Genomic DNA, 56,203 nt, shown 5'->3' with positions numbered 1-56,203 from the left:
CGAGCTGGCGCGGCTCGCCCGCGAGGGCCAGCGCCCCAGCCAGCTCTTCCTGACCTGCGCCGACTCCCGGCTGGTGACCAGCATGATCACCTCCAGCGGCCCCGGAGATCTCTTCACCGTGCGCAACGTCGGCAATCTGATGCCTCCGCCCGGCAGCGACGCCAGCTGCGACTCGGTGGCGGCGGCCGTGGAGTACGCGGTCGAGGTGCTGAAGGTGGGCAGCATCACCGTGTGCGGCCACTCCGGATGCGGGGCGATGCAGGCACTGCTGGACCTCGCCGCCTCCCCCGCCGGGCACGGACTTCCGGTCGGCGGCCAGACCCCGCTCACCCGCTGGCTGCGGCACGGCCGCCCGAGCCTGGCCCGTATGCAGCGGATCGGGCGGCTGGGGCGCGGGGAGGTGGCGCTGGCCGAGCGGCTCGTGACGGATGACGTGGAGCGGCTGGCGCTCGTCAACGTGATGCAGCAGCTCGACCACCTGATGGCCCATGCCTGTGTCGCCCGACGGGTGGCGGAAGGATCGCTTCAGCTGCACGGGATGTACTTCCACGTGGGCGAGGCTCAGGCCTACGTCCTCGACCGCCGCTCCCGCACCTTCACCGCTGTCCGGCCCGGGGTCCTGGATGCGGCGTGAGCTCTCCCTGACCGTGCCCGCCCGTCCCGGCGCGCGCCCGCGGCGGGCCGCACCACGCCCTCTGACCTCGGGCAACGATCGAGCAAAGGTCTAAACCAGTTTTTGTCCACACCCCTTGTCAGGGTGTGCCCCGGGCTGATGAGCTATGGCCGGGAGCAACGAGCCCCCTGGGAAAGGGAGATGTCGTGAGCAACGAAAGCCTGGCCAACCTCCTGAAGGAGGAGCGCCGCTTCGCGCCGCCTGCCGGCCTGGCCGCCCAGGCCAACGTCACCGCGGAGGCGTACGAGCAGGCGAAGGCGGATCGGCTGGGCTTCTGGGCCGCGCAGGCCCGGCGCCTGAGCTGGGAGACCGAGCCCACCGAGACCCTCGACTGGTCGAACCCGCCCTTCGCGAAGTGGTTCGCCGACGGCAGGCTGAACGTGGCCTACAACTGCGTCGACCGCCATGTGGAGAACGGCCTGGGCGACCGCGTGGCCCTGCACTTCGAGGGCGAGCCGGGCGACACCCGCTCGGTCACGTACGCCGAGCTCCAGCGCGAGGTCTCCAAGGCTGCAAATGCCCTGATCGAGCTGGGCGTGCGAGCCGGCGACCGGGTCGCCATCTACCTGCCGATGATCCCCGAGGCGGTCATCTCGATGCTGGCCTGCGCCCGCATCGGCGCTCCCCACTCGCTCGTCTTCGGCGGCTTCTCCGCGGACGCCCTGGCGACCCGCGTCAACGACGCCGACGCCCGCGTCGTCATCACCGCCGACGGGGGCTACCGCCGCGGCAAGCCCTCCGCGCTCAAGCCCGCCGTCGACGAGGCCCTCACCCGCCCCGGCACCGAGAACGTCCGCAGCGTGCTCGTCGTCCGCCGCACGGGCCAGGAGGACATCGCCTGGACCGAGGGCCGCGACGTGTGGTGGCACGACCTCGTCGAGCGCCAGTCCGACCAGCACACCCCCGAGGCGTTCGACGCCGAGCACCCGCTGTTCATCCTCTACACCTCGGGCACCACGGGTAAGCCGAAGGGCATCCTGCACACCACCGGCGGCTACCTCACCCAGGCCTCGTACACCCACCACGCGGTCTTCGACCTCAAGCCGGAGACCGATGTCTACTGGTGCACCGCCGACGTCGGCTGGGTGACCGGCCACTCGTACATCGTCTACGGACCGCTGAGCAACGGCGCCACGCAGGTGCTCTACGAGGGCACTCCCGACAGCCCGCACCAGGGACGCTGGTGGGAGATCGTGCAGAAGTACGGCGTCACGATCCTCTACACCGCCCCCACCGCGATCCGCGCCGCCATGAAGTGGGGCGACGACATCCCGGCCAAGTTCGACCTGTCCAGCCTGCGGGTCCTCGGCTCGGTCGGCGAGCCCATCAACCCCGAGGCCTGGATCTGGTACCGCAAGCACATCGGCGCCGACGCCACCCCCGTCGTCGACACCTGGTGGCAGACCGAGACCGGCGCGATGATGATCAGCCCCCTGCCTGGGGTGACCGAGGCCAAGCCCGGCTCTGCGCAGGTGCCGCTGCCCGGCATCGCCGCCACCGTCGTGGACGACCACGGCCACGAGGTGCCCAACGGCGCCGGCGGCTACCTCGTCCTGACCGAGCCCTGGCCGTCCATGCTCCGCACGATCTGGGGCGACGACCAGCGCTACATCGACACCTACTGGTCCCGCTTCGAGAACACCTACTTCGCCGGCGACGGCGCAAAGAAGGACGAGGACGGCGACATCTGGCTGCTCGGCCGCGTGGACGACGTCATGCTCGTCTCCGGCCACAACATCTCCACCACCGAGGTCGAGTCCGCCCTCGTCTCCCACCCCAAGGTGGCCGAAGCGGCGGTCGTCGGCGCCACGGACCCGCAGACCACCCAGGCGATCTGCGCGTTCGTCATCCTGCGCAGCGGCGTGGACGCCGACGCCGAAGGCCTCACGGAAGAGCTGCGGGCCCATGTGGCCAAGCAGCTCGGCCCGATCGCCAAGCCCAAGCGGATCCTGGTGGTCGCCGAGCTGCCCAAGACCCGCTCCGGCAAGATCATGCGCCGCCTGCTGCGCGACGTGGCCGAACACCGTGCCCTCGGTGACGTGACCACGCTGACCGATTCCTCGGTCATGGACCTGATCCAGGCGAAGCTCCCCGCCGCGCCCACCGAGGACTGACCTCCACGGCCTCCCCGGCCTCCACGGTCTCCGCGACCCGCGCGAACGAAGGGCACCCGGCAGCTCGCCGGGTGCCCTTCACCCGTTCCGGCTAAGGTAAGTACTTGTCGCGTCAATATCGCGACAAGAATCAAAGGCGCGCCGGGAAGTCTGGTCGGCACACAACACACGTGTACCCACGTGTTTTCAGTCGACGCCGACCCGCAGGAGGTCCACCGCCGTGGCCGCGCCCAAGAACCGTCGCTCCGTCTTCCTCGGCAGGCTTCCGCTGCCCGAACGGAACTACCTCGCGGACGCGCTGCGCACCGAGACCGTCGGCGGCGTGCTGCTGCTCGTCGCCGCCGTTGCCGCGCTGATCTGGGCGAACACCCCCGTGCGCGCCAGCTACGAGGCCGTGCGCTCCTTCCACTTCGGACCGGCCGCCCTCGGCCTGGACCTCTCCGTGCAGCACTGGGCCGCCGACGGCATGCTCGCCGTCTTCTTCTTCGTCGCGGGCATCGAGCTCAAGCGCGAGCTGGTAGCCGGCGAGCTGCGCGACCCCAAGGCCGCGATCCTCCCGGTCGTCGCCGCGCTCTGCGGCATGGCCGCACCGGCCCTCGTCTACTTCACCGTCGCCTCGAGCGGCGGCGGCTCACTCGCCGGCTGGGCCGTGCCCACCGCCACCGACATCGCCTTCGCGCTCGCCGTGCTCGCCGTCATCGGCACCGCCCTGCCCTCGGCACTGCGCGCGTTCCTGCTGACCCTGGCGGTCGTCGACGACCTCTTCGCGATCCTGATCATCGCGGTGTTCTTCACCTCGACGCTGAACTTCGCCGCCCTCGGCTTCGCCGTGCTGGGCCTGGTCGTCTTCTGGCTGCTGCTGCGCAAGGGGGTGCGCGGCTGGTACGTCTACGTGCCGCTGGCGGTCGTCAACTGGGCGCTGATGTACAACAGCGGCGTCCACGCGACGATCGCGGGCGTCGCCATGGGGCTCATGCTGCGCTGCACCCGGCGCGACGCCGAGGAGCGCTCCCCCGGCGAGCACATCGAGCACCTCGTGCGCCCCCTGTCGGCGGGCCTGGCAGTGCCGCTGTTCGCGCTGTTCTCGGCGGGCGTGGCCGTCACCGGCGGTGCGCTGTCGGACGTCTTCACCCGGCCGGAGACGCTCGGCGTCGTCCTGGGACTGGTCGTGGGCAAGGCGGTGGGGGTGTTCGGCGGCACCTGGGCGGCGGCCCGCTTCACCAGGGCGGAGCTGAACCCGGACCTGAAGTGGCCGGACGTCCTGGCCGTGGCCTCGCTGGCCGGCATCGGCTTCACGGTGTCCCTGCTGATCGGTGAGCTCGCGTTCGGCGACGACCCGCTCCTGGTCGAAGAGATCAAGGCCGCCGTGCTCGTGGGCTCCCTGATCGCCGCCATTCTCGCGTCCACACTCCTCAAACTGCGCGACAACAAGTACAAGAAGCTGTGCGCGGAAGAGGACCGCGACGACGACGAGGACGGCATCCCGGACATCTACGAGCAGGACAACCCCGAGTTCCACCTGCGCATGGCCGCCATCTACGAGGCGAAGGCGGCCACGCACCGCAAACTGGCACAAGTCGCCTCGGAGCGCACCACCCTGGGCGACGGTCCGGCATGATCTGAGAGTCTTTACGCCCGAGCTGATGACGATGAGGGAGCAGCCGATGAGCGCAGCCGACGACGGCGCGAACCGCAGCCTCGGCCAGCTGGTGGCGGCGGCCACCACCGAGCTGTCCGCGCTGGTGCACGACGAGATCGCGCTGGCCAAGGCCGAGCTGCGACAGGACGCCCGACGGCTGGGCATCGGCGGTGGCGCCATCGCCGCCGCGGGTGTCCTGGCGCTCTTCTCCCTGCCGGTGCTGAGCTTCGCGGCGGCGTACGGGATCCACAACCTCGGCCTCGGGCTCGCCTGGTCGTTCCTGATCACCGGTGGCGCCTACCTGCTGCTCGCGGCGCTGCTCGGGCTGATGGCCGTGGCCAAGTTCAAGAAGATCAAGAAGCCCGAGAAGAGCATCGCCTCGGCCAAGGAGACGGCGGCGGTGCTCGGCACCGTCAAGCCGCACCCGCGTCCCGTGGCCGACACGAGCCCGGCGGACGCATCTGTGACACGCTCGTCCGTATGACGGTGCCCGATACCTCCGCAGCGCCCGCGTCCCCCGACCCCGACCGGCCAGCGGCCCCCTCGGCGCCCACCGCGCCGGGCGGGCCGGGGGCCTCGCCCACCGCGGTCGTACGACCGGACGGCCCCTGGACGCACCGGGAGGTCGCGGCGAACGGGGCACGGTTCCACATCGCCGAGATGGGCGAGGGGCCGCTGGTGCTGCTGTTGCACGGCTTCCCGCAGTTCTGGTGGACGTGGCGGCATCAGATGCCGGCGCTCGCGGAGGCCGGGTTCCGGGCGGTGGCGATGGACCTGCGGGGGGTGGGCGGCAGCGACCGTACGCCCCGGGGCTACGACCCCGCGAACCTCGCCCTCGACATCACGGGCGTGATCCGTTCCCTCGGCGAGCCGGACGCCGCGCTGGTCGGGCACGACCTGGGCGGCTACCTCGCCTGGACCGCCGCCGTGATGCGGCCCAAGCTGGTGCGCCGGCTCGCGGTGTCCTCGATGCCGCACCCGCGCCGCTGGCGCTCCGCGATGCTCGCCGACGTCAAGCAGAGCGCCGCGGGCTCCCACATCTGGGGCTTCCAGCGGCCGTGGCTGCCGGAACGCCGGCTGGTCGCGGACGACGCGGCGCTGGTGGGGCGGCTGATCCGGGACTGGTCCGGCCCGCGGCTGCCCGACGACGAGTCCGTCGACGTCTACCGGCGGGCGATGACGATCCCCTCCACGGCGCACTGCTCCATCGAGCCGTACCGCTGGATGGTGCGGTCCATGGCCCGCCCGGACGGCATGCAGTTCAACCGCCGCATGAAGCGGCCGGTGCGGGTGCCGACGCTCCACCTGCACGGATCCCTCGATCCGGTGATGCGCACGCGCAGCGCCGCGGGATCCGGCGAATACGTCGAGGCGCCCTACCGCTGGCGGCTCTTCGACGGCCTCGGGCACTTCCCGCACGAGGAGGATCCCGTGGCCTTCTCGGCGGAGCTGATCAGCTGGCTGAAGGACCCGGAACCCGATCGGTAGGCGTTTCCGGGCGCCCGGTTCGAACGGTACGACGGGTGACGCACCACCACGGAGCGGTGATGCACCGGTGAACGGACGGGAACGTCCGTTCACCGAACAGCCAATTGCCTCGCGCATAGGCCAATTGCCGGACCCATGGGCGATTACCGACCATTGGGCCCGGGCAGAGCTTCTGGTATGGGCTGGACGCACGACTACCGTGACGTGACTGACGTGACTCAGGAGCGCGGCGATGCCGACGCCGCCGTGGCTGTGACGGATGCGCCGGGGCGCGGCGATCACCGGCCGGGGGCCGGACCCGACCCCCGGATCGGCATCCCGCGGATCATCCGCCGTCGCGCCCGATGGGTGTCGGCGCGACTGAGGCATCCCCGCAGCCGCTGACGCCGGGGCCGCAGCCGCCGGTGCCGGGGCCCCCGCGGGTGGCGCGAGGCCGCTGACCGGTCCGGGACGGGCTCAGAGAGCGCACCCCTGGGTGTCGGCCCGGCCCGTGGCCGTACGGCCGTACAGGGCATCCTCACGCACTTCGTCGGCGGTCAGGGCGTACCCCGTGTCGGGGTCGTCCAGGGACTTGGCGAAGACCACGCCGTAGACCTCGCCGTCCGGCGTGAGCAGCGGGCCGCCGGAGTTGCCCTGCCGCACGGTGGCGTAGAGGGAGTACACATCGCGGCGGACGTTGCCGCGGTGGTAGATGTCCGGGCCCTTGGCCTGCACCCGGCTGCGGACCCGGGCGGCCCGCACGTCGTACGAACCGTTCTCGGGGAAGCCGGCGACGATCGCGCTCTTGCCGCTGTTCGCGTCGGACCCGGCGAACGGCAGGGCGGGCGCGTCCAGGGCGGGCACGTCGAGCACGGCGATGTCGCGCCTCCAGTCGTAGAGGACGACCCTGGCGTCGTACAGCCTGCCCTGGCCGCCGATCTGCACGGTGGGCTCGTCCACCCCGCCGACGACGTGCGCGTTGGTCATCACCCGGTTGGGCGCGAAGACGAAGCCGGTGCCCTCCAGGACCTTGCCGCAGCCGGGGGCGCTGCCGACGACCTTGACGATGCTGCGCTGGGCGGCCACGGCGACGGGGCTGTTCGCGAGCTCGGGGTCGGGCGCGGGCACCGACGTGATGGGCTCGGTGGAGAACGGCGCGAAGACCTGGGGGAAGCCGTTCTGCGCGAGGACGGTGCTGAAGTCGGCGAACCAGGTGTTGGCCTGCGACGGAATCACCCGGGCGACGCCGAGCAGCACCTTGGAGCTGCGCACCTCCCGGCCCAGCGTCGGCAGGGTCGTACCGGCGAGCGCCGAGCCGATCAGCCAGGCCACCAGCAGCATGGCGACGACGTTGACGAGCGCGCCGCCCGTGGCGTCGAGGGCGCGCGCCGGGGACCAGGTGATGTGGCGACGGAGCTTGTTGCCGAGGTGGGTGGTGGCGGCCTGGCCCACGGAGGCGCAGACGATGACGATGGCGACGGCGAGGACGGCCGCGACCGTGCCGGGCTCGGCGTCGCCGGTGGCGGCGGCCCAGATCACGGGCAGCGCGTAGACGGCGGCGAGGCCGCCGCCCAGAAAACCGATGACCGAGAGCACGCCGACGACGAAGCCCTGGCGGTAGCCGATGATCGCGAACCACACGGCGGCGATCAGCAGCACGATGTCCAGCACGTTCACCGAAAGATGCCTCGCATTGCAGTCGTCGTGGCCTCGCGGGGCCACCGTCTCATGCCGGTCGGGGGCGCCAGTCCAGCGGGACCTCCCGCTCGCGGTCCCACGGCCGCTCCCATCCGGCGTAGTGCAGGATGCGGTCGATCACCCCGGCGGTGAAACCCCACACCAGCGCGGGACCCACCTGGAAGGCGGCGCCCCGCTGGCCGCTGGGGTGCACGGTCGTCGCCCGCTTCGCCGGGTCGGTGAGCTCGGCGACCGGGACGGTGAACACCCGGGCCGTCTCCTGCGCGGAGACGGCCGCGACCGGGCTGGGCTTGCGCCACCAGCCGAGCACGGGGGTCACCACGAAGCCGCTCACGGGGATGTAGAGGCGGGGCAGCACGCCGAAGACCTGGACGCCGGACGGGTCGAGCCCGGTCTCCTCCTCGGCCTCGCGCAGCGCCGCCCGGACCGGCCCGTCACCCTCCGGATCGCCGTCCTCCGGGTCGAGGGCACCGCCGGGGAAGGAGGGCTGCCCGGCGTGCGAGCGCAGCGTGCCGGCCCGCTCGAGGAGCAGCAGCTCGGGGCCGAGGGCGCCCTCGCCGAAGAGGATGAGCACGGCGGACTGCCTGCCGCCCGATTCCGGCGGCAGGAAGCGGCTGAGCTGCTGCGGCTCGATGGTCCGCGCGGCCCGCGCGACCGGCTCGAGCCACCCGGGCAGCCCGTCCGAGGAGATCACGACCTCCCCGGCCCGCTCGTCCCTCTCGGCCTCCCCGCCGTACGTTCTCGTCATCCGTGTCCCCTGGCCTTTCCCGGCGCCGTCCTCGGCTGTCGTGCGGTCCTGCAGCGTGCGGTGTTCCGACGCGCGGTCTACCGACGCGCGGTCCTGCGGCATGCGGTCCTGCGGGGTGCGCTCGCTCACTCGGCTCCCAGGGGACGAGCGGGCAGGCCCGGGTAGTCCGGCGGGGGCTTGAGCCGCTGTCCCCGCTGACCGCCCATCTCGTACTTGAGGAGCTTCTTCGCCTTCTCCGGGTCGGTCTCGCCCTCGCCGTAGGACGGGCAGAGCGGGGCGATCGGGCAGGCACCGCAGGCGGGCCGGCGGGAGTGGCAGACGCGCCGGCCGTGGAAGATCACGCGGTGCGAGAGCATCGTCCACTCGCTCTTCGGGAAGAGCGCGCAGATCTCCGCCTCGACCTTCTCCGCGTCCTGCGCCTCGGTCCACTTCCAGCGCCGGACCAGCCGGCCGAAGTGCGTGTCGACCGTTATGCCCGGCACGCCGAACGCGTTGCCCAGCACGACGTTGGCGGTCTTGCGGCCGACTCCGGGGAGGGTGACCAGGTCCGCCAGGCGGCCGGGCACCTCACCGCCGAAACGGTCCCGGAGGGCGGCGGAGAGGCCGATCAGGGACTTCGCCTTGGCGCGGAAGAAGCCGGTCGGCCGGATCAGCTGCTCCAGCTTCTCCGGGTCGGCGGCCGCCATGTCCTCGGGGGTGGGGTAGGCGGCGAAGAGGGCGGGGGTGGTCTGGTTGACCCTCAGGTCGGTGGTCTGGGCGGAGAGGACCGTGGCGACGAGGAGCTGGAACGGACTGTCGAAGTCCAGCTCGGGATGTGCGTACGGATAGACCTCGGCGAGCTCGCGGTTGATCCGGCGGGCGCGACGGACGAGCGCCGTCCGCGACTCGGGCTTCGCTGGAGATTTTTTCCTATTTGCCGCTTTTACGCTCTTCATCTCAGCGCGTTCGCCCACAGCGGAATTACCGGTCGACGTCACCCTCCCGGCCCCCTTGCCCTCTGCTCTCACCGGCGTATTGGACACCCGGCCAGACTAAAGCCCAGCACTGACATCCGCCCCGACCGCAGGAAAACCACAGCCCAATCGGACCCCTGCCGTAGGGCTCCGGGCGACGATGCGCCACACTTGTGTTTGATCACACAGTTTTACCGACGGGCATCATGGGGACCACGGTCCTCTGTGCATGTCGACAAGGAGAGAACTCGTGGACGACGTTCTGCGGCGCGCCCCGCTTTTCGCGGCGCTCGATGACGAGCAGGCCGCTGAGCTGCGCGCCTCCATGGGCGAGGTCACCCTCGCGAGGGGCGACGCCCTGTTCCACGAAGGCGACCCGGGCGACCGCCTCTACGTGGTGACCGAGGGCAAGGTGAAGCTTCACCGCACCTCCCCCGACGGCCGCGAGAACATGCTGGCGGTCCTCGGCCCCGGCGAGCTCATCGGCGAGCTGTCCCTGTTCGACCCGGGGCCGCGCACCGCCACCGCCACCGCGCTCACCGAGGTCAAGCTGCTCGGCCTGGGCCACGGCGACCTCCAGCCCTGGCTCAACGCCCGCCCCGAGGTGGCCACCGCCCTGCTGCGCGCCGTCGCCCGCCGGCTGCGCCGCACCAACGACTCGATGTCGGACCTCGTCTTCTCCGACGTGCCCGGCCGTGTCGCCAAGGCCCTGCTGGACCTGTCGCGCCGCTTCGGCGTCCAGTCCGAAGAGGGCATCCACGTGGTGCACGACCTCACCCAGGAGGAGCTCGCCCAGCTCGTCGGCGCCTCCCGGGAGACGGTCAACAAGGCGCTCGCCGACTTCGCCGGCCGCGGCTGGCTGCGTCTGGAGGCCCGCGCCGTGATCCTCCTCGACGTGGAGCGCCTCGCGAAGCGCTCCCGCTGACGCCACGCGAAGGGCCCCGCCACGCGCCACAGCGCGCGGCGGGGCCCTTCGCCGTTCCCGCTCGGGGCCGGAAACCGGACAACGTGACCCGGCACCGGCCCCGGCCCGGACCGCTCAGATCAGGCCGTGCTCGTCCAGGTAGTCCAGCTGGGCCCGCACCGACAGCTCCGCGGCCGGCCACAGCGACCGGTCGACGTCCGCGTAGACGGCCGCCACGACGTCCTCCGCCGTGCGGTGGCCGTTCTCGACGGCCGTCTCGACCTGGGCCAGCCGCTTGGCGCGGTGGGCGAGGTAGTACTCGATGACGCCCTTGGCGTCGTCCAGCACCGGACCGTGGCCCGGCAGCAGCACCTCCACGCCCTCGTCGACCGCGAGCGCGCGCAGCCGGCGCAGCGAGTCGAGGTAGTCGCCGAGCCGGCCGTCGGGGTGGGCGACGACCGTCGTGCCGCGCCCGAGCACCGTGTCCCCGGTGAGGACCGCGCCGTCGGCCGGAAGGTGGAAGCACAGGGAGTCGGCGGTGTGGCCGGGCGTGGAGATGACGTGCAGCTCCAGGCCGCCGGTGGTCACCACGTCGCCGACGCCGAGCCCCTCGCCGCCCAGCCGCAGCGCGGGGTCCAGCGCGCGCACGCGCGTACCCGTCAGCTCGGCGAAGCGGGCGGCGCCGTCGGAGTGGTCGGGGTGGCCGTGGGTGAGGAGCGTCAGGGCGACGCGCTTGCCCGCCGCCTCGGCCGTGGCGACGACGTTGGCCAGGTGGGCCTCGTCCAGCGGTCCGGGGTCGACGACGACCGCGAGGTCCGAGCCGGGTTCGGCGAGGATCCAGGTGTTGGTGCCGTCGAGCGACATGGCGGACGGGTTGGGGGCGAGCACGCAGGTGGCGCGGGCGGTCGCCGGTCCGCCGGGGGCGCCCGGGCGCGGCTGTCCGGGCAGGTCGGTGGTGTTCGTCATGCGTCGGCTCCCGCGGGTCCTGAGGAGTTTGCTTCTCCTGCTGCTTCTGCGTCGTCCACTGCCGCTTCCGGCGCCCGCGAGGCGATGTGCTTGGTGAACTCCTCGTGCCCCGGCCAGCTCAGCACGATCTCTTCCCCGTCGAGCCGGGCCTGTGCGAGGACGGGCGTGAGATCCCGCTCACCCGAAGCGGCCAGGACCTCGCCGACGGCGGCGTACGGGACGAGGGAGCGCAGCGTGGAGATGGTCGGCGGCATCATCAGCAGCTCGCCGCGGTCGTACCCCGCGGCCGCCTCGGCGGGTGCGGTCCACACCGTGCGGTCGGCCTCCGTGGAGGCGTTGCGGGTGCGCTGGCCCTCGGGGAGGGCGGCCACGAAGAACCAGGTGTCGTAGCGGCGCGGCTCGAACTCGGGCGTGATCCAGCGGGCCCAGGCGCCCAGCAGGTCGCTGCGCAGCAGCAGTCCGCGGCGGTCGAGGAAGTCGGCGAACGAGAGCTCGCGGCTGACCAGCGCGGCCCGGTCGGCCTCCCACTCCTCGCCCGTGGTGTCGGCGACGACCGTGTCCGGGGCCGGCCCGGCCAGCAGGACGCCCGCCTCCTCGAAGGTCTCGCGGACGGCCGCGCAGACGATGGCCTGGGCGGTCGCGGCGTCGGTGCCCAGCCGCCCGGCCCACTCCGTACGCGGTGGGCCCGCCCAGGGAACGTCGCGTTCGTCGCGCGGGTCCACCGAACCGCCCGGATACGCGTACGCGCCCCCACCGAAAGCCATGGAGGCGCGCCTGCGCAGCATGTGGACGGCGAGGCCGTCGCGGGCGGTGCGCAGCAGAAGGACGGTGGCGGCGCGGCGGGGCGCCACGGGCCGGAGCTCGCCGCGGGCGAGCGCTCTGATCCGGTCCGGCCACTCCGGCGGGTACCACTGGCCGTTCGCAGTCGACATGGCCGGATGCTATGCGCTCACGCGCGGATGTTCGAGGGGACCAGGCCGGGCCGCCGCGGCCGTGGCCGCCCCGGGCCGCCTCCGGACGACGTCCGGGCGGCCCGGGGGCGCGGGACGGTCAGTCCCGTACTTCCACCACGATCTCGACCTCGACCGGCGCGTCCAGCGGCAGCACCGTCACGCCCACGGCCGAGCGGGCGTGCACGCCCTTCTCGCCCAGCACCTCGCCGAGCAGCTCGCTGGCGCCGTTGAGGACGCCCGGCTGGCCGGTGAAGTCGGGGGCGGAGGCCACGAAGCCCACGACCTTGACGACCCGCACGATCCGGTCCAGGTCACCGATGACGGACTTCACGGCGGCCAGGGCGTTGAGCGCGCAGATCCCGGCCAGCTCCTTGGCCGTCTCCGGGCTGACCTCGGCGCCGACCTTGCCGGTCTCCGAGATGGAACCCTGCACCATCGGGAGCTGGCCCGCGGTGTAGACGTACGCGCCGGTCCGCACGGCCGGCTGGTACGCGGCCAGCGGCGGCACGACGTCCGGCAGGCTCAGACCGAGCTCGGCGAGCTTGTCCTCGACGGCACTCACGGCTTTTCCCGCTTGAGGTAGGCCACCAGCTGCTCGGGGTTGTTCGGCCCCGGGACGACCTGGACGAGCTCCCAGCCGTCCTCGCCCCAGGTGTCCAGAATCTGCTTGGTCGCGTGCACCAGAAGCGGCACGGTCGCGTATTCCCACTTGGTCATGGCCTGACTGTAATGCCTCCCACCGACAGCCTCGTGCGTAGCCCGCACGGCGACTGGTTAGGCTCCAAATCATGAGCAGGCTCCATGTCGTCAGCGGCAAGGGCGGTACCGGCAAGACCACGGTCGCCGCGGCCCTCGCGCTTGCCCTCGCCGCCGAGGGCAAGCGCGCCCTGCTGGTCGAGGTCGAAGGCCGGCAGGGCATCGCGCAGCTCTTCGAGACCGAGGCGCTGCCCTACGAGGAACGGAAGATCGCCGTCGCTCCGGGAGGCGGCGAGGTGTACGCGCTCGCCATCGACGCCGAACGGGCGCTCCTGGACTACCTCCACATGTTCTACAAGCTCGGCAGCGCCGGGCGGGCGCTGAAGAAGCTGGGCGCCATCGACTTCGCGACCACCATCGCGCCCGGTCTGCGGGACGTCCTGCTGACCGGCAAGGCGTGCGAGGCGGTGCGCAGGAAGGACCGCACGGGACGCTTCACCTACGACTACGTCGTCATGGACGCACCCCCCACCGGACGCCTCACCCGCTTCCTCAACGTCAACGACGAGGTCGCCGGGCTGGCCCGGATCGGGCCGATCCACAATCAGGCGCAGGCGGTCATGCGGGTGCTCAAGTCGCCGGAGACGGCCGTGCACTTCGTGACGCTGCTGGAGGAGATGCCGGTCCAGGAGACGGCGGACGGCATCGCCGAGCTGCGTGCCGCCGGGCTTCCCGTCGGCGGGGTCGTCATCAACATGGTGCGGCCCGAGATACTCGACGAGGCGGCCGTCGAAGCCGCCGCGAACGGCCGGCGCACGGACGTCGTGCACGCCCTGGCACACGCCCTGGAGCGCACCACCCCGGGCGGCGCACGGCGCACAGGTCTCGCGGAGCAGCTCGTCGACCCCCTGCTGGAGCAGGCCCGCGAGCACACCGAGCGGCTCGCGCTCGAGCACCAGGAGCGCGCCGAGGTGGCCCGCTTCGGCCTGCCCACCTACGAACTGCGGCTGCTCGGCGACGGCGTGGACCTCGCGGGGCTCTACCGCATGGCCCGCGAACTGCGGAAGCAGTTCTCCGAGCGATCAGAGCAAGGAGTGTCCGCGTGACCCTCGATCCGGCTGTGGAACCGCTCGACATGGACCCGATCCTCGACAACCCCCGGACCCGCATCGTGGTGTGCTGCGGCTCCGGCGGCGTCGGCAAGACCACGACCGCGGCGGCCCTGGGCGTACGGGCGGCGGAGCGCGGCCGGAAGGTCGTCGTCCTGACCATCGACCCGGCGCGCCGCCTCGCGCAGTCCATGGGCATCGACGAGCTCGACAACGTCCCGCGCCGGGTGCCCGGCATCGACGGCTCCGCCGGTGGCGAGCTGCACGCCATGATGCTCGACATGAAGCGGACGTTCGACGAGATCGTCGAGGCGCACGCCGACAAGGAGCGCGCCCGGGCGATCCTGGAGAACCCCTTCTACCAGTCCCTGTCGGCCGGCTTCGCCGGCACGCAGGAGTACATGGCCATGGAGAAGCTCGGCCAGCTCCGCGCCCGCGACGAGTGGGACCTGATCGTCGTGGACACCCCGCCGAGCCGCTCCGCGCTGGACTTCCTGGACGCCCCCAATCGCCTGGGCTCCTTCCTGGACGGAAAGTTCATCAAGGTGCTGATGGCACCGGCGAAGATCGGCGGACGGGCCGGGATGAAGTTCCTGGGCGTCGGCATGTCCGTGATGAGCGGGCCGCTCAACAAACTGATGGGGGCCCAGCTGCTGCGCGACGTACAGACCTTCGTCGCCGCGATGGACACCATGTTCGGCGGCTTCCGTACCCGCGCCGACGCCACCTACCGCCTGCTGCAGGCGCCGGGTACGGCCTTCCTGGTCGTCGCCGCGCCCGAGCGGGACGCCCTGCGGGAGGCCGCCTACTTCGTGGAGCGGCTGGCCGCGGAGCGGATGCCCCTGGCCGGGCTGGTGCTGAACCGGGTGCACGGCAGCGGGGCGGACCGGCTCACGGCGGAGCGGGCGCTGGCCGCCGCCGAGGCACTGACCAGCGGAACCTCCGAATACACAGAAAATCTTGACGGCTCCGGCATTGTGGATCGTGGCAGCGGGCAGGCTGGCTCACGTACCGCTGACGACCCTGGCATCGTCACTCCCACGGACACGTCCTCTCCCGAGAGCGGCTTCCCCCAGCCCGCGTCCTCAGGAGCGACGACCTCGGACGTCACAGCGGAATCAGTGGAAACCTCCGCACGGCTCGCCGCCGGGCTGCTGCGGCTGCACGCCGAGCGCATGCGTGTGCTCGCGCGCGAGCAGCGCACGCGTGACCGCTTCACCGCCCTGCACCCCGAGGTTCCGGTGGCGGAAGTGGCCGCACTGCCCAGCGATGTGCACGACCTGGCCGGGCTGCGGGCGATCGGTGACCGTCTCGCCGTACGGACGGGCGGCCGCGCCGAAGAAACGGACGGCCGCGAGGAAGAGGTCGGCGCGACGACACCGGAGCCGAGGATGTCTCCGTCGGCATGACCCACGACGGAGGCCCCGACAACGGCCGAGGACCCGACGACGCCGGGGCACGGCAGGGGAACTGACGACGCGCCGGTCACCGGCCGGTGCGTCCACGACGAGCGGCATCCACGGCGTAGCGGCGTCCATGGCGAGCAGCATCTACGGCGAGCGGCGTCCGCACGCCGCGCCGACGGCCTTCAGCGGGCCCGAGGGCCCGCGGCTAGCCCACCGCCGCGTACTCGTCGTACTCCGGCTCGCCGAGCGGCAGGATGCCCGCACCGCGCTCGTACTCCGTCCGCGCGGTCTCCAGGAGCCTGCGCCAGGACGTGACCGTCGGCCTGCGCCGCAGGAGCGCCCTGCGCTCGCGCTCGGTCATGCCGCCCCACACTCCGAACTCGACGCGGTTGTCGAGCGCGTCCGCGAGGCACTCGGTGCGCACCGGGCAGCCGGTGCAGACCGCTTTGGCCCTGTTCTGTGCTGCGCCCTGAACGAAAAGTTCGTCCGGATCGGTCGTGCGGCAGGCGGCCTGCGCACTCCAGTCGGTTACCCAGCCCATGCTGGCGCCGTCCTCTCCCGAATCGAGGCTCCCCCACGGCGGCAGCGGCATATTCACCGTTGCCAGTTGAGGACGTTACGGAAGGCGGACAGGGGGCAACACCCCCTTCGGGCCCAATCTTGAATGGCCCGAACGGACTATGCGTACGCGGCAGATCACCCAACGGAGTGAGCGGGCGACATCACGGACCAACCCCACCGAAGGGGGGCGTTTCACCCGCACCGCGAGGGGCAGGCAATGACACAGACGGCAATACGGACACACCTCATCACCCACAAGAGTGAGGTCAGAGGTGATGCGGGAGAGCATCGCAGTGACTGGCGTGAAACAGCGTAGGCGAACACACCTGCGTCTGTCCGCCGAATGAGAACGTAGGCTTCGCTCCATGGCTACGAAGCGCTCCGGCAGGGGTCCCACGGCGACCCAGCAGGCCGCGAAATTCCTTGGCGTCAGCGTGCTCTCGGGAGTAGTGCTGGCGGGTCTCGCCCTGCCGGGCATCGGTGCGTTCGGCCTGGTGGCCAAGGGGACGGTGGAGGGATTCGACGAGATCCCCGCCAACCTCAAGACGCCGCCGCTCAGCCAGCGCACCACCATCCTCGACTCGGAGGGCGGCGAGATAGCCAAGGTCTACTCCCGCGACCGCACCGTGGTGCCGCTGAACGAGATCTCGCCGTACATGCGGAAGGCGATCGTCGCGATCGAGGACTCCCGCTTCTACGAGCACGGCGCCGTCGACCTCAAGGGCGTGCTCCGCGCGGTCAACAAGAACGCCCAGTCGGGCGGCGTCTCCGAAGGCGCCTCCACCCTCACCCAGCAGTACGTCAAGAACGTCTTCGTCGAGGAGGCCGGCGACGACCCCGACAAGGTCGCCGTGGCCACGCAGCAGACCATCGGCCGCAAGGTCAAGGAGCTGAAGTACGCGATCCAGGTCGAGAAGGAACTCGGCAAGGAGCGCATCCTCAACAACTATCTGAACATCACCTTCTTCGGGCAGCAGGCCTACGGCGTCGAGGCCGCCGCCCAGCGCTACTTCACCAAGCACGCCAAGGACCTCACCCTCGGTGAGTCCGCACTGCTGGCCGGCATCGTCCAGTCGCCCAGCCGCTACAACCCCGTGCTGGCCCCCAAGGAGGCCACCAAGCGGCGCAACACCGTGCTGGCGCGCATGGCGGAGCTGAAGAACATCACGCCCGACGAGGCCGCCGCCGAGCAGGCCAAGCCGATCAAGCTGAACGTGAGCCGGCCCAAGAGCGGCTGCATCACCGCCGTCGACGGCGCGGGCTTCTTCTGCGACTACGTGCGCGAGACCTTCCTCAACGACCCGGTCTTCGGCAAGACGAAGGAGGCCCGCGCCAAGCGCTGGAACGAGGGCGGCATGACCATCCGCACCACCCTCGACCCGCAGACGCAGAAGTCCGTCCAGAAGTCGATCACCGATCACGTCAACCAGGACGACAAGGTGGCCACCGCCATCTCGATCGTCCAGCCCGGCAGCGGCAAGGTGCTCGGCATGGGCCAGTCGCGCCCGTACGGCTTCGGCCAGTACCAGACGCAGATCAACCTCTCCGCCGACAAGGCGATGGGCGGCTCCACCTACGGCTTCCAGGTCGGCTCGACGTTCAAGCCGATCGTCGCCGCGGCCGCCCTCGAGGAGGGCGTGTCGCCGTACAAGACGTACTCCTCCCCCTTCCAGATGCCCTATCCGGAGGAGGTCGAGACGTGCGGCAAGCCGTGGAAGAACAGCATCGGCGAGACGGTCAACAACGAGAACCGCAGCGAGATCGGCCCCTACGGGATGAAGGAGGCGATCGCGAAGTCGGTCAACACCTACTTCGTCCAGATGGTCGGTGACATCGGCCTCTGCCCGGTGGTCAAGATGGCCGAGAAGATGGGCGTGAAGCCCGCCGCCGGCGGCAAGCTCGACCAGCTGCCCGCCCTGACCCTCGGCGGTTCGGACGGCATGTCCCCGCTCACCATGGCCGCCGCCTACGCGACGTTCGCCAACCGCGGCACCTACTGCACCCCCGTCCTCATCGAGACGGCCACGGGCCCCGACGGCAAGAAGCTGCGCGTCCCCAAGACCAAGTGCTCGCGGGCGATGTCCGAGCAGACCGCCGACACCGTCAACACCCTGCTGCAGGGCGTCGTCGAGGACGGCACGGGCAAGGAGGCCGGCCTCAGCGGCCGCGACAGCGCGGGCAAGACCGGTACGACCGACGAGCGACGGGCCGCCTGGTTCGTCGGCTACACCCCGAACCTGGCCGGCGCGGTCTGGGTCGGCGGCCCCGGCGACAAGGTCGAGATGGAGGGCATCACCATCGGCGGCGTCTACCACGACAAGGTCTACGGTGCCGACACTCCCGGCCCCATCTGGCGCGACGCCATGAACGGCGCCCTGGCGGGCCGGGACGCGCCGTCCTTCGACACCATCCCGATCGCGGGCGCCGACAAGGGCTCCGACAAGGGCAACAACAAGCCCGGCAACGGCCGCGGCCAGCGCAAGCCCGGCAACGGCACCGCCAAGCCCGGCGGTGGCAAGCCGGGTACGAACAAGCCGGGCAACGCCAAGCCCGGCAACAAGCCGGACGACGCGCAGTAACCGACAGCAGGGCCTCGGCGAGCAGCCGCGACAACGAAGGGGCGCCCGGACCATGACGGTCCGGGCGCCCCTTTCGCGTACGCGCGCGTGCGCGTCGTTTTCCGTGCGTACGGTGCCTGCGGTCAGCCCGCGATCAGGCGCTTCACCGCGGCGGCCACGCGGCCGCCCTCGGCGCGGTTCGCGACCTTCGGCTTCACGATCTTCATGACCGCTCCCATGGCCTTCGGCCCCTCCGCGCCGCCGGCCCTGGCCTCGGCCACCGCGTCGGCGACGATGGCGTTGAGCTCCTCGTCCGACAGCTGCTGCGGCAGGTACTCGGCGAGCACCTCGCCCTCGGCCCGCTCGCGCTCCGCGGACTCGGCGCGGCCGCCCTTGTCGAACGCCTCCGCGGCCTCGCGGCGCTTCTTGGCCTCGCGGGTGATGACCTCCTGCACCTCGTCGTCCGACAGCTCACGAGCGGCCTTGCCGGCGGTCTCCTCGTAGCCGATGGCGGAGAGGGTGAGGCGCAGGGTGGAGGAGCGCAGTTCGTCGCGCGCCTTGATGGCGGTCGTGAGGTCGTCCTGGAGCTTGGACTTCAGCGTGGTCATGCCGCAATCTTCGCATCCCGACCCGGCGCGCGCCCCGTATTAACCGCCGGGCGCCCGCCGCGGGCGCCGGTGCGGCCGTAACTCCCGTACCCGCCCCGGCCCGTGACGGCGCACCCCGGCCGGTCTGCGACGATGGGCAGCATGCGTGCGCGATACGGAGTACCCCTGGGAATCACGGCCGTCGGTGCGGCGGGCCTCGCCTATGCCGCCGGCTTCGAAGTCCGTTCCTTCCGGCTGCGGCGGGTCACCGTGCCCGTGCTGCCGCCCGGCATGCGGCCGCTGCGGGTGCTCCAGGTCTCCGACATCCACATGGTCGGCGGGCAGCGCAAGAAGCAGCGCTGGCTGCAGTCGCTGGCCGGGCTCCGCCCCGACTTCGTCATCAACACCGGCGACAACCTCTCCGACCCCGAGGGCGTGCCCGTGACGCTGGACGCGCTCGGCCCCCTGATGCGCTTCCCCGGCGCGTACGTCTTCGGCTCCAACGACTACTACGGGCCCAAGCTGCGCAACCCCGCCCGCTACCTGATCGAGAAGGCCACCGGGCGGCACGGCCTCAACGGCAACACCCCCGTCGTCGGCGCGATCCACAACCCGTGGGAGGAGCTGCGCGACGGCTTCGACGCCGCGGGCTGGGTCAACCTCACCAACGCGCGCGGCTCGCTCAAGATCGACGGGATCGAGATCGCCCTCACCGGCCTCGACGACCCGCACATCAAGCGCGACCGCTACGCCCACGTGGCCGGCGGCCCCCGCCCGGACGCCGACTTCTCGCTCGCCGTCGTGCACGCGCCTTACCTGCGGGTCCTCGACGCCTTCACCGCCGACCGCTACCCGCTGATCCTCGCCGGGCACACCCACGGCGGCCAGCTGTGCATCCCCTTCTACGGGGCGCTGGTCACCAACTGCGACATCGACACCGACCGGGTGAAGGGCCTGTCCACCCACCGCGCGGGCGGCAACCGCTCCTACCTCCACGTCTCCGCCGGCTGCGGCACCAACCGCTACACCCCGGTCCGCTTCGCCTGCCCCCCGGAGGCCACCCTCCTCACCCTCGTCGCCCGCGACTGACCCTCGGGGCCACCGCGGCCCGCACGTACGGTGGGGGGATGACCGCCCCGACTTCCCCCACCACCACCCCGCAGCCCGGCCTGCCGGAGGCACCGGACACCCCGGCACCAGCGGCGACCCCGACGCCCACGGCGGCCCCTGCGGGCCGCCGCCCCTTCGCCGCGGCGTGGCGCGCGCTCGTGGCCCTGGCGGCGCTCACCGGCGTCGCCCTGGACACGATCGAGTCCGACGACCTGGGCCGGCTCTTCGGCTACTTCACGGTCCAGTCCAACCTCCTGCTCGCGATCGCCTGCGTCTGGTCCGCCCACCGCGCCTGGACCGGGCGTCCGCCCCTCTCCCCGCGGATCACGGGCGGCGCGCTGCTCTACATCTCGATCACGGGCCTCGTGTTCCACTTCGTCCTGTCGAACGATTCCAGCGGCTTCGCCATGACCAGCGAGCGCACTCCCCTCGAGTCGGTCGCCAACCACCTCCTCCACACCGTGACCCCGCTCGCGGCCGCCTTCGACTGGCTCGTTCTCACCGCCCCGGGCGGCTTCCTCCTGCGCCACGCCGGGCAGTGGCTGGCCTATCCCTTCCTCTACCTCCCCTTCGCCCTGATCCGCGGCGCCCTCCTCGACCCGGGCACCGAGGGCCGCTACCCGTACCCCTTCCTGGACGTCGATCTCCACGGTTACGCCGGCATCCTCGGCAACGCCGTCGTCTTCGGCCTGGCCTTCTACACACTGGCCCTCGTGCTCGTCCTCCTCGACCGCGCACGCCCCCATCCGCACGGCTCCCGGAATCGGATTTCGCCTCCTGGCTCCGGTCCGCTAAAGTAGACCTCGTTGCGCCGGGAACCTGCGAAAAACAGGGAACGACGCACATCGGGGTGTAGCGCAGCTTGGCAGCGCGCTTCGTTCGGGACGAAGAGGTCGTGGGTTCAAATCCCGCCACCCCGACAGCTGAAACACCAGATCAGGCCTGGTCTTCTCTGAGAGAAGACCAGGCCTGATCTGTTTCCCGGACTGTTCCGGATCCCCGCTTGGAGTGGGATTGGAGTGGATCTTGGGAAGCGGAATCTCAGAAGCCCCGCTATCGGCCCCCTCTCAGCAGCACGCCGAGCGCACGAACAGGTGACGTGGGCCACATCATCCGTCGGGCCTCCAGCGCCGTCTCCCACACTGCGGTGAGCCCCTCCATCAGGGTCTGACGCATGTCGGGGCTGATGTGGTCGTACCGGGCCTGCACCGAGCCGTCCAGGTGGCCGAGCCGCTCGTCCATCAGCTTGGGCGGCGTCCGAAGATCCCTCATGATCTTCTTGTGGGTGTGCCGCAGCCCATGCGGGGTCAGCCCCCGCACAATCGGCGCCCAGCACGCCTCGGCACGGTCGGAGGCATTCCTCCCCCGCGCCGGCACCCCAGGCCACGGTTCGGTCAGCAGCGGCACCGGATGCGCCTCCTGGGGGGCTTTCTTCGGGTACCACCCGGTGGCAGCCGGCTGGAACAGCCAGGTGGCAAACCCCGACCGGCGCCAGTGAGCCGCATGCTCCGCGGGCACACCACCCCGCACGTACCCGAGCTCCGCCATGGCCGCCTCAACCCTGAGCCGCGATTCCTCCTTCACGGCTCCGGGGCGATTCAGCACGTTCGATACCGTGCCGGTCGAGACCTCAGCGCGACGGGCGACGTCGGCCAGCTTCACAGCGCATCTGCGGGAGGTGCCGTTGGGGGCGCCGTAGCCACGGAAGATGTACGTGCGCCCGTGGCACTCACACGGCTTCGGATCCATGCGAGCGATGTGGTCACGCACTAAGGACGACAGGAACTGCGGATTATCGACGGTTCGATACGAGTCGTCCTTGGGCGGGCAACGGTTCAGCTCGCCCGTGTCCAGCTCGTACAGCTGCCATTCGACTCGCACGCTGTCCTGCCGCCAGTACTTCTCCTCCAGGCCGACGAGCTCACCCCACCGCAGGCCTGTGTACCCCTTGGTGACCACGGCCACGAACTCGTCGTCCCGCCCGGACAGCAGCGACGCCCGTTCGGCGATGAGGAGAATGCCGAGAGCATCGGTCGTCACCTTCTCAGGCGTACGGTCCCGCGACCGACCTGCGCGTTTGCCACGCCCGCGGCGCCTCGCGGCCGGGTTGCTACCGATGAGCCCTTCGTCAGTAGCGTCGGCAAGGATGAGGTGCAGCGTCCCGCGCCAGGTCTTCACGCTGCTGGCCTCGTACGGCGCCGCCCGTTCCTTCTTCGCCCAGGCCTCGATGCCCGAGCGGCTGATCTCATCGAGCGCCTTGTCCCCGAACTCAGGGAGAAGGTGTTCCTCGATATGCCGCTTGTAGTTCTGCATCGTCGACGCGGCGAGGTCCTGCTCGCTGTACCACTGACTCGCGTACTCGCCGAAGGTCAGCTTGGATGCTTCGGTAGTGGCCTGCCGCGGCTCCTCGGCCGTCGTCTGCCCCTGCGGCAGAACAAGCATGGTGGCTCCCCTCTGCCTGAGCAGAGCCTCCATGTCGTTGGCAGCCTTGGCAGCCTCACGCTTGCTCTTGAAGCGAATCACCCGACCGCTCTCGTCCTTGACCGTGCCAAGGACGCCGGGGCTGACCCAGTAGCGGCCGCGGTAATGACCGCTTCTCTGCTTCTCTCCGTAGCCCACTGCGGTTGGCCTCCCTTCTTAAGCAGCGGCCGCAGCTGAGCCCGAGCGCTTGGCCCTGCGCGGCGGCTTGGGCCGGAGTTGGATTGCGGGAACCTTCGCGTCCCGGCGAGCGGGGGGTATGGCCGGCTCCCGCGGCACCGACTCCAGCCGCCAGACCGGGCGCTCCTCGAAGACAGTGACGATCTCGGCGTAGTGCTCCGCCGTGAACCGGTACGCCCCGCCCACTCGCGTGAACGGGATACGACGCTGCCTCGCCTGTTCCTTGACCCACCACTCCGAGCAGCCGAGGGCCTTGGCAACGTCGGCCGGCCGGAAGAGGTGCGGCAGGGTGACGTCTGTGACGCTGTGACTGCTGTGACCGCTCATGCCTGTCCCCCGTTGTCACCGGGGACGACGTAGCCCCCGTCCTTCCTGATGAGCTGGACGTCGTTGGCCATGCGCGAGCAGGTCTGCCGCACGAGGACCGGATCGAGTCCGGTCTCCTCGGCGATCTCCTTCGGCTTGGCTCCGGGGTGCTCGCGGACGTAGCGCAGGACCCTCACCCGGGTGTCCCCGATGGTGTGGTCAGCGGCAGGGCCTTCGAGGAGTTGCCAGGCGCCGGCCTCCGCGTAGAAGCGGAGGGCGTACTCGGCCTCGTCGACATCGCGGCCCGTAACGTGCAGGACACCGTCGGCCTGGCCGCGGGAGCGCTTGAGGACGAGAGTGGCGTCCGCGGCTCCCGCCAGACCGTTCGTGCCAGATACCTCGGCAAGGAAGTCGTCCGAGGCGGCCTTACGAACGTGGTGGACCAGGACCATGGCGATGCCGTAGTGATCCGCGATGCGCTTGGCGTGGCCGACCGCGGTGTAGTCCGCGTCGTAGGCCGAAGCGCCCGGAGCAGATGATCCGCGCATCTTGGCGAACACATCGATCACGACCATCCGGGCATCCGGATTGCGGTCGATCCACTGCGCGATCGCCTCGTTCCCACCCTGCGGCAGCGGCGGACACGAGGTCGCCAGCGTCAGCGTGGACGGCGCCCGATCCTTGCCGAGGATCTTGCGCATCCGGGTCTGCAATCGCCGCGGGGTGTCCTCCAGCGCGAGATAGAGAACCGGCCCGCCGTCCACCGGAACACTGTCCATGGCCCGGCCGCCGGCCGCGACCGACAGGGCCAGGCCGAGGGAGAGCCAGGATTTGCCCACCTTCGGCGGGCCGGCCAGCAGGTTCACGCCCTCCGAGATAATCCCGGGTACGGCCCAGCGCGGGTCGGGGAACTCCGTCGCCATGAGCTCGTCCGCCGTCCACGCCGTACGGATGCGCTGCTGTGCAGGCTGCAAGGGACGCGGCTCAGCGTCGGCAGCTGAGTACAGGTGTGGCGGCAGGGAGTACGAGGTCTCGCTCACGCCGCCCTCCAACCACGAACCGTCCGGGGCCGCTTCGCCCCGGCACGCAGGCCAGAGGCGACGGTCCGCCGGGCATCGAGCTCGGCGAGGCCGACGCCTACGGCTGCGGCGGCGAGCCACTCAGTTACCTCGGCGGCGTCGAGCTGGCGGCCGGCCACAAGCTGGCCGAGGGCGACTGCGGCCTGGTAGAGCGCGTTGTTGCGATTGCCCTCACCCGCGCGCGAGACCCGCTGCAGCTCGCCGTCGACGGCGGAGCGAAGATAGGCGTCGTGCCGGTTCACGGAGGCCAGCGGCACCGCCACCGGGCGCTGCGGAGGCAGCGGCGCCGGACTGAGGAGCTCCGCCAGCCACTCCGGCAGCGGCGCAGGCGGCGCATCATGGATCACGCTGTACGGCGTGCCCCCGATCAGGCTGCCCGCGCCGACGATGTACCCGCCGTGGGCACGGGTGTCGATCTTCCAGCCGAGGGCCCCTGCGGTGTTCCGCAGCTCCACTTCGGCGGGAGCGATGAAGTACAGATGCATGCCGCCGCTCACGCTGCGGACGGTGTACGTCTCTGTGGGGAACCGCCGACCGTGCTCCTCCGCGAGGACCGCCAGCATGTCAGCGCCGTCCCTCACTCCCGTGGGAACGCCGGCCGGCGGGACGTCGCGCTCCTGCTTGGGTACGTCGAGATCGATCACCACCAACCGCGACCGGCCGGTGGCAATGCCGATATTGAAGTCACCTGCCGACCAGCATCGACCGACCCGTTCGGCATCGGCGGTCGCGCGAGGCTCCCACGAGCGGACAGCAGGGCGCTTGTTGTTGGGGACGAGCGGAAAGACGCGCCAGCCCCGCTCAACCGCGTCAAGCGCGGCACGGGGCAGCGGAGAAGGGGTGTTGTGGTGCATCCTGATGGCAACTCCTGATTCCGTGGACGGGATGGGGAGGCCGGGGCAGCGGGCGTACTTTGACCCGTCGACCGCTGCCCCGGGCGAGATCAGAAGTCCTGCGTGCAGCTCCACGCGTGGTACTCCTGACGGACATAGGCCCGGCAGTCCTCGCCGAAGATCAGCTCGGCTCCCTTGAGGCTCAGCCCGGCATGTGTGATGTCGTGTTCGACCAGTTGCCGCGCGACACGTTCGGCAACCCGGATCGCTTGCGCGGCCGTCGCCGGGGCGAACGTCTTCGCCTCCTTGATCGCGATGCGGTCGAAGGCCGCCGCCTTCCGGATCCAGAACTCGCGGTCCTGCTCGCCGACGCATCGGCTGTGCTTGGTCACCCAGATGACCTCAGAGACGAGGCTCGGGGCATCGGCGTAGGAGGCGGCGGGGTCACTGATGTGCGATTCGATCGTCACTGCTTCTCCTCGCTGGTGCTGCGCCTCCTGGCGCTGGTGATCAGGAAGTGGAGGGCGCTCTCGGCCTGCTCTCCGTAGGCGTACGAGCTGTCAGCCAGCCCGGCGGTGACGTCCAGCGGGCCGGCCACTGCGGCGACCTCGTGCTCGTCGAGGTCGAGGGTCGCGAACGGGGCGGGTTCCCAGGCGCGTTCGCGGGCGATGACGTCGCTCCTGAGCACGGCGAGGCGTTCGTTCCCGACCCACCTGCTGAGGCCTTCTCGGAGGTCGGGCAGCAGACAGCCCGGAATCACGTACTGGCCGGTCTCACTGCATTCGAGTTCGACATGGCCAGGGCGCTCGCCCCTGATGACGGCCAGCGCGGCCGACGCCGCGCCGTAGGCGTAGGCCCTCGCAGTGTTCTCGTAGAGGGCCGCGGTCGACCGCTCATGGGTCATCCGCAGATCCCGAATCTTCCCCAGGGCGACGCCATGAGGATGGACCTTGTACCCGTCCGTGGCGCGGAGGCTGCCGTCCACGAACTGGAGACGCGCGGGTTCGATGTTCCACGCAGCGACTTGCGCCGCCTGTAACGCGAGCCGGGTCTCGCGGGCAGCAGCCCCGAGGGCGAAGACGCTGTTGGTCAAGCTGTCGAACCACTTCATGGTGCGGTTGGGCATGGGCGTCCTCCGTGAATGGAGTGCGGCCGGGCTATCCGGCCCTCCGCACGGTCCCGGCTCGGTTGGTCAGGGCCGCACAGGGGACCGTCAGCCAAGGGCCTGAGCCGCCACGTTGCCCCCGCCGGCCCCCTTGAGCAGGAGTTCACGGAGGTCGGCGCCCACGAGGGCGGTGAGGCGCTGCTCGATCGCCTGCCAGGAGGCCGAGTCGATGGCCATGAGCGCGGCAATGGCCGCAGGCCCCTTGCCTTCCTCTATGGCAGTCAGCGCGTCCCTGAGTTCGCCGGCGGCCATGAGCGAGATCGGCTGAGAGGCGGATGAGGTCTGGTTCGGCACGGGAACTCCTTCGGGGGTGGGATGGGTTGGGCGTGGGCTACATCGAGGCCATGACCAGCGCGGCCATGCCGAGGGCTGTGGCGTGTGCCGCATGGTCGATGTGCGCGGCTCCGCCGTTGAGGAGGTATTCGCGCTGACCGGCGCGGACCATCCACCAGCTGATGGGCCAACGGCGGTCGATCACGGCATGCGTGCCGCCGATCCACGCCAGGCCGAGCACGGTGGCGGCCGGGGTCAGCGGGAGGCCGAGGGCGAAGACGCCGATGGTGAGGGCGAAGGCAGAGACGACGACGTGCGTGCTGGCGTGGGCGATGTTCGCCCACCAGCCGTGAGAACCCTTCGCGTCCTTGTTGGCGGCCTGGTCGTCGGTCTGGAGCGGGTAATCGGCGAGGAGGTGCGAGATGTAGAGCAGTACGAAGAGCTGGGCGAACACCTTGGTTCTCCTGTACAGAACGGGACGAGCAGGGAGGCTCAGAGGCTGGGGATGGCGTTGCCGATGGCGGACACGACCTGGTCGATGGGCGCGGCGGCACCGGTGCGGCTGAGGTAGTGGCCGAAGAGCACGGCAACGGTCGCGGCGCCGATACCGACGGACTTCGAGCGGATGAGCATGGCCAAGATGAGGCCGAAGAACACGAGGGCGGAGATCGAGAAGGACACGGTGGGACTCCTTGTCACGGTGATCAGCGAGTGCCTTCGCGGTGGAGGCGAACGGCGGCGTTGTAGAGGCGGCGCCCGACGCGGATGCGCTGGCCATAGCCCTGGCAGCGGCGGCACTGCCGACCGCGCTTGAGCCGCCCGTCCCGGGTCTGGCGGATCGCGAACCCCCACCCCTTGCACTTGCGGCAGGCTCCGAACGGGCTCGCGGCGCACAGGCAGGCGTAACAGAGAGCAACGAGTATGAGGCCGGGCATAGCGTGGAGCAGGGAGGACACCGGAACCCCTCTCAGGGCAAGATCCAGGAGGCGGCGGCGAGGTGCCGCTAGGAGCTAGTGCGCAGGTCAGAGGACGTTTCAGCTGCTAGCAGGGGCGCTAGACCTAGCGGGAGCCCCCGCTAGGTCTAGCGGGAGGGTCGGCTATGCGGCGTCGGCGCTGCCATCACGTTCCGCAAGCGCCGCGAGTACGTCGGCGCGCCTGATGCCACGCCGGTTCGCACCCTTGCCGTCCTCGGTAGTGCCCCACACCTGGACGGTGCGGACGCCGTACGGCTTGAGCGCGGACGTCAGCTGTTCCGGGGCCCACCCGGCGTAGACGTCCGGCCGGAGTTCCTCGAGCCGGGAGACCACCGTCTCGTTCCACGCCTTCGACTCGTTCGCCGCGATGACCACGGCGACGTCCCGCAGCAAGTCGAATGACGGCGCCTCGGCCTCGAGCTCCTCCCCGAGCGCATGGCCCGAGAGGGTGCCGGCTGCTTCACGCAGCTTGTAGGCGCGGCGGGCGATCAGGTCCGCCGTGGGCGCGTCGATGTAGGTGGCGGCAACGATGCGGGCATCAGCGCCTTCACCGACGAAGTAGTGAATGCCCTTGTCACCCCAGGCGAACATCGTCGCGCGGACACCGCGCTGGTACGCCGAGGTGCCCAGGACCATGTCGTTCTCCAACTGCCCCATGACCTTCAGGCACCACCGGGACGAGGCGTTCGCACTGATGCCGGTGGGCAAGGACTTCGCGTCCGGGCGCTGTGTGGCAAGCACCAGCGTGATGCCGAGAGCGGGCCCGCGCTTCGTCAGATCGGTGCAGATCTCCTCGAACTCCTTGCCATGCTCGGGATGCTCGAACCACACCTGGCACTCGTCCGTGCCGACTACGATCGGGTGCAGCCTCAGGCTCTTCTTGTCGGCCAGTTCGCTGGTGACCTTGGACTCGGGGCAGATGTCCCGGGGAAGGTTGCGGACGACCTTGGCCCGGCGTCGCAGTTCCTCGCGCAGAGACCGGAGGTCGCGCAAGGCGTACTGGATCTCCTCGTCGTCGTCCCCGGCCCGGTAGCTATGGGCCACGCGCTCCAGCGGCCCGAGGTCACCGGTGCCCTTGAGGTCGTAGACGTGGAGCTCGGCGCGTGGATCCAGGGAAGCGATCAACAGGAGCAGGCGCAGCAGGAACGTCTTGCCCATGCGTGGGATGGCACCGATGATCCCCGAGATGTACATCAGGGTCACCTCCACCCACCGCCCGCGCTGATCCGTGCCGTACGGCGCGGACTTGAACAGGTCGACCGCCCCACTCTTGAGCAGCGGCCACGCCGGCTTCCTTGCCTTGGCCATGTCCTGGTCGCCCACCCACAGCGCCAGGCGGCCGGTGTGCTCCTCGGACACCGCCTCGGGCCACACACAGCCGAGCGGGCGGCGGAGGCCGGAGGCGAGCCTGTCGCGCCGGTTGATCACGTCCGTCACGGTCACGCCGTACGGGAGGTCGCCCTCGGCCCGCCAGCCGGCGCCGTCACGGACGATCGGCGCGGTGAACTTGAAGCCGTCCGCACCCTTGCTCTGTGCCTGGTTGATGGCCGCGATTCCCAGCGAACCGAGAGCCCGGAGGACGATGTCACTGGTGAGCCGTGTTGCCCTCGGAACCTCCACAGCCCTGTGGATGATGGGGGCATCGGCCGGCTGTCCCAGCCATCCCAGCGCCATCGCTACCGCGGCGCCGCATAACGCGAGCAGCCATGTCGGCGCCAGGACGTACAGAGTGATCGCCGTGGTGAGCCCCACCACCGCACCGACGACAGCGACGACCGTCCGCCACCGCACACGGCGGTCCCTCTGGCGAGAGAGCTTCAGGTAGTCGTCGATGTCCTCGTGGGCAGCTGCGGCCTGTCGGAACGGCTCTCCTTCAGCATCAGCGACCCACCGCAGCGTGCCGCCGATGAACCGCGCCGCCCCGCGCGGCGCCTGAGCCGTGAGGCAAAGCCCGTACCACGGCGTCCGCACAGCGTGGTACGTGGCGACGTGGTACGCGTACGCCGCGACGCCCTTGCCCGCCTGCATGAACTCCTGCCGCGACTTCGCCCAAGCGGGGATGACGGGGCGCCGCTTGGCGCCCTGCGCACGGTCAGTCAGGCTGGGGCTTGGCGTCCCGCCGGGCTGGTCAACGTTGATCACTTCACCCGCAGCCGCAGCGGCGGCCGGATCGGGGTCACTCGCTTCGGCCGTGCGGCCACGGTCCATCCGGCGCTTGCCGAAGTCGACAACCGCTCCGTCGGGATCAAGTCCGTCGTCGGATTCGTGCTTCACTGAATCGTCCTTCCGAACGGGAGGCAACCCGGGCCCCGGCCCTACCCGCCAAAGCAGCGGCCGGGCCCGGTGTGGAGTGAGCGGAAGCATGGTTGAGCTCGTCAGGGCGTTGTAAGCACCGTCGATTCGGGCTCCGGCTCACCGCGGCCACTCACCAACGTGAGTTGGCCGGGGGTCGGACGCGGACCGCGCTCGTCGTCGAGCTTCACGAACACGCCGTGCACATAGCTGGGCGCACGGGTCGCCCGTTGCGCGGTCTCCCGAACGGAGAGCCCTTTCGTCCAGCCGTCCTCGATGACCTTCTGTGCCTTTGCAGTGCTCAGCCTCTTGGCACCCTCGCCATCCCCCGGCTCGGGATGCCCTTGCCCCAGAGCCGGTTGTTCAGGTGAACGGGGCTCCGCGTTCACCCCCTGAGCTGGGACAACATCGGGAAAGAGCACTCGGGGGTATCCGCCCCGGCGAATGTTCTCGGTTGCCTGCCGCATCTGCTCGCGAGCTTGGGAGGCCAGCGCCGAAGCGGCCGGGTCTGGAGCCTGCTCGTCCCACGGCGACACCAGGTCGACGGTGGCCAGGGCTCCTGCGTTTCGCCGTGCAGCGAGCTGTTCGAGCAGCTTTCGGCGCTGTATGCAGTCCGTGCCGACCGACGCCCGCGCGACGGCCTTCGACAGGCGGCGAGTCGTCCGCCGGCCGTTCCACCCATCGCGCCGCTCGAGGCTCTGCTCGGCGAGGCGCGCAGCCAGGGCAACCGCCCGCGCCGTCGCCCGGTCGCGGGTGATCTGCGCGGCATCGCGGTCGCGCTCGGCGATGCCGAGACGCGAAAGAAGCCGTTCGCGCAGTTCTCGGCCCAGGACGGCGGCGAGCCCGGCCGACTCGGCCTCCGGCTTCCGGTGACGCAGCTCGATGCCCATGGCGAGGTGCCACAGCATGGCGGCCATGACCGGGCCGAAGAAGGCACGAACCGTGCCGCCGATCGGACCGGATTCGGTATACGCAGGAATGATCTGAACCCCGGTGATCACCCACACAATGACTCCGGGCACCCCGGGCGCACCGCTCGGACCATGGAGGTTCTGGCGAGCCATCAGGGCCGTACCGAAAAGCGCCAGCTCGGCCGTCGCGAACAAAGCAGCGCGCTCAACCACACTGGCCATCTGAAGCATGTCACCGGCGAATCGCCACGACGTGTCGGCGCTGTACGCGGTGCAGCCGACTGCCGCAAAGGCAGCGACGCGGACCGCCGGAGTGTCGAGCTTCGCGGTGCTGCCGAGCATCCGCAGGCCTCGCCAGAGGATCCAGACGAGGGGCAGCGTGGCGGCGACTACGACCGCGGGCACCGCAATCAGGGAGAGAAGAGCAGGCGCCATCACGCCACCATCCCTGCCGATGTCGTCAGCAGCGCGGCGCACTCGCTCCTGACTACCGCAACCTCGAGCTGGGCCGCGTAGAGCGCGTTCAGCAGCGCGATCTCGTCGGCACCGCTCTCCTCCCACAGCTCGGCGAGGACGTCGCGGGCCGCCGAGACACGAGCCACGCGATCCTCGGCGGATTCACCGGGGAGGCCGAGGAAGAGCTCTCGGAAGTCCTCCTCGAACCCGAAGGCGAGCTCCTCGAAATCCTCGTCGTTCACGGCTTCCTGGTGACCGACGTACGTACGCATTGACCTCTCCAAACGTCCTGGACGGGATGGGAGATCGGCGGCAGCAGGCTTCCTTGACCCGTCGACCGCTGCCGCCGACCGGAGGACTTCAGACCCGGAAGCGTCGCGGGCTGGTGAAGCGAAGCCACCACTGGTACGCGGCCATCACCGCGCTGTAGGCGCCGAGGCCGCAGAGGAAGATCACGAGCCGGTCAGCGCCGAGGTGTTCGGCGGACCGGCCGCCGAGGAAGGCTGCGACCAGGGCGCCGACGAGGAAGAGCAGGGCGACGACGCCGCGCCCGATCGTCGTCGGCCTGGCGGGGCGGGCCACGAGGACCACCGCGCCCGGCGACACCAGGCGGAAGCTCCCTCCCGGGAGCTGGACGGTGACGCGCCTCTCGGCACCGTGGCGGGCGATTCCGGCAAAGGTGCCGAGGGCCATGTCGTTGCGGTCACGGACGACATCGCCGATAGCGAGCTTCATTGATCCCCCTGGGGTGTAAAGGCAGGAGACCGGTGGCAGGCGGAAGCCGGCCCCGGGGTGAAGTTCAGGGAGACCGCTCATCCGGAGACGAGTGGTCATCACCTCCGGTGCCACCGACTCGCGGCGGCACCGGAGATCAAAAACACTCGTTCGTCCAGGCACTCTGTGCAGTTCTCAAGGAACGACTCGCAACAAACTCCTCAAGAGATCAAGTCCTCAAGTCCTCTTTAGGAGTTGAGGAGACTATGACGTCGGCCTCTCCGACTCGTCAAGTCCTCTTTAGGAGTCGTATGCTGAGCGCCGTCGGCAAGACAGGACGGTGAGCACCGATGGCGAAGGCATACGAGCGGATCGCAGACGATCTCCGAGAGTCCATTCGCGCAGGTCAGCTAGGTCCTGGCGAGCGCCTGCCCTCGGAAACCGTGCTGGCGGAGGAGTACGGGCGAAGCGTCCCGACCATCCGCGAAGCACTTCGTCTTCTGCGTGACGAAGGGCTGATCGAGAAGCAGCACGGGCGCGGAAACTTCGTCCGCCAGGCCCGGACCACGGTGCGTCGGACGAACCTCCGGCATCAGTGGGAGAAGGACCGGGCCCGCGAGTCGGAGGCGCACCGGAGGCAGACCGGCGCGACCGAGCACGACACCGGGTTGCAGGTGAATGACCTCGTCTTCCGCGCCTCCTACCGAGAGACCACGGCCGACAAGGACCTGGCGGAGGCCTTCGGCGTCCCGGAGGGCCATGCCCTCCTCGAGCGCACGTACCGGACGCGCTACGCAGCCGAGCGCGCGCCATTCACGCTGGTCACGTCCTACCTAGTCCACGACATAGTCGCCGCGAACCCGGACCTCCTGTCCGCGGCCAATGAGCCATGGCCAGGCGGCACCCAAAACCAGCTCTTCACCGTCGGGATCGAACTCGACCGCATCGAGGAACGCGTTTCCGCCCGTCCGCCGACACCTGAGGAAGCGGAGGAACTGGACCTCCCGCCGGGCACGGCCGTGATCCTCCTCCGGAAGACCTCATACGACATCAATGACCGCGTAGTGGAGATCTCCGACGTCACCCTCCCCGGCGACCGCACGGAACTGTTCTTCACCACTCCCCTGGAAAGGTGGTGAGTGCCGTGCGCCGGCGCATCATCATCGTCACCGCTGTGCACGGCCCGTCCGCCCACCACCTCCCAGACGCCTATAAGTCACTCTGCGCCCAGGAGCTCCCCGACGGCTGGGAGTGGCACTGGCTCATCCAGGAGGACGGCGAGACCGAGGACGTCTCCCCTCACCTTCCCGACGACGAGCGCGTGACGTTCCGCCAGGGCCGACACGGCGGTCCGGGCGTCGCCCGGACCATGGCTCTCGCCAACGCTGATGGCGACTACGTCAAGATCCTCGACGCCGACGACCAGCTCGCCTCAGGGGCCCTCGCCCGTGACCTGGCGGTCCTGGAACGTGACACCAGCATCGGCTGGACGACGTCGCGCGTGCTGGACCTGATGCCCGACGGCTCCACCATCGGCTTCGACCAGGACCCGGAGGACGGCCCGATAGAGCGCGGAGCTGTGCTGGAACACTGGCGGGCACACAACTACCGGGCCCAGGTTCACCCGGCGACACTCTGCGTTCGCCGCGACCTGCTTCTGGCGCTGGGCGGATGGATGGCACTGCCGGCGTCGGAGGACACCGGGCTCCTGCTCGCGCTGGACGCCGTGAGCCGCGGTTACTTCACCCGCGAGGTAGGGCTTCTCTACCGCAAGTGGCCAGGGCAGGCGACCGGGCAGGCGGCACACACGGACGCCGTGGAGCGGGACACCCGCATGGCCGTCATCGAGGCGCGGGCACGCTCGCTGGCCTACTACCAGTGGCGATACCCGACTACGGGTTGATCGGCACTTCGTAGACGATCTCGCTGAGAGCGGTCGGCACGACGATGTCGGCCGTCTCCACCGGCCGCCCGCCGTCGTCGAAGTACGTCCGCTGGATCCGCATCACCAAGGCACCGCGCTGAATGCCGAGGAGGTTCGCCTCCTCGGTCTCCGCGTGCCCCGCCTCCGGGCGCTCTACAGAGCGGCTGACCGTGATGCCGATCTCCGCCATGCGCCGAACCACCCCCTTGCCTGCCATCGGCCCGGCTTCGGGCAGCACGACAAGCGAGCCGGATGTGATGGCGTACGGCTCCCAGCTCGTCGCGATCTGCACCGGCTTGCCGTCCGCCATGAACTCGTACCCGGTTCTTACGCAGTAGTCGCCCTCCGAGATACCGAGGCGCACAGCGATGTGCGGCGGCGCCGGCACCATCCCGTCGGTCCGGCTCTCCCAGGTCGCCCGCTTGCCCAGCGCGGCCATGTCCGCGTGGAACGGCAATCCCTCGACCTGCTCGCGTTCCCGCGAGCGCACCAAGCGCACCCGTTCACGCGACTGCGCGACGTACGTGCCTGAGCCCGCGCGGCCTTCCAACACGCCTTGCTCGATGAGCACTTCTTGGGCGCGGCGCACGACGCCATCGGTCACACCGCACTCCTGTGCCAACTGAGCACGAGAGGGCAGGCGGTCGCCCGGCATCCACTCCTGGCTCTCGATGCGCTTCCGGAGCACGTCTGCGAAACGGAGGTAAGGCGGCTGCTCACGCATGTGGAAAATCTAGGCCCCTAGCTCTAATCTAGGCAGCCAGACTATATCTAGGCGCCCAGCTTTGGATCTAGGCGACCACGGTCAGTGATCGCGTGGCGACGAAGGGACGGGTTTTGCACTCGCTGGAGGCACGAGTCGACGCCATCGCGGCACGCCTCACCGCCGCCGGCTGCGTCCCCCGGGTAAGCGATCACGACACCCACGTGCGCATCGAGACGGAGGTACCGGAGCAAGCCCCCACCGAGGCATGGCGAGAGTTCTTAGCAGCTCTAGACGCCGCGGACTGGTGGGGGATCGCCATCGGCAGCAAACGCGGCCGCACCGCTTGGGCCGCTGTCGACAAAGAAACCCCCGCGGCAATCGAGGCTGCCCGGGGGCGCGGCAACCAGCTTTGAGGAGCTGATCAGCGTGTCCAACTTTATCCGCCGAGCCGCCACTTGGACCAGGCAGCGATTCGTTCACCCGCCGGACCGAGCTCAGCGCCGCCCGGTGAACGACCTCGCGTATCCAGAGCCGGAATCGGCACCCGGCGGCTCCGTCCAGGAGACTGAAAGGACCCCGCGGTGGGCGACGTCGTCTGGCGACGACGCAGCGGTCGCCCACCCGCACAAGCCGACCGGCTCCGTCAGCACCCCGCCTTACAGCATGCCGTTCGGCTGGCGGGGAGACTGCGGACAGTACGTGGCGGGTGCACGCCGATGATGCCGCGCCCCCGCCGCTCAGCGGAGGCGTATCGCTCCGCCTCCTGCCGCATGGGCGTCCACAGCGATTGCCCCGAGAGCTCCAAGGTCTCTCCCTCAGCCTGGTCGGCGACCTACCAGCCTTGCGGCTGCGGCTGCCACCGCCGCGACGGCTGCGAATGCTGCCGAGGGAAGGCGCTGACGCCTGTCCCGATCTCGAAGGATGACGTCGTCTTCGTCGAGGTGGACCACCAGACGGTTCGCTGCGGCGGCGTCATCGCCAGCGGGGGCGAAACGCTCGAGGTTGTGGACCTCGCCAACGTCCCTCCCAGGTCAAAGCGTCTGCACTTCCTCACCAGCGAGGCCCGACCATGCGGACGACCACCTGTCTGCGCGCCATCAGACTGCCAGGAAAACGGTGATCAGCAGCCATGACCACCCGCCAGCACCACATCGCCGACGATCTCCGGCGCAGCATCGAGTCCGGCGGCTTTGCCGTGGGCGAGCGACTTCCCTCAGAGACGCGCCTCGCGGAGCACTACAAGGTCAGCGTGCCCACGTTGCGGGAAGCCATGAGCGTGCTCAAGGCCGAGGGCCTGGTGGAGGGAATCCACGGCCGAGGGAACTTCGTCCGTGAACCGCACCGCATCCCCTACGCCCATGGGCACAAAATGGCCGACAGCACGTTGCAGGTAAGCGTCGACGTCCGCCGAGTCAAGGCGTCAGGGGTTCTGCCGTCGTTGCTCCGGGTACCCGCTCAGTCTTCGCTGACGGAGTACGAATACGTCAGCTACTTGCAACGGTCCGCGCTGAGCATGGCTCGCGTGTACGTCCCCCGATCGGTCGCCAAGCTCGCCATTCCAAAGCCCAGCCTCCCGAGAGCCGGCCGCTCGCCGTGGGGCGACGACGTCCAGGACCTCCTTGCCGCGGCCGGCATCCACGTGGCCACGACGGTGGAACGTCTGGTCTCCAGGCTCCCGAGCACCGAGGAGGCACAGCTCCTACGAAGCACGACCCCCGTGCTCGTGGTGCAGCGCACGTCGTCCGACGCCGCCGGCCGCATCGTGGCCGGAGCCTTCGTGGTGCTCGCCGGCGACCGAACCGAAGTGATCTTCACGAACCACACGCACGTCGAAGCGCCGAGGGGCACCAGATGACCCACTACCTGGGCAAGGACGCCAGATGGCAGGGCAGCAACCCGGGACTGAGGGAGGCAGCCAGTGCCTAAGAAGGCCATCACCCAGCCCACGGTGACCCCGTTCGTCGTTGCCTATGACGATGAACAGGGCGGCCTTGAGGCTGACTTGACGATCGCATACACACCGACGCCGCGGCTCGCCTACAAGGTCATGCAGGCCGACGACCGCGACCGCGCGGGGGTCCTGTGGGCTCGCGTCGAGCGCGCTTCCCGCAAGGGGAAGCCGATCTTTGCCGCGATGAACCCCGAGCGCCAGCGTGAGTGCATGTACGAGCTGCTGTGCCAGGTCTGCGGGGAGCCTGCCGGCCGGAACAGGGACGGATGGCTCTTCCTGGACTGGCGGATGCCGCAGGACCCGCCGACGTGGCCGGAAGGCTCGCTCACCCATATGCCTCCCCTGTGCGAGAGAGATGCGCGGCTGGCAGTCGAGCAGTGCCCGCACGCGGGCCGTTTCATCCCGCTCCGCGTCAAGCTGCCCCGGCTCTGGGGGATCTCAGGAACCCGCTACCAGTGGACCGATAGCGGCTGGCGACGCGACTCGTCGATCCCCTGGCTCAAGTATGGAGACGAGCGCCTGAACGCCGTACTGGCCTCGCAGCTCGTGCGCGAACTGCGCAAGGTCACCGTCGTGGACCTGGATGAGGTGATGACGTCGTGAGGCGGACAACGCTGCTGGAGACCAGGGCGAGCAGGGTGGCGCCGGCACCGCCGAGCCGCTCGGTGTACGCCGTCCTACTCGCGTAGGGCCCAGCCGCCTCTGTGACCGTCCGCCCCGGCCGTGGCTCCGCAAGGTGATCCGGCCGGGGCGCGCGGTTGCCGCCACTACCCCGCACGGCGCTTGCCGCAGAACGACCAGACGTCACCGATCGAACGACAATCCCAGCATGCGGATGGCGTTCCCTCGAAGGACCTTGTACGCCACATCGGCGGGAAGCCCCGCCAAATGCTCGGCCGCCACATCCTTCGTGTGGGGCCACGTCGAGTCGACGTGGGGGTAGTCGGTCTCGAAGGTGGCGTTATCGACTCCCACAGTCTCGATCGAGGCGATGCCGTGCTTGTCGCGGAAGAAGCAGCAGAAGATCTGGCGGTAGTAGTACGTCGATGGGGGCTCCGGGATCAGGTCCTTGACCCCTCCCCACGCGCGGTGTTCTTTCCATACGTCGTCGGCTCGCTCCAGGGCGTATGGAATCCACCCCATCTGCCCTTCGCTGTAGGCGAGTTTGAGCTGCGGGAACCGCACCAGGACGCCAGAGAAGAGGAAATCCATCATCGACGCCATCGCGTTGTTGAAGCTCAAGGATGCTTGCACCGCCGGCGGCGCGTCCGATGACGTGGCAGGCATCTGCGACGACGAACCGATGTGCATGTTGACCACCGTGCCGGTTTCCTCGCAGGCCGCGAAGAACGGGTTCCAGTAGCCAGAGTGGACGGACGGCAGGCCAAGATATGCCGGGATCTCGCTGAACGTCACAGCGCGCACGCCGCGGGCGGCATTACGCTTGATCTCGGCGACCGCGAGCTCTACGTCCCACAAGGGGATAAGGCACAGCGGTATCAGCCGGCCACCGCTGTCGCCGCACCACTCCTCCACCATCCAGTCGTTATAGGCACGCACGCAGGCGAGTGCGAGCTCCTTGTCCCGTGCCTCGGAGAAGGTCTGCCCGCAGAAGCGCGGGAAGGTGGGGAAGCAGAGGGATGCCTCGACGTGATTGAGGTCCATGTCTTCCAACCGAGCCTTGGGATCCCAGCACCCGCGACGCATCTGCTCACGCGTGATGCCCTCAAGGGTCATCTCGTCCCGCGAGAAGCCGACGGCAGCGATAATCCGCTTGTACGGGAAGAGCTGCCCCTCGTACTCCCACCAGTCCGTGAGCTGCCCATCCGGGCTGGTGGTGAATCGGTACTTGCCACCGACGTACTTCAGCTCTCCGATGCCAGCGGTGAGGGGCTTCGGCCCCACGTCCCGATACTTGCCCGGCAGCCAGGCCTTGAAGAGGTGGGCGGGCTCGATCACGTGATCGTCCACGCTGATGACCTTGGGCAGTTCGCGGTCGACAGCTTCGGTGTTGGGCACGACGCCCCCTTTAAATCTGACGTACCGTCAGTTCGAGCTTAGGGCGAGCCACCAATAGCGGCAAGGCTTCACAGCCGCGCGATCCCGCTTCGCCCCCTCTGCAGAGGAACGAAGCAGGATCGCGCACACACTTGCCGATCGCCACTTACCGGATGAGCGAGCGCAGCACTGGGACGCTGGCGCCGGCAGAGGTCAGCCCGACCACGGCGGCACCAGACGCCGACGTGCCGGCGAGGGCCGTGAGGCCCCCGAGCACCAAGCCGATGACGACGGCGGCGAGCAGCACCACCGCGGTGTGCAGGGACAAGAACGGCGGCTCTGGCTCCGCCGTAGGCGGTCGCGTAGTTGCGGGAGCTGCCTGAGAGTTCTGTGTGTTTGCCATGTCTCGACTTTGGCCAACCGCATCCCGCTGACCTGCATAGATCGAACGAACCTGCAACAGCCTGATCGGCAGGGAACGATCGTTCAGCGGAGGGATGATGTTCAGCCGCTCGCTCCCTGTTCAGACCTGTTCAGGAAAGTTCGCCCGCGTTCAGCCATCGACGCCTTAGCCTGCGGAGCACCACTCAACAGGACGAGGAACATGGCGCCGCAAGACACAGCAATGAGCAGCTACGAAGACGCGCTCGTGGACCTAGGGCAGCGCTTGACACGGCTGAAGGTCCAACGGGGCAAGCCGTCGCTACGGGCGATCGAGGCTCGCGCGAAGCAACTGTTCGGCGCGAAGGCAACACTGCCGATCGCAACCCAGAGCGCAGCTTTCAACGGCCGGCACATCAACGTGGACACTCTGATCCTGATGGTGCGCACCCTGATGTCCTGGGATGAATACGGCGAAGAGTGCACGCCACCCAGCCGTCGAGCAGCGGAGCTCGACGAATGGCGCACCCGGTGGGCCGCCGCCGTAGCCCTGCAGTCGACGCGCCGACAGCCGGCCGCAGCAGCAAGGCCCACCCTTGCTGCGCGAGTGGACGACAGCCGCGCTTTGGAGCCTCCGCGCCCCGCGGCCACCGATACATCACCATCTGCGGACATCCGCATGCGCGACAAATACGGACTGGCACTACCCGTTAGCAGCCGCGCGATCTACGGGGTGGCCTTCTCTCCAGACGAAAGCCTTCTGGCAGCTTGTTGCGCAGACGGGACGATTCAGCTTTGGGAGACCCCTCCAGCGCAAGACGGTAGCCCGTTACAAGCCTCCGATACTCCACTCACAGGCCACGATGGCCCGGTCTATGGAGTGGCCTTCTCTCGGGATGGACGCTACATGGCGACTTGTGGCGCTGACGGCACAGTACGGCTGTGGGATGTCTACTCCCGCGAGCCCGTCGGCGAGCCTCTCGTTGGACACGAGGGGCCGGTCTACACCGTTGCGTTTCTGATGAATGGAGCCCGTGTAATTGCTGGCGGGGCAGACGGATCGGTGCGGCAGTGGGACACCTACACTCTGACTCCCACCGGCGAGGCACTCCAAGGGCATGGCGGGCCAGTGATCGCGCTGGCATGTCCTTTGGGCGGGCCTCTGGTAGCCGGCGCAGCGGACGGGCTTGTGAGGCTGTGGGAGAGGTCAACAGGTGCCCCTACCAAGAGGTATGCCACCGGGTACAGTCCTGTATACGCGATAGCTGACACTGGCTTCACCCTCGCTATCGGATGCTCGGATGGAGTGGTGCATTTTTGGGATACGCGAGAAGAGCCAAAAACAGCTAATATGCTGCGCAACGGAAGCGGCAGCGCCATCTACACCCTTACTCAAGGGCACGGTTCAAACATTATAGCTGGCAGCCACGACGGTGGGCTGCGACTGTGGAACCGAGGAAACGGCAAGTGGGAAATTACCGCGGAAATACTCGAGGCCCATAATGGCCCCATTTTCGCGGCGGCACTTTCACCTGAAGGCAATTATCTCGCGACTGGTGGGGCGGATGGAGATGCGGCCCTGTGGAATCCGACCACGCTGAAATTTCTTGGTTCAGCAGATGAGTTAGTGGGGGAAGCGAGTCAACCCCCTCGTTCAATCGAGAACGACGAGTTAGCCCCGGCAACTTCGCTTGCCGCAAAAGCAATACACTATGCAGTCCAGCAGAGCCCTGTATCGCTACCTCCGTTCGTTTTCGAACAGGGCGCCCGAGCGGTTGCATTCTCGCCGGATGGCCAGCTGCTGGCCACTGGCACAGACGACGGGGCGGTGCAGCTGTGGGATCCCGTCACGCGAACACCCATCGTCGACCGACTCACAGCGCGTGGCGGCATGGTTAGATCACTGGTGTTTTCACCTAATAGCAGCCTGCTGGCTGCCGTTGACGCCGGAAAACCGGTGCGGCTGTGGAATACGGCCACCTTTAAACCTGTCGGGGACCTGAACAAGATCCCCACTGGCTCGATCAGATCTATGGCATTTTCTCCGGACAGTCAAGTGATGGCCACGGGCGGAGATGACGGTACGGTACGCCTTTGGGATCCGGCCACGCAGGAGCCTGCCCGCCGCCGGCCGCGCAACACGTACGGCGGGAAGATCATCGCGATGACGATCTCGACTGATGGGCTACTGGCTGCGATCGAAGAGAACGCAGGGGTGTGGCTCTGGGACTTGGCCGACGAGAGCGGCCTGCACCTTTTGCGCGTAGCGGCTCCCTCTACTACTGCAATAGCGTTTTCTCCGGACGGCAGCGTGCTTGCTTTAGGGGACACACAGGGCCAAGTGCTTCTTTTGAGCACGAACACTCGAAAACCCATCAATAAGCCGATCATCGGCATCGGCGGCCCAGTGAGAACCCTCGAATTTGCACCGAACGCGTGCTGGCTAGCCATCGGAGGGGAAGACCAGCACGTCTGGCTGGAGCGAGTCGATGGTGGAAGCGAGATGGCCAGGGCTGCCCTCATCGGCCATCACGACACGGTCGACGGCGTGGCCTTCTCACCGGACGGTTCTCTCCTCGCTACCGCATCCAGAGATCGGACAGTGCGGTTGTGGACGCTCCCCGATGAAGATCGCGACTGGTGCTGAAGGAGGGTGCCACCGTGCGGCGGGAGTTGCGGCTCCTGTGCAGCTATGGATTCCACACAGAGCACGGGGACGCGCTGAAACATGGGGGGCACTGCCGTCACAGGGTCACACGCCTCATGGCGAGCTCACGTGTGAAGCGCGACCGCCTCATGTTTCAGCAGCGCGTCCCCGCCGCAACTCGCAGCAGGCGTGCGGAGTGAGCAAGAGTCACACCATCCCGCGTACTCTATTCGGGATAGAAGGTAGCAAATCAAAGCGAGCTTACTCCTCCGGCTCGCCCTTCAACCTGTAATAGCGCCGGATGCTGTCTGCTAGCTGAATAGAGTCAGCCTTCTTCTTTTGGAAGTCAGCAGCCTCAGCGCGCTCCAGACGCAACTTTTCCTTGATGTCCGGATGAAGCTCCGGAAAGCAAACATCCATAACCGTGCCACGGAAAAGATACGGCGCAACAGCGACAGGCATCGATATCATACAGACACCGAAAATCTGAACTAGAAGATCGCGACCGCTCGCCGAATTCAGGATGTAACCTATCGGGCCGACGGATAACACTACCGAGACAAACAGATATGCATACCAGGGAAGATCGAAACCGTGAATCCGGGAATGGATATCGAATGCCCCTATCGAGATGAACACCAGAGGTAGCATGGCGGTCATCAGCGCCTGGTTGAACCACCCCTCGGTGCCTTCTAATGACAGCCACATGAGCCAGCAGGACCACGCGACGATAGCAATCGAATAGATGGATCCCAGCCAGGCTACGATTTTTTGACCTTTACTCAGCTCGCTTTTCCCAAACCCCTCTTCAACCGCGCTCGCGTAATCCTTCAGCTTCCCGCTGTGGCCTCTTTCCCAGATCTGTGGATCGACCAATTGTTCCAGAGAGGTGGGTGTCCTCTGAATTGCTAATGAGGAGGCCGAGGCCGTAACAGGGGACCCGCCAGCGGCCGACAGCTTCTGAGAGGATGAGCGGCTGCGTGGTGTGCTGGGTGGCTCGGTCTCCCTCGGTGGTGTGGATCGGGACGAGGCCGGACGGCGGGCGATGGCCACGTCGCCTTCTCCGGAGAACTTCAGCTGCGGGGCGATGACGGCGTCTGCGGTCATCCAGTGGTGCACCTGCCGGTAGACCTCAACGATGGTCAGGGCCTCTGCGGCCTTGCCAGGTTGTGCGGTGCGCAAGGCGCGGACGAGTTGGCGAGTGAACGGGCTGGATTGGCCGGGACGGGTGGCCGCTCGGGCGAGTTGGGTGGATCTGCTGCTGGTGAGGACGTAGCGCCCTCTGCCGGCGACAGAAGCCGAAGGGGTGAGCCCCTTGAAGGCGCCGCTGTAGCAGCAGTCGAGAATGATCACTGTGGTGGTCGCCGGTGAGCCGTCGATGATGTTGTTGATCTCTATGGCGCTCAGGGCAGTGGATCGCAGGCCGGCGGTTCTGGTGTCCTTGGCACAGAGGTAGAGGGTGCCGCGTTCATCAAGTTGGCCGTGGCCGCTGTAGTAGAGCAACAGCACGTCCCCACGGGCCGCAGTGGTGAAGAACTCGTCGACCTGCTCCCTTAAGTCCTGGACACCGTGATCGGACAGGGTTTCGACGTCAGCGGAGTCAAACAGCCCGACTTGTGGGTCTGTCAACACTTGCTTCAGCTGCGTGATGTCGGCGAGGGGCCCGTTGATGGTCGGGAGGCAGTGTGGGTCGCGGGGGTAGGTTGCGTTGCCGATCAGCAGCGCCCGGTAGCGCCGACTGTCCGCCATCAACCGTCCCCCAATCGGCTCCCGAGACCCTCGGTGAGCGCCTGGAGGGACGCCTGGTCAATGTTGTCGCCGACGACCCGGATACTCTGCTCCACTCCCGCGCCATCGGTCCAAGTCACAGTCAACGATCTCGTTTTATCCCGGGCCAACCAGGCCCGAAAGCACGCCACGGCAGCGGTCAGCGCGCTGGAAGACCCCAACACGAGAACCGTTGCCTCGACGGCACCCTTGTGGCCCAGCCCGGGCAAACCGCGGAGGACGACCGGTCCCGCCTCTTCGCGCAGCGTCGCATGCAAGGCCGCGACCTGGTCGTGCCACGGTTGATCGTCTGGAGCGAATCTGCTGGTCTCCGGACGGATCGCAACTTCGACCTCTGCAGTCATACCCTCCCCCTCATGTGCCTACAGCGGGCAGCATATTGCTAGGGCCCCACGGAATGGGTCCCCGCCGCACCACCCCACAGCTCAACTACTGAAACATCTGAAGTGTCACTGCCGTCACCGCGTCACACTTCTGCCAGGCCACTCCCACCCCTCCATATGTCAGCCATACCTACGAGGCTGCAGGTGGCGCTTGAGGGATCAGAGTGGAGTAAACGGGGAGTGGATCTTGCAAGTCGTTCCTCGCCGCACCAACTCGGACCGGTGCGGACCGACGTCCTGACCTGCGGCATAGCCATACGCCCAGGTCACAGCCGTCCCGCTACTTCATTCGGGACGAAGAGGTCGTGGGTTCAAATCCCGCCACCCCGACTTGGTTGTACGCATCAGGGCCGGTCTCCTTCACGGGAGACCGGCCCTGATGCGTTGTGCGGGGCAATCATCCTCCGCCCCCTCCTCACGATCGGCGCCCATCGGCTCAGCCGATGGGGGTCATCGGCACAGCGCCCCAGCGGACCGTGGACGGGGGGTGTCGCCCGTCCGTAGATTTCCTGCTGTCGGGCCCACGTCGCGCCGGCCGGCGAGCGCGCGGCCCCGCCGGATCACTGACCGCTCGCCCACGGCCGCCCCCTGATCGTCCCCCTCTCCCCACCTCCGCCCAGAAGGAGCCCTGTCATGTCCACAACATCCAGCCAGGAGAGGAAGGGAGCGATCGAGCTCACGCTCGCCATGGTGCTCTCCGGGACCATCGGGATCTTCGTCGTCGAATCCGGCGCCTCGCCCTTCAACGTCGTCTTCTTCCGCTGCGTCTTCGGCGCCCTGGCCCTCGGCCTCTACTGCCTGGTCCGCGGCTACTTCAAGAACCACGGCTTCACTCCCAGGAAGCTCGGCCTGGCCGCGCTGGGCGGCGTCTTCATCGTCTTCAACTGGGCGTTCCTCTTCGAGTCCTACGAGACGACGTCGATCTCCGTGGCCACCGTCGTCTACCACACCCAGCCCTTCTACGTGGTGCTGCTGGGCGCCGTGCTCTTCAAGGACCGGCTCACCGCCGACAAGCTGGGCTGGCTGGCCGTCGCCTTCGTCGGGCTCGTGCTGGTGGCCGGGGTCTCCCCCTCCGACCTCCGCAGCGGCAGCGCCTACCTCACCGGCCTGGGCTACGCGCTGCTGGCCGCGCTCTTCTACGGCTTCTCCACCGTCATCACCAAGCGCGTGACGGGCGTGCGCCCCCACCTCGTGGCTCTGGTCCAGGTCCTCCTCGGCATCCCGCTCCTGCTGCCCTTCGCCGACTTCGGCCAGGCCTCGAGCCTGGGCGGCGGCGGCTGGGCGTGGCTCGCCGGCCTGGGTCTGATCCACACCTGCCTGATGTACGTCCTGATGTACTCCGCCTACCAGAAGCTGCCCACCCCGAAGATCGCCGTGCTGGCGTTCGCCTACCCGGCCGTGGCCATGGTGTGCGACTGGACCGTCTACGGCCATCGCGTCAGCCTTCTGCAGGCCCTGGGCATCCCACTGATCGTCGCGGCCAGCCTGGGCAACAACCTCGGCTGGCGCTTCCAGCGATCCGGTGGCGTCAGGCGGGCAGCGGCTGCCGCTTCTCCTCGGTCATCGTCCGCATCGCCTCGTCGATGAACAGCCGCATCTCACGCGAGAGCCTTTTGCCCTGCCGCCACGCCAGCTGCGTGTACACGGTGAAGGGCGCCTCCCACGGAAGGATCACCAGCTCGCCCGAGCGGACCGCGTCGGCCACCGTCATCTCCGGCAACAGGCACACGCCCAGTCCGGCGGCGGCACCCCGCTTGATCGCCTCGATCGTGCCGAACTCGAGGAACGCGGCCGGATTCCCGTCCCCCGTGCTCAGCTCGGCCTCGAACAGCTCCCGGTACGCGCATCCCGCCTCCGTGGCCAGGACCTGCACCTGCCGCAGCGCCTCGGTCGTCACCCGCGGCCGGGCGGCGAGCGGATGCGACGGCGACGCGACGAGCACCAGCCGCTCCTGGGCCAGAACCGCGGTCTCGAGCCCCTGGTGCTCGGTGGTCTGTTCCATGAGGAACCCCAGGTCGTAGACCCCGTGCCGGAGTGCGTGGCGGGTCTCGGCGCACAGACTCGGGCGCAGGGACAACTGCACGCGCGGATAGCGGTGGTGAAAGAGCTCGAGCAGCGGCGGCATGCGGTAGGAGGTGATGCTCTCCATGGTGCCGATCACCAGCGTGCCCGTCGGTTCGCGCAGTCCCGCCACGTCGACGCGAGCCTCCTCGGCCAGCGCCAGGATCTGCTCCGCGTACGGCAGCAGCCGGACACCCGCGTCCGTGAGCTGGATCTTTCCCCCGAGCCGGTCGAAGAGCTGCGTCTGCAGCGAGCTCTCGAGCGCTTTGATCTGGCTGGTCACGCTGGACTGCGCGTAGCTGAGCTCGGCAGCCGCCCTGGTGAAGCTCAGGACTGCGGCGACTTTCTGAAAGGTCGCCAGGTGTCGTAGCTCCACTCCCCACCCCTCGTTGTCATACTCACTTGATCTTGGTCTTGATCATGCCTGGTCCCGTTGCGTGCCGGGCCCTCTCGCTCACCCTGAGGGGTGAGCGAGATATGCACAACCGGCCGGTAATCCACAGCCCGAGGCTCTTCCTCCTGCCATGTCCGACGCCCGGCGCAGAATGGGGGGCATGACTGAGAGCAACGGGGCCCTGCGGGGCGATGCGGGCGTGCCGGACTGGGAGAAGCGCTTCAGGGCGCCGCGGGTGGGGCTGCCGAAGTGGGCGAAGGACGCGCCCGAGCGGTCGTTGTTCACCTCCAACGCGACGGGGACCTTCGAGCTGTACGCCTGGGACCGGGCCACGGGCGAGCAGCGGCAGGTCACCGACCGGCCGAACGGGACGACGGGCGGAGCCCTCTCCCCGGACGGCGAGTGGATCTGGTGGTTCGCCGACACCGACGGCGACGAATTCGGCACGTGGATGCGCCAGCCGTTCCACGGCGGGCCGGACGAGCCCGCCACCCCTGGGCTCGAGCCCGCGTACCCTGACGGGCTGGCCCTCGGCCGGGACGGGACCGCCGTGGTCGGCCGCTCCACCGACAAGGGCGGCTCCTCGGTCCACGTCGTCCGCCCCGGCGGCGAACCGGTGGAGGTCTACCGCCACCAGCAGTCGGCCTGCGTCGGCGGCCTCTCCCACGACGGCTCGCTGATCGCGATCGAGCACACCGAGCACGGCGACGCCATGCACTCCGCGATCCGGGTCGTCCGGACGGACGGCACCACCGTCGGGGAGCTCGACGACACCCGCGGCGGTACGGAGGAGCTGGGCCTGGCCGTCATGCGCTTCGCGCCCGTCGACGGCGACTGCCGGCTGCTCGTCGGCCACCAGCGGCACGGCCGCTGGGAGCCGATGCTGTGGAACCCGGTCACGGGCGAGGAGACGCCGCTGGCCGTCGGCCTGCCCGGCGACCTGGACGCCGACTGGTTCCCCGACGGCAGCGCGCTGCTGATCGACCACAGCTACCGGGCGCGCAGCGAGCTGTGGCGGTACGACCTGGCCGACGGCACGCTGACCCGCCTCGACACCCCGCAGGGCACCGTCTCCGGAGCGCTGCCCCGGCCGGACGGGACGGTGGAGTTCCTGTGGTCCTCGGCCGCCAAGCCGCCGGTGGTGCGCTCCACCACCGGGCACGTCGTCCTCACGGCGCCGGCGGCACCCCAGGGGATCGCGCAGGCGCCCGATTCGGTTCCGGTCACCGACGCCTGGGTCGAAGGGCCGGGCGGCACGATCCACGCGCTGGTGCACAAGCCCGCGGGCGAGGGACCGTTCCCGACGGTCTTCGAGATCCACGGCGGTCCGACCTGGCACGACAGCGACGCCTTCGCCGCCGGTCCGGCGGCGTGGGTCGACCACGGCTTCGCGGTCGTACGCGTCAACTACCGCGGCTCCACGGGATACGGGCGCGCCTGGACCGACGCGCTCAAGCACCGGGTCGGGCTCATCGAGCTGGAGGACATCGGTGCGGTGCGCGAGTGGGCCGTGGCCTCCGGGCTCGCCGACCCCGGGCGTCTGGTGCTGGCCGGCGGCTCCTGGGGCGGCTACCTGACCCTGCTGGGGCTGGGCACCCAGCCCGGCGCCTGGGCGGTGGGGCTGGCCGCGGTGCCGGTCGCGGACTACGTGACGGCCTACCACGACGAGATGGAGGCGCTGAAGGCCCTGGACCGCACGCTGCTGGGCGGCACCCCCGAGGAGGTCCCGGAGCGCTATGCCGCCTCGTCACCGCTGACGTACGTCGACGAGGTCCGCGCCCCGGTGTACATCTCCGCCGGCGTGAACGACCCGCGCTGTCCTATACGCCAGGTCGAGAACTACGTGGAACGGCTGGAGCGGCGCGGTCACCCCCACGAGGTGTACCGCTACGACGCGGGGCACGGCTCGCTGGTGGTGGAGGAGCGGATCAAGCAGCTCCGGCAGGAGATCGCTTTTGCGGAGCGTCACCTGGGCCACCGGAGTCCACAGAACCTTCAGAGCCCTCAGAGCCTTCAGGCCCCTCCGAGCCCTCAGGGGTGATGCCGAGCGCGAGATCGCGGGCCGCCTCGGCCTCACGGCGGAAGAGCCGGAACCACATGAACAGGACGAAGCCGGCGAAGACGAACCACTCACCGGTGTAGCCGAGGTTCTGGAAGGCCTTGAGGTCGAGGCCGCTGTTCGGGGCGGCGGCCGGGGGCACCGCGGTCAGGGCGCCCGACGCCTTGGACACGGTGATCCACGCGTCGTACACCTCGTACGGCACGAGGTTGACCAGCGAGGCGGCGCTGATCACGCCGAGCTGGCCGGCGGGCACCCCGCCGGAGGTCCGTACGCCCTTGGACGACGGGCTCTCCGAGGCCTGCAGGGCACCGGTCACGGTGACCTCGCCGGACGGCGGGGCCGGGATCCCGGCGGTGTCGGTCCGGGAGCCGGCGTCGCCGGGCAGCCAGCCGCGGACGACGGGCAGCGCCTTGCCGCCGTCGGTGCGCAGCAGGCTCAGGACGTAGAAGCCCTTGCGGCCGTCGAGGTCCCGGTCGGGTACGAGCAGTTGGTGCCCGGCGTCGTAGCGGCCGCTGGCGGTGGCCTGGCGCCCCGATGTCTCGGTGCTCACCGGCAGCAGGTCCCGCAGCGGGGCGGCGTCCGCCGTCCGGGCCTGGTCGGCCTGGGTCTGCTGATCGCGATGCGAGTCGACGCGCGTCTCGAAGCGGCCGAGCTGCCAGGTGCCCATGAACAGGCACACGGGGATGGCCAGCACGGTGAAAACGTTGATCCCCCACCACCGGGGAGTCAGCAGGAACCGATACACACCACCACGGTACGGGCACGACGCCGAAGACCGTCCCCCGGGGCGGAGACCTCGCCTACGCCGACGGGATCGTGGCCAAGGGCCCCGTGCGGTAGACGGTGCCCGCGCACGCTTCCGGGATCGTGGCGTCGGCCGCCTTGGGCTGGCCCGCGTCGGGGGTGTGGCTCAGGGTGACGCTCGCCGGGGGCGCCGGGGAGGCGGCGGCATTGCCGCCGTCGTCCCGGGCCTGCGACGCTTCCGCCGCGGCGGGGTGGCCGGTGCCGGGGGCCGTGGAGGGCGTGGGCTGCGCGCTGGGGGTGGGACGGCTGGGCCTGGCGCAGCCGCTGGGGCCGCCGTCGGCCGCCGGGATCCAGGCGAACTGGATCTCGTAGGCCTGGCCGGGCTGGAGGATCACCTGGCTGGGTTCGCTGGCCGGGTCGGGCAGGCCGACGGCCGCGTCGCCGGGCGTGTGGTCCACCACGGACACGCGCGAGCTCTCGGCACCGCCCTGCGCGTGCGCGGCGACCTCGCCGGCGGCGGTCACGGCGCAGACCGTGCCCGAGACGTTGACGACGCGGAAGGCGCCGTACACCCGGCCTTCCTTGTCGGCGGCGCCGACGGTGCCCACGCCCTTGCCGAGCTGGTCGCGGTCGCACGTGGGCGAGGAGGCGGCCAGGGTGGGCGCGGTGGCGGGCGGCGTGCCGCCGGCGGAGCCCGTCGGACCGGCGCTGCCGCCGTCCTTCCTGCCCCGTTCGGCCTTCCCCTTCTTCTCGTCCTCGCGCTCGTCAGGACCGGAGGTGCTTCCCCGCCGGTCGCCGTCCTTGTCGGACGTGCCGCGCGTACCGCCCGCGTACTCGTCGTGGGAGCGCTGGCGGCTGCTGGCCGCGTTGGTGGACCGCTCGTCTGCGGTGCTGCCGGTCGTCGCGACGTGGATGAGCACGGGCAGGGCCGTGGCGCCGAGGATCACCGCGGCCGCGGCCCCCACGACGGCCTGCCGCCTGCGGGTACGCCGGAGCGGCACGGCGCGCCGGAGCTGCTCCAGCGCGTCCGGGGAGGGCTCGAGGTCGTCGACCGCGCCCTGCAGCAGCCGCCGCAGCGCCTGCTCGTCGAGGCCGGGGCCGGTGCCCATGCCCGAGCCCGAGCCCGAGCCCACGCCCGAGCTCGAGCCCGTGCCCGAGCCCACGCCCGAGCTCGAGCCCGTGCCCGTGCCCGTGCCCTCGCGATCCTGGTCGTAGTCGCCCGGATCGTGGTGCTGGTGGCTCATACCGGCGCCTCCATGGCGATCCGGAGCGCCGCGATCCCCCGCGAGCCGTACGCCTTCACCGAGCCCAGCGAGAGGCCCAGGGTCTCGGCGACCTGGGCCTCGGTCATGTCGGCGAAGTAGCGGAGGACGAGGACCTCACGCTGGCGGCGCTGCAGTCCACGCATCGCTTTGATCAATTGGTCGCGCTCCAGCTGTTCGTACGCGCCCTCCTCCGCGCTCGCCATGTCGGGCATCGGCTTGGAGAGCAGCTTCAGACCGAGAATGCGGCGACGCAGCGCGGAACGGGACAGATTGACCACAGTCTGCCGCAGATAGGCGAGGGTCTTCTCCGGGTCGCGGACCCGGCCGCGCGCGGAGTGCACACGGATGAACGCCTCCTGCACCACGTCCTCGCAGGACGCGGTGTCGTCGAGAAGCAGGGCGGCGAGGCCGAGCAGCGACCGGTAGTGGGCCCGGTAGGTCTCGGTGAGGTGGTCGACGGTGGTGCCCGCTGCCATCGCCTCGTCAGCGTCCCCGCACTGGGGAGACGCCTGGGCGGGGAGCCGGTCCGGTATCTGTGTGGGGCGGGCGGCCGACCAGGGGGCTATCACCGGCATACCGCCCGGCGAGCCGGCACGCGGGCGTGCCGGGGCGCTGCCGCGCCTCGGGACGGTTGCGATGCTGATGACCTCTGCCACGCCTGTTGGACACGCTTCCCCCCGTCAGGGTTGTACGCGCGAGGCATGACGTCCGACGCGACGCCGGACGCGTTGCCGGACGCAGTGTCCGGCGACCCGTCTGCCGACACGCCTCCTGACCATGCGTCACATGCCCTCATGCGTACCAACTCTTCCTCAATGCGCCTTTTGGGTACCGCCGCGAGAGACGGCAACAAAGACGCTCCCCGCCTCAGCTGCGGTTGCAGTGGGCGGGGAGCGAATCGTCGAACAGTTCGTCTGCCCAGTTCAAGAGGTCCGTACCCATAAGTTGATCACAAGCGGAACGCTGATGATCACAGGACCTTCACACATCCCCCCAGTATTACGGAGCGGTCAGCTCCGCCGCCACGGCTTCCGCGATCTGGGCCGTGTTGAGGGCTGCGCCCTTGCGCAGATTGTCGCCGCAGACGAAGAGTTCGAGCGCCCGGGGGTCGTCCAGCGAGCGCCGTACGCGCCCCACCCACGTCGGATCCGTGCCCACCGCGTCGGCGGGCGTGGGGAACTCCCCGTCCGCCGGGCTGTCGCACAGCACCACCCCCGGCGCGTTCGCCAGGATCTCGTGGGCCCGCTCGACGGTCACCTCGTTCTCGAAGCGCGCGTGCACGCTCAGCGAGTGCGTCGTGATCACGGGTACGCGCACGCAGGTCGCACTCACCCGCAGGTCCGGCAGCGCCAGGATCTTCCGCGCCTCGGCGCGGACCTTCAGCTCCTCCGAGGACCAGCCGTCCGCCATCAGCGACCCGGCCCACGGCACCACGTTCAGCGCGACCGGCGCGGGGAAGGGCCCCGCCGCGTCGCCGACCGCCCGCCGCACGTCGCCCGGCTGGGTGCCCAGCTCCGTACCCGCCACGGCCGCCAGCTGCGCGCGCAGCGCGTCCACGCCGGCCTTGCCGGCGCCCGACACCGCCTGGTACGAGGCCACGACCAGCTCGCTCAGCCCGAACTCGGCGTGCAGCGCGCCCACCGCGACGATCATCGACAGCGTCGTGCAGTTCGGGTTCGCGATGATCCCGCGCGGGCGCACCCGCGCCGCGTGCGCGTTCACCTCGGGCACCACCAGCGGAACGTCCGGGTCCATCCGGAACGCCGCCGAGTTGTCCACGACCACCGCGCCCTTGGCCACCGCGATCGGCGCCCATCGCGCGGCCACGTCGTCCGGCACGTCGAACATCGCGACGTCGACGCCCTCGAGCGCCGCCTCGCTCAGCGCGACGACCTCGACCTCCTCGCCCCGGACGGTCAGCTTCCGCCCCGCCGAGCGCGCGGACGCGACGAGACGGATCTCGCCCCAGATGTCCTTGTGCTGGGAGAGGATCTCCAGCATGACCGTGCCCACCGCGCCGGTGGCGCCGACGACGGCGAGCGTGGGCCTGGCGCCACGGCCCTGGGACCGTCGCGCCTCGGCGGTACGGAACTCGGCGATGCGGGCCTCGGCGATGCGGGTCTCGGCGACACGAGCCTCGGCGGTAAGGGCGTCGTCGGTACGGACCTCGGCGGTACGGGCGTCGTCCGCGGTCGTACGTCCGACGCCCGTACCACCGGCGGTCGTCATCGGCCGGTGCCTCCGTAGACGACGGCCTCGCTGTCGCTGTCCAGGCCGAACGCCGTGTGGACGGCCCGCACGGACTCGTTCACGTCGTCGGCGCGCGTGACGACCGAGATGCGGATCTCGGAGGTCGAGATCAGCTCGATGTTCACACCGGCGTCGGACAGCGCCTCGAAGAACGTCGCCGTGACGCCGGGGTTGGTCTTCATGCCGGCGCCGACCAGCGAGATCTTGGCGATCTGGTCGTCGTAGCGCAGCGAGTCGAAGCCCACGCGGGCCTTCGTCTTCTCCAGCGCCTCGATCGCCTTGCGGCCCTCGGTCTTCGGCAGAGTGAAGGAGATGTCGGTCAGGCCGGTCGTCGCCGCCGACACGTTCTGCACGACCATGTCGATGTTGATCTCGGCGTCGGCGATCGCCCGGAAGATGGCCGCGGCCTCGCCCGGCTTGTCCGGCACGCCCACGACCGTGACCTTCGCCTCGGAGGTGTCGTGTGCGACGCCCGAGATGATCGCCTGCTCCATCGGCTGGTCCCCTTGCGGTTCGTTGCTGACCCAGGTGCCGCGCAGCCCGGAGAAGGACGAGCGGACGTGGATCGGGATGTTGTAACGGCGCGCGTACTCCACGCAGCGGTGCAGCAGCACCTTGGAACCGGAGCTCGCCAGCTCCAGCATGTCCTCGAACGAGATCCAATCGATCTTGCGGGCCTTCTTCACGACCCGCGGGTCGGCGGTGAAGACGCCGTCGACGTCGGTGTAGATCTCGCACACCTCGGCGTCCAGCGCCGCCGCCAGCGCGACGGCGGTGGTGTCGCTGCCACCCCGGCCCAGGGTGGTGATGTCCTTCTTGTCCTGGGACACGCCCTGGAAGCCGGCCACGATCGCAATGTTGCCCGCGTCCACGGACTGCTGGATCCGGCCCGGCGTGACGTCGATGATGCGCGCTTTGTTGTGGACCGAGTCGGTGATGACTCCGGCCTGGCTGCCCGTGAACGACTGCGCCTCGTGACCGAGGTTTTTGATCGCCATCGCCAGCAGGGCCATGGAGATCCGCTCTCCGGCGGTCAGCAGCATGTCGAACTCACGCCCGGCAGGAATCGGGGAAACCTGCGCGGCGAGATCGATCAACTCGTCCGTCGTGTCGCCCATCGCGGAAACCACGACGACCACCTGGTGGCCGTTCTTCTTGGCTTCCACGACTCGCTTGGCGACCCGCTTGATGCCCTCGGCATCGGCAACGGAGGAGCCTCCGTACTTCTGCACGACAAGGCCCACGTGCGCTCCTCGCAGCTATACATATGCGTAATGCGGTCGGGTCCGAGTCTAGCGAGCAGCCGGAACCGGCCACGCCGGTATCAGATGGTGAGATTTCCGGTCGTGGGCGGTCAGTCCGCGTAATCCTTCAGCTTCTCGGTCTTCAGGACGATGCCGACGGGGGCGGGGATCTCGACGCGCTCGCCGAAGGACCGCGAGACAATACTGCGGTACTCGCCCTTCTCCGGCTCCGTGTGCACGGTGATCATGCACCGCTCGCGGTCGACGAGGAGATACACGGGGATGTCCGCACCCGCGTACCCGTCGCGCTTCTCCATACGGTCGCGACGATCAGTGTCGGAATCGTGCGAGGTGACCTCAACCGTCATCAGCACGCCCTCGGGGTCGGCCCACTCCCCCTGCCCCACGAAGTGATCCTCGGGCACGAGAGACCCGTCCGGGCGCGCCCGACCGTTGCGGTACGACTCCACCTTCAACCCCTGCTCGGGGTAGAGCACGAGCTCCGGCCGCTGCTGCATGCACTGCTTCAGCAGCCACATGACGATCGCGCCGTGGGTACCGTCAGGCACTGGCTTGACCTTGACCTTTCCGTTGATGAACTCAAGCCGGACGGTCTCCGGCGCCCTGCGGGCAAGCTCCTCGAAGTCTTCGACGGGCATCTGGGCCTGGGCGGTCATCCTCGGGGTCATGGCGTCGCCTCCTCCCCTCCATGGTGCCCTCACCAAGGGCGGCGCGGTCATGTACGCGCCTTACGGGCGATCCCCGCTGCGGCGCGGAGAATGTCGACGCGCCGTGTGACCTGCTCGGGCGGCAAGGCTGACCAGTTGTCCTGCTCGTCGCCCCAGGGGTCCTCGGACAGGAAGGTGTCCGGCGAGGGCGGCGCGGAGCGGTCGTTGTAGGCCGGTACGGGCCGCGGGGGCAGAGGCGGGATTTTGCTCTCCAGTCGTTTGCGCACGAAGCCGGCCGGGCTGTGGATCTGCGACGGAAGCCCGGCCGTGACCGCCGCCACCAGCTGTTCCGTGGTGATGTGGCGGCTCAGCCATTCCGCTGCGAGGGGTTCGAGATGGGCGCACTCGGCGGCCGAGAGCGTCAGCCGGGGGTCGGTACGCCCGAGGGAGGCGAGGGCGCGGTACGCGCGTGAGGCGCGCGGGGCAGCGGCGGGTACGGGCTCGGGTTCCGTCTCGGGTTCCAGCTCGGGGGCGTCCTCCGTGGGCGCCTCGCCGCGCTCGAACCGCTTCCACCACTCCCCCGAGCGGGCGGTCCGGGAGAAGAACGTCCGCGTCACCCGGCGCACCCCGGTCTTCGTCACCTTGGACACGTGGCGGATGAACACGTGACCGGCCTCGCGCAGGTACCGCAGCGCCGAGCCGCACGCCTGCTGGCCGTAGCCCGGTAGCACCTTGGCCAGCGTCTTCGCGTCCATCGCCGCCCCTTCGGGCAGCCGGTCGATGAACGCGGCGATGGTCGCCTCACGCCTGGGCAGATGCGCGAAGTCGTCGCCGGTGGGCGGGGCCTGGTCGGGCGCGTTGCGCTTGCCGAAGCCGGGATTGGCCATGGGGTGTGCGGGGGCGGGCAGGACCGCACTAAGGTTGGCAACAGCCACGGGTCGACTCGCATTCGATCTCGGAGGTCAGACCCCGGTTCGGTGTTCCAGCACCGGCCGGGGTTGTTTGTTGCTCGCACGCTAGGGCGTCCGTACGCCGCGTCGCAACCCGATCACGCAAAGTCATGCTGCTTGTGGTAAAGGCGACTTGGGGGTGGGTGGGTGGGAGATAGCTCCTACCGCCCATTCCTTGAAAGCAGAGCTCGGGTCTCGGAGCTCGGAGCGAACCTCAGAAATGCCGCCCAGGCGGCAGGGGTTACGTCGAGTCTCCCCGAAGCTCGGGGCTCGAGCTTCGAGTCCCGGACGTGGACGGTGCCGGGGCAGGTGGCGACTTCTACGCAGTCGCCGCCTTCGCCACCGCTATAGCTGGACTTCAGCCAGGCGAAGGCGACTTCGACGCAGGCCCCGCCGTCCCCACTGCTGTAGCTGGACTTGAACCATTCCAGCCCCTCGTAACTGCCTATTGCGCACTCGCGGTTCATAGCTCCCCTAGCGTCTTCTCCAGCAGACTCACCGTGTCTTCCGGGGTGAGGGCCTGCGACCGCAGGATGGCATAGCGCATATTCAGCTCGGAGACACCCTTCGGATCGGAGGTCAGCACGCTGGCCCTCTGGCCTTCGAAGTAGACCAACCGCTGCTGCTCCTGGGTCTCCAGCACATACATGGGCCCAGACAGCCCCGCATGCGTCTCGCGCCGCGTAGGCATCACCTGAATGTCCACGTTGCGCCGCTCGGCCAGCTTGAGCAGAGCACGCAATTGGCCGCGCATCACTTCCTTGCCACCGATCCATCGCTCGAGCGTGACCTGCTCGATCACCGCGTTGATCACCGCGTGCGGCGTGCGACACAGAAGCTGTTGGCGCTCCGTACGAGCAGCCACACCCTCCTCAACTTCATCGTCATCGAGGACCGGGCGATTACTGCGGAATACCGCCCGCGCGTACTCCTCGGTCTGGAACAACCCAGGGATCACGTGGTTCTCGTAGATGCCGAGCGACG

57 protein-coding genes and 1 tRNA gene (2 of these 58 only partly in view) are annotated in these 56,203 nt (G+C 69.3%); 21 read left to right on the top strand and 37 right to left on the bottom strand.

Features of this window, described 5'->3' with window-relative positions; genetic code table 11:
- The 6 genes from IE295_RS13890 to IE295_RS33435 all read left to right on the top strand — a co-directional run.
- Positions 1 to 634 carry the 3' end of a carbonic anhydrase gene (locus IE295_RS13890; protein ID WP_190063902.1) on the top strand. The gene continues 1,427 nt to the left of window position 1, outside the view, so 634 of the gene's 2,061 nt are visible here — the last part of the coding sequence; the start codon falls outside the window, past its left edge; the stop codon is at positions 632 to 634.
- 185 nt (positions 635 to 819) lie between these two features.
- Positions 820 to 2,787, top strand: a complete 1,968-nt coding sequence (acs, locus tag IE295_RS13885; RefSeq protein WP_190063901.1) for an acetate--CoA ligase — start codon at positions 820 to 822, stop codon at positions 2,785 to 2,787.
- A gap of 220 nt (positions 2,788 to 3,007) precedes the next feature.
- Positions 3,008 to 4,405 (top strand): Na+/H+ antiporter NhaA, encoded by a 1,398-nt coding sequence (gene nhaA / locus IE295_RS13880; protein ID WP_190063900.1) that lies wholly within the window; start codon positions 3,008 to 3,010, stop codon positions 4,403 to 4,405.
- Between the two features lie 46 nt (positions 4,406 to 4,451).
- Entirely contained in the window at positions 4,452 to 4,910 is a 459-nt protein-coding gene (locus IE295_RS13875) for a phage holin family protein (protein WP_190063899.1), read from the top strand.
- The gene (locus IE295_RS13870; protein WP_190063898.1) at positions 4,907 to 5,914 is read left to right on the top strand and encodes an alpha/beta fold hydrolase; all 1,008 of its coding nucleotides are present in this window, start codon (positions 4,907 to 4,909) and stop codon (positions 5,912 to 5,914) included. Before IE295_RS13875 ends, IE295_RS13870 begins: the two co-directional genes overlap by 4 nt.
- Before the next feature lie 177 nt (positions 5,915 to 6,091).
- The gene (locus IE295_RS33435) at positions 6,092 to 6,298 is read left to right on the top strand and encodes a hypothetical protein (protein WP_224323013.1); all 207 of its coding nucleotides are present in this window, start codon (positions 6,092 to 6,094) and stop codon (positions 6,296 to 6,298) included.
- Between the two features lie 72 nt (positions 6,299 to 6,370).
- Here IE295_RS33435 and IE295_RS13865 read toward each other — a convergent pair whose 3' ends face one another.
- From IE295_RS13865 to nth, 3 genes are all read right to left on the bottom strand, one after another.
- A complete protein-coding gene (locus tag IE295_RS13865) occupies positions 6,371 to 7,570 on the bottom strand; it encodes a MarP family serine protease (protein ID WP_190063897.1) in 1,200 nt (399 codons plus the stop codon).
- Between the two features lie 49 nt (positions 7,571 to 7,619).
- A complete protein-coding gene (locus tag IE295_RS13860; RefSeq protein ID WP_190063896.1) occupies positions 7,620 to 8,339 on the bottom strand; it encodes an NUDIX hydrolase in 720 nt (239 codons plus the stop codon).
- A gap of 125 nt (positions 8,340 to 8,464) precedes the next feature.
- Positions 8,465 to 9,274, bottom strand: coding sequence for an endonuclease III (gene nth / locus IE295_RS13855; protein ID WP_190063895.1), 810 nt, complete (start codon positions 9,272 to 9,274; stop codon positions 8,465 to 8,467).
- 268 nt (positions 9,275 to 9,542) lie between these two features.
- Here nth and IE295_RS13850 point away from each other — a divergent pair, with 268 nt between their 5' ends.
- Positions 9,543 to 10,217: a Crp/Fnr family transcriptional regulator gene (locus IE295_RS13850; RefSeq protein WP_004939715.1), complete on the top strand. Its 675-nt coding sequence runs from the start codon at positions 9,543 to 9,545 to the stop codon at positions 10,215 to 10,217.
- 114 nt (positions 10,218 to 10,331) lie between these two features.
- On the opposite strand, the gene IE295_RS13845 is transcribed toward IE295_RS13850, so the two are convergent.
- The 4 genes from IE295_RS13845 to sp36 form a co-directional block, all read right to left on the bottom strand.
- The gene (locus IE295_RS13845; protein ID WP_190063894.1) at positions 10,332 to 11,162 is read right to left on the bottom strand and encodes an MBL fold metallo-hydrolase; all 831 of its coding nucleotides are present in this window, start codon (positions 11,160 to 11,162) and stop codon (positions 10,332 to 10,334) included.
- Entirely contained in the window at positions 11,159 to 12,094 is a 936-nt protein-coding gene (locus tag IE295_RS13840) for an NUDIX hydrolase (RefSeq protein ID WP_224323012.1), read from the bottom strand. The genes IE295_RS13845 and IE295_RS13840 overlap by 4 nt, the downstream gene beginning before the upstream one ends.
- 118 nt (positions 12,095 to 12,212) lie before the next feature.
- Complete coding sequence (locus IE295_RS13835) at positions 12,213 to 12,677, bottom strand: RidA family protein (RefSeq protein ID WP_190063893.1); 465 nt, start codon at positions 12,675 to 12,677, stop codon at positions 12,213 to 12,215.
- The gene (gene sp36, locus IE295_RS13830) at positions 12,674 to 12,832 is read right to left on the bottom strand and encodes a Sp36 family protein (protein ID WP_019992579.1); all 159 of its coding nucleotides are present in this window, start codon (positions 12,830 to 12,832) and stop codon (positions 12,674 to 12,676) included. Before sp36 ends, IE295_RS13835 begins: the two co-directional genes overlap by 4 nt.
- Positions 12,833 to 12,903: 71 nt before the next feature.
- Between sp36 and bagA the strand changes: the two genes are divergently transcribed.
- Entirely contained in the window at positions 12,904 to 13,917 is a 1,014-nt protein-coding gene (bagA, locus tag IE295_RS13825; protein ID WP_190063892.1) for an ATPase BagA, read from the top strand.
- Positions 13,918 to 13,946: 29 nt separating this feature from the next.
- Positions 13,947 to 15,329, top strand: coding sequence for an ATPase BagB (gene bagB / locus IE295_RS13820; RefSeq protein WP_224323032.1), 1,383 nt, complete (start codon positions 13,947 to 13,949; stop codon positions 15,327 to 15,329).
- Between the two features lie 202 nt (positions 15,330 to 15,531).
- Here the strand turns inward: bagB and IE295_RS13815 are convergent, their stop codons facing one another.
- Positions 15,532 to 15,867 carry a WhiB family transcriptional regulator gene (locus IE295_RS13815; protein ID WP_189455966.1) on the bottom strand — a complete coding sequence of 112 codons (336 nt, stop codon included), beginning with the start codon at positions 15,865 to 15,867 and terminating at the stop codon, positions 15,532 to 15,534.
- 385 nt (positions 15,868 to 16,252) lie between these two features.
- On the opposite strand from IE295_RS13815, the gene IE295_RS13810 reads away from it, so the two are divergent.
- On the top strand, positions 16,253 to 18,466 hold the full coding sequence (locus tag IE295_RS13810; RefSeq protein ID WP_190063891.1) for a transglycosylase domain-containing protein: 2,214 nt from the start codon (positions 16,253 to 16,255) through the stop codon (positions 18,464 to 18,466).
- Between the two features lie 122 nt (positions 18,467 to 18,588).
- Here the strand turns inward: IE295_RS13810 and IE295_RS13805 are convergent, their stop codons facing one another.
- Positions 18,589 to 19,053: a GatB/YqeY domain-containing protein gene (locus IE295_RS13805; RefSeq protein ID WP_190063890.1), complete on the bottom strand. Its 465-nt coding sequence runs from the start codon at positions 19,051 to 19,053 to the stop codon at positions 18,589 to 18,591.
- 141 nt (positions 19,054 to 19,194) lie between these two features.
- On the opposite strand from IE295_RS13805, the gene IE295_RS13800 reads away from it, so the two are divergent.
- From IE295_RS13800 to IE295_RS13790, 3 genes are all read left to right on the top strand, one after another.
- Positions 19,195 to 20,121, top strand: a complete 927-nt coding sequence (locus IE295_RS13800) for a metallophosphoesterase (RefSeq protein WP_190063889.1) — start codon at positions 19,195 to 19,197, stop codon at positions 20,119 to 20,121.
- A gap of 38 nt (positions 20,122 to 20,159) precedes the next feature.
- A complete protein-coding gene (locus tag IE295_RS13795; RefSeq protein ID WP_190063888.1) occupies positions 20,160 to 20,942 on the top strand; it encodes a Pr6Pr family membrane protein in 783 nt (260 codons plus the stop codon).
- A gap of 46 nt (positions 20,943 to 20,988) precedes the next feature.
- Positions 20,989 to 21,062 (top strand) — tRNA-Pro (locus tag IE295_RS13790).
- Positions 21,063 to 21,195: 133 nt separating this feature from the next.
- Here IE295_RS13790 and IE295_RS13785 read toward each other — a convergent pair.
- From IE295_RS13785 to IE295_RS13725, 13 genes are all read right to left on the bottom strand, one after another.
- The gene (locus tag IE295_RS13785; RefSeq protein ID WP_190063887.1) at positions 21,196 to 22,761 is read right to left on the bottom strand and encodes a LacI family DNA-binding transcriptional regulator; all 1,566 of its coding nucleotides are present in this window, start codon (positions 22,759 to 22,761) and stop codon (positions 21,196 to 21,198) included.
- Between the two features lie 18 nt (positions 22,762 to 22,779).
- Positions 22,780 to 23,127, bottom strand: a complete 348-nt coding sequence (locus IE295_RS13780) for a helix-turn-helix domain-containing protein (RefSeq protein WP_190063886.1) — start codon at positions 23,125 to 23,127, stop codon at positions 22,780 to 22,782.
- The gene (locus IE295_RS13775) at positions 23,124 to 24,146 is read right to left on the bottom strand and encodes an AAA family ATPase (protein WP_190063885.1); all 1,023 of its coding nucleotides are present in this window, start codon (positions 24,144 to 24,146) and stop codon (positions 23,124 to 23,126) included. The genes IE295_RS13780 and IE295_RS13775 overlap by 4 nt, the downstream gene beginning before the upstream one ends.
- Positions 24,143 to 25,039: a bifunctional DNA primase/polymerase gene (locus IE295_RS13770; protein WP_190063884.1), complete on the bottom strand. Its 897-nt coding sequence runs from the start codon at positions 25,037 to 25,039 to the stop codon at positions 24,143 to 24,145. The genes IE295_RS13775 and IE295_RS13770 overlap by 4 nt, the downstream gene beginning before the upstream one ends.
- 89 nt (positions 25,040 to 25,128) lie before the next feature.
- Positions 25,129 to 25,488 (bottom strand): hypothetical protein, encoded by a 360-nt coding sequence (locus IE295_RS13765; RefSeq protein ID WP_190063883.1) that lies wholly within the window; start codon positions 25,486 to 25,488, stop codon positions 25,129 to 25,131.
- Entirely contained in the window at positions 25,485 to 26,144 is a 660-nt protein-coding gene (locus tag IE295_RS13760; RefSeq protein ID WP_190063882.1) for a hypothetical protein, read from the bottom strand. Before IE295_RS13760 ends, IE295_RS13765 begins: the two co-directional genes overlap by 4 nt.
- Positions 26,145 to 26,231: 87 nt before the next feature.
- Positions 26,232 to 26,477 (bottom strand): hypothetical protein, encoded by a 246-nt coding sequence (locus IE295_RS13755; RefSeq protein WP_190063881.1) that lies wholly within the window; start codon positions 26,475 to 26,477, stop codon positions 26,232 to 26,234.
- A 37-nt stretch (positions 26,478 to 26,514) separates the two neighbouring features.
- Positions 26,515 to 26,910 carry a DUF3307 domain-containing protein gene (locus IE295_RS13750; protein WP_190063880.1) on the bottom strand — a complete coding sequence of 132 codons (396 nt, stop codon included), beginning with the start codon at positions 26,908 to 26,910 and terminating at the stop codon, positions 26,515 to 26,517.
- Between the two features lie 38 nt (positions 26,911 to 26,948).
- Positions 26,949 to 27,137 carry a hypothetical protein gene (locus tag IE295_RS13745; protein WP_190063879.1) on the bottom strand — a complete coding sequence of 63 codons (189 nt, stop codon included), beginning with the start codon at positions 27,135 to 27,137 and terminating at the stop codon, positions 26,949 to 26,951.
- 416 nt (positions 27,138 to 27,553) lie between these two features.
- Positions 27,554 to 29,638 (bottom strand): cell division protein FtsK, encoded by a 2,085-nt coding sequence (locus IE295_RS13740; RefSeq protein WP_224323030.1) that lies wholly within the window; start codon positions 29,636 to 29,638, stop codon positions 27,554 to 27,556.
- 167 nt (positions 29,639 to 29,805) lie between these two features.
- The gene (locus tag IE295_RS33425; RefSeq protein ID WP_224323010.1) at positions 29,806 to 31,068 is read right to left on the bottom strand and encodes a hypothetical protein; all 1,263 of its coding nucleotides are present in this window, start codon (positions 31,066 to 31,068) and stop codon (positions 29,806 to 29,808) included.
- Positions 31,068 to 31,361, bottom strand: a complete 294-nt coding sequence (locus tag IE295_RS13730; protein WP_190063877.1) for a hypothetical protein — start codon at positions 31,359 to 31,361, stop codon at positions 31,068 to 31,070. The genes IE295_RS33425 and IE295_RS13730 overlap by 1 nt, the downstream gene beginning before the upstream one ends.
- 88 nt (positions 31,362 to 31,449) lie before the next feature.
- On the bottom strand, positions 31,450 to 31,824 hold the full coding sequence (locus IE295_RS13725; protein WP_190063876.1) for a hypothetical protein: 375 nt from the start codon (positions 31,822 to 31,824) through the stop codon (positions 31,450 to 31,452).
- Between the two features lie 329 nt (positions 31,825 to 32,153).
- Between IE295_RS13725 and IE295_RS13720 the strand changes: the two genes are divergently transcribed.
- Together IE295_RS13720 and IE295_RS13715 are read left to right on the top strand one after the other, a co-directional pair.
- Complete coding sequence (locus IE295_RS13720) at positions 32,154 to 32,942, top strand: GntR family transcriptional regulator (protein WP_190063875.1); 789 nt, start codon at positions 32,154 to 32,156, stop codon at positions 32,940 to 32,942.
- Between the two features lie 5 nt (positions 32,943 to 32,947).
- On the top strand, positions 32,948 to 33,706 hold the full coding sequence (locus tag IE295_RS13715; RefSeq protein ID WP_190063874.1) for a glycosyltransferase family 2 protein: 759 nt from the start codon (positions 32,948 to 32,950) through the stop codon (positions 33,704 to 33,706).
- Here IE295_RS13715 and IE295_RS13710 read toward each other — a convergent pair.
- Entirely contained in the window at positions 33,696 to 34,451 is a 756-nt protein-coding gene (locus tag IE295_RS13710) for a GntR family transcriptional regulator (protein ID WP_190063873.1), read from the bottom strand. The two genes, IE295_RS13715 and IE295_RS13710, sit on opposite strands and share 11 nt — an antisense overlap.
- Before the next feature lie 92 nt (positions 34,452 to 34,543).
- On the opposite strand from IE295_RS13710, the gene IE295_RS13705 reads away from it, so the two are divergent.
- From IE295_RS13705 to IE295_RS13695, 3 genes are all read left to right on the top strand, one after another.
- On the top strand, positions 34,544 to 34,846 hold the full coding sequence (locus IE295_RS13705) for a hypothetical protein (RefSeq protein WP_190063872.1): 303 nt from the start codon (positions 34,544 to 34,546) through the stop codon (positions 34,844 to 34,846).
- A gap of 716 nt (positions 34,847 to 35,562) precedes the next feature.
- Positions 35,563 to 36,288, top strand: coding sequence for a GntR family transcriptional regulator (locus IE295_RS13700; RefSeq protein WP_190063871.1), 726 nt, complete (start codon positions 35,563 to 35,565; stop codon positions 36,286 to 36,288).
- 63 nt (positions 36,289 to 36,351) lie between these two features.
- Positions 36,352 to 36,987 carry a hypothetical protein gene (locus tag IE295_RS13695; RefSeq protein ID WP_190063870.1) on the top strand — a complete coding sequence of 212 codons (636 nt, stop codon included), beginning with the start codon at positions 36,352 to 36,354 and terminating at the stop codon, positions 36,985 to 36,987.
- Between the two features lie 201 nt (positions 36,988 to 37,188).
- Here the strand turns inward: IE295_RS13695 and IE295_RS13690 are convergent, their stop codons facing one another.
- Together IE295_RS13690 and IE295_RS13685 are read right to left on the bottom strand one after the other, a co-directional pair.
- Positions 37,189 to 38,403, bottom strand: coding sequence for an amidohydrolase family protein (locus tag IE295_RS13690; protein ID WP_190063869.1), 1,215 nt, complete (start codon positions 38,401 to 38,403; stop codon positions 37,189 to 37,191).
- Between the two features lie 145 nt (positions 38,404 to 38,548).
- On the bottom strand, positions 38,549 to 38,710 hold the full coding sequence (locus tag IE295_RS13685) for a hypothetical protein (protein WP_190063868.1): 162 nt from the start codon (positions 38,708 to 38,710) through the stop codon (positions 38,549 to 38,551).
- Positions 38,711 to 39,007: 297 nt separating this feature from the next.
- Between IE295_RS13685 and IE295_RS13680 the strand changes: the two genes are divergently transcribed.
- On the top strand, positions 39,008 to 41,410 hold the full coding sequence (locus IE295_RS13680) for a WD40 repeat domain-containing protein (protein ID WP_229922959.1): 2,403 nt from the start codon (positions 39,008 to 39,010) through the stop codon (positions 41,408 to 41,410).
- 261 nt (positions 41,411 to 41,671) lie between these two features.
- Here IE295_RS13680 and IE295_RS13675 read toward each other — a convergent pair whose 3' ends face one another.
- Both IE295_RS13675 and IE295_RS13670 read right to left on the bottom strand, forming a co-directional pair.
- Positions 41,672 to 43,159 carry a caspase family protein gene (locus tag IE295_RS13675; protein ID WP_190063866.1) on the bottom strand — a complete coding sequence of 496 codons (1,488 nt, stop codon included), beginning with the start codon at positions 43,157 to 43,159 and terminating at the stop codon, positions 41,672 to 41,674.
- Positions 43,159 to 43,542: an effector-associated constant component EACC1 gene (locus IE295_RS13670; protein ID WP_190063865.1), complete on the bottom strand. Its 384-nt coding sequence runs from the start codon at positions 43,540 to 43,542 to the stop codon at positions 43,159 to 43,161. The genes IE295_RS13675 and IE295_RS13670 overlap by 1 nt, the downstream gene beginning before the upstream one ends.
- Before the next feature lie 672 nt (positions 43,543 to 44,214).
- Here IE295_RS13670 and IE295_RS13665 point away from each other — a divergent pair.
- Positions 44,215 to 45,168, top strand: coding sequence for a DMT family transporter (locus IE295_RS13665; protein WP_190063864.1), 954 nt, complete (start codon positions 44,215 to 44,217; stop codon positions 45,166 to 45,168).
- On the opposite strand, the gene IE295_RS13660 is transcribed toward IE295_RS13665, so the two are convergent.
- Positions 45,110 to 46,018: a LysR family transcriptional regulator gene (locus IE295_RS13660; RefSeq protein ID WP_190063863.1), complete on the bottom strand. Its 909-nt coding sequence runs from the start codon at positions 46,016 to 46,018 to the stop codon at positions 45,110 to 45,112. The two genes, IE295_RS13665 and IE295_RS13660, sit on opposite strands and share 59 nt — an antisense overlap.
- Positions 46,019 to 46,187: 169 nt before the next feature.
- Here IE295_RS13660 and IE295_RS13655 point away from each other — a divergent pair, with 169 nt between their 5' ends.
- The gene (locus IE295_RS13655; protein ID WP_372478807.1) at positions 46,188 to 48,077 is read left to right on the top strand and encodes a S9 family peptidase; all 1,890 of its coding nucleotides are present in this window, start codon (positions 46,188 to 46,190) and stop codon (positions 48,075 to 48,077) included.
- On the opposite strand, the gene IE295_RS13650 is transcribed toward IE295_RS13655, so the two are convergent.
- From IE295_RS13650 to IE295_RS13610, 9 genes are all read right to left on the bottom strand, one after another.
- On the bottom strand, positions 47,965 to 48,843 hold the full coding sequence (locus IE295_RS13650; RefSeq protein ID WP_190063861.1) for an SURF1 family protein: 879 nt from the start codon (positions 48,841 to 48,843) through the stop codon (positions 47,965 to 47,967). The genes IE295_RS13655 and IE295_RS13650 overlap by 113 nt on opposite strands.
- Before the next feature lie 55 nt (positions 48,844 to 48,898).
- Entirely contained in the window at positions 48,899 to 50,086 is a 1,188-nt protein-coding gene (locus IE295_RS13645) for a hypothetical protein (protein WP_190063860.1), read from the bottom strand.
- Positions 50,083 to 50,682 (bottom strand): SigE family RNA polymerase sigma factor, encoded by a 600-nt coding sequence (locus tag IE295_RS13640; protein ID WP_224323009.1) that lies wholly within the window; start codon positions 50,680 to 50,682, stop codon positions 50,083 to 50,085. The genes IE295_RS13645 and IE295_RS13640 overlap by 4 nt, the downstream gene beginning before the upstream one ends.
- A 424-nt stretch (positions 50,683 to 51,106) precedes the next feature.
- Positions 51,107 to 52,336 (bottom strand): aspartate-semialdehyde dehydrogenase, encoded by a 1,230-nt coding sequence (locus IE295_RS13635; protein ID WP_190063858.1) that lies wholly within the window; start codon positions 52,334 to 52,336, stop codon positions 51,107 to 51,109.
- The gene (locus IE295_RS13630; protein WP_190063857.1) at positions 52,333 to 53,601 is read right to left on the bottom strand and encodes an aspartate kinase; all 1,269 of its coding nucleotides are present in this window, start codon (positions 53,599 to 53,601) and stop codon (positions 52,333 to 52,335) included. Before IE295_RS13630 ends, IE295_RS13635 begins: the two co-directional genes overlap by 4 nt.
- A gap of 110 nt (positions 53,602 to 53,711) precedes the next feature.
- Complete coding sequence (locus IE295_RS13625; RefSeq protein WP_190063856.1) at positions 53,712 to 54,290, bottom strand: Uma2 family endonuclease; 579 nt, start codon at positions 54,288 to 54,290, stop codon at positions 53,712 to 53,714.
- A gap of 47 nt (positions 54,291 to 54,337) precedes the next feature.
- A complete protein-coding gene (locus IE295_RS13620) occupies positions 54,338 to 55,204 on the bottom strand; it encodes a hypothetical protein (RefSeq protein WP_190063855.1) in 867 nt (288 codons plus the stop codon).
- 176 nt (positions 55,205 to 55,380) lie between these two features.
- Entirely contained in the window at positions 55,381 to 55,686 is a 306-nt protein-coding gene (locus IE295_RS13615; RefSeq protein ID WP_190063854.1) for a DUF397 domain-containing protein, read from the bottom strand.
- Positions 55,683 to 56,203, bottom strand: partial view of a helix-turn-helix domain-containing protein gene (locus IE295_RS13610; RefSeq protein WP_190063853.1) — the 3' portion only. It continues 301 nt past the right edge of the window; only the last 521 of its 822 coding nucleotides appear in the window; its start codon lies beyond the right edge, outside the window — the gene reads right to left on this strand; it ends in the stop codon at positions 55,683 to 55,685. The genes IE295_RS13615 and IE295_RS13610 overlap by 4 nt, the downstream gene beginning before the upstream one ends.

This window comes from Streptomyces griseocarneus (genome assembly GCF_014655595.1).
Classification (GTDB): Bacteria; Actinomycetota; Actinomycetes; order Streptomycetales; family Streptomycetaceae; genus Streptomyces; species Streptomyces griseocarneus.
Note: the sequence above shows the minus strand (reverse complement) of the source record. Positions and strands in the feature narration are given on the sequence as shown.

Excerpts from the sequence above, each read along its gene's own strand:
- IE295_RS13680 (WP_229922959.1), top strand. The coding sequence starts at position 39,008 with ATGAGCAGCTACGAAGACGCGCTCGTGGACCTAGGGCAGCGCTTGACA.
- IE295_RS13840 (WP_224323012.1), bottom strand. The coding sequence starts at position 12,094 with ATGTCGACTGCGAACGGCCAGTGGTACCCGCCGGAGTGGCCGGACCGG.
- IE295_RS13760 (WP_190063882.1), bottom strand. The coding sequence starts at position 26,144 with ATGCCCAACCGCACCATGAAGTGGTTCGACAGCTTGACCAACAGCGTC.
- bagA (WP_190063892.1), top strand. The coding sequence starts at position 12,904 with ATGAGCAGGCTCCATGTCGTCAGCGGCAAGGGCGGTACCGGCAAGACC.
- IE295_RS13770 (WP_190063884.1), bottom strand. The coding sequence starts at position 25,039 with ATGCACCACAACACCCCTTCTCCGCTGCCCCGTGCCGCGCTTGACGCG.
- IE295_RS13795 (WP_190063888.1), top strand. The coding sequence starts at position 20,160 with ATGACCGCCCCGACTTCCCCCACCACCACCCCGCAGCCCGGCCTGCCG.
- IE295_RS13615 (WP_190063854.1), bottom strand. The coding sequence starts at position 55,686 with ATGAACCGCGAGTGCGCAATAGGCAGTTACGAGGGGCTGGAATGGTTC.
- nth (WP_190063895.1), bottom strand. The coding sequence starts at position 9,274 with ATGAAGAGCGTAAAAGCGGCAAATAGGAAAAAATCTCCAGCGAAGCCC.
- IE295_RS13800 (WP_190063889.1), top strand. The coding sequence starts at position 19,195 with ATGCGTGCGCGATACGGAGTACCCCTGGGAATCACGGCCGTCGGTGCG.
- IE295_RS13875 (WP_190063899.1), top strand. The coding sequence starts at position 4,452 with ATGAGCGCAGCCGACGACGGCGCGAACCGCAGCCTCGGCCAGCTGGTG.
- IE295_RS13640 (WP_224323009.1), bottom strand. The coding sequence starts at position 50,682 with ATGCCGGTGATAGCCCCCTGGTCGGCCGCCCGCCCCACACAGATACCG.
- IE295_RS13860 (WP_190063896.1), bottom strand. The coding sequence starts at position 8,339 with ATGACGAGAACGTACGGCGGGGAGGCCGAGAGGGACGAGCGGGCCGGG.
- IE295_RS13665 (WP_190063864.1), top strand. The coding sequence starts at position 44,215 with ATGTCCACAACATCCAGCCAGGAGAGGAAGGGAGCGATCGAGCTCACG.
- IE295_RS13710 (WP_190063873.1), bottom strand. The coding sequence starts at position 34,451 with ATGCGTGAGCAGCCGCCTTACCTCCGTTTCGCAGACGTGCTCCGGAAG.
- IE295_RS13675 (WP_190063866.1), bottom strand. The coding sequence starts at position 43,159 with ATGGCGGACAGTCGGCGCTACCGGGCGCTGCTGATCGGCAACGCAACC.
- IE295_RS13740 (WP_224323030.1), bottom strand. The coding sequence starts at position 29,638 with ATGGACCGTGGCCGCACGGCCGAAGCGAGTGACCCCGATCCGGCCGCC.
- IE295_RS13725 (WP_190063876.1), bottom strand. The coding sequence starts at position 31,824 with ATGAAGCTCGCTATCGGCGATGTCGTCCGTGACCGCAACGACATGGCC.
- IE295_RS13720 (WP_190063875.1), top strand. The coding sequence starts at position 32,154 with ATGGCGAAGGCATACGAGCGGATCGCAGACGATCTCCGAGAGTCCATT.
- IE295_RS13655 (WP_372478807.1), top strand. The coding sequence starts at position 46,188 with ATGGGGGGCATGACTGAGAGCAACGGGGCCCTGCGGGGCGATGCGGGC.
- bagB (WP_224323032.1), top strand. The coding sequence starts at position 13,947 with ATGGACCCGATCCTCGACAACCCCCGGACCCGCATCGTGGTGTGCTGC.
- IE295_RS13810 (WP_190063891.1), top strand. The coding sequence starts at position 16,253 with ATGGCTACGAAGCGCTCCGGCAGGGGTCCCACGGCGACCCAGCAGGCC.
- IE295_RS13625 (WP_190063856.1), bottom strand. The coding sequence starts at position 54,290 with ATGACCCCGAGGATGACCGCCCAGGCCCAGATGCCCGTCGAAGACTTC.
- IE295_RS13805 (WP_190063890.1), bottom strand. The coding sequence starts at position 19,053 with ATGACCACGCTGAAGTCCAAGCTCCAGGACGACCTCACGACCGCCATC.
- IE295_RS13780 (WP_190063886.1), bottom strand. The coding sequence starts at position 23,127 with ATGAGCGGTCACAGCAGTCACAGCGTCACAGACGTCACCCTGCCGCAC.
- IE295_RS13815 (WP_189455966.1), bottom strand. The coding sequence starts at position 15,867 with ATGGGCTGGGTAACCGACTGGAGTGCGCAGGCCGCCTGCCGCACGACC.
- IE295_RS13845 (WP_190063894.1), bottom strand. The coding sequence starts at position 11,162 with ATGACGAACACCACCGACCTGCCCGGACAGCCGCGCCCGGGCGCCCCC.
- IE295_RS13670 (WP_190063865.1), bottom strand. The coding sequence starts at position 43,542 with ATGACTGCAGAGGTCGAAGTTGCGATCCGTCCGGAGACCAGCAGATTC.
- IE295_RS13730 (WP_190063877.1), bottom strand. The coding sequence starts at position 31,361 with ATGCGTACGTACGTCGGTCACCAGGAAGCCGTGAACGACGAGGATTTC.
- IE295_RS33425 (WP_224323010.1), bottom strand. The coding sequence starts at position 31,068 with ATGGCGCCTGCTCTTCTCTCCCTGATTGCGGTGCCCGCGGTCGTAGTC.
- IE295_RS13645 (WP_190063860.1), bottom strand. The coding sequence starts at position 50,086 with ATGAGCCACCAGCACCACGATCCGGGCGACTACGACCAGGATCGCGAG.
- IE295_RS13700 (WP_190063871.1), top strand. The coding sequence starts at position 35,563 with ATGACCACCCGCCAGCACCACATCGCCGACGATCTCCGGCGCAGCATC.
- IE295_RS13870 (WP_190063898.1), top strand. The coding sequence starts at position 4,907 with ATGACGGTGCCCGATACCTCCGCAGCGCCCGCGTCCCCCGACCCCGAC.
- IE295_RS33435 (WP_224323013.1), top strand. The coding sequence starts at position 6,092 with ATGGGCTGGACGCACGACTACCGTGACGTGACTGACGTGACTCAGGAG.
- sp36 (WP_019992579.1), bottom strand. The coding sequence starts at position 12,832 with ATGACCAAGTGGGAATACGCGACCGTGCCGCTTCTGGTGCACGCGACC.
- IE295_RS13635 (WP_190063858.1), bottom strand. The coding sequence starts at position 52,336 with ATGACGACCGCCGGTGGTACGGGCGTCGGACGTACGACCGCGGACGAC.